The sequence below is a fragment of the Flavicella sp. IMCC45668 genome, from assembly GCF_057219105.1.
Genome location: NZ_CM170114.1, coordinates 57,672 through 115,342, shown reverse-complemented (window position 1 = coordinate 115,342; position 57,671 = coordinate 57,672). Strand labels below are relative to the sequence as shown.

General features: G+C 34.8%; 47 protein-coding genes, 7 tRNA genes and 3 rRNA genes (2 of these 57 cut by a window edge). 23 read left to right on the top strand and 34 right to left on the bottom strand.

Features of this window, described 5'->3' with window-relative positions:
• Together cdaA and nadE are read right to left on the bottom strand one after the other, a co-directional pair.
• Nucleotides 1-472, bottom strand: the 5' portion of a protein-coding gene (cdaA, locus tag AC2DZ0_RS00560) for a diadenylate cyclase CdaA (protein WP_484643009.1). Its footprint begins 299 nt before the window's first position; the window shows 472 of its 771 coding nt (coding positions 1-472); the start codon lies at nt 470-472; its stop codon lies off the left edge, out of view.
• Between the two features lie 64 nt (nt 473-536).
• Complete coding sequence (nadE, locus tag AC2DZ0_RS00555; RefSeq protein ID WP_484643008.1) at nt 537-1,328, bottom strand: NAD(+) synthase; 792 nt, start codon at nt 1,326-1,328, stop codon at nt 537-539.
• Nucleotides 1,329-1,439: 111 nt separating this feature from the next.
• On the opposite strand from nadE, the gene gldB reads away from it, so the two are divergent.
• Nucleotides 1,440-2,402 carry a gliding motility lipoprotein GldB gene (gldB, locus tag AC2DZ0_RS00550; protein ID WP_484643007.1) on the top strand — a complete coding sequence of 321 codons (963 nt, stop codon included), beginning with the start codon at nt 1,440-1,442 and terminating at the stop codon, nt 2,400-2,402.
• A gap of 209 nt (nt 2,403-2,611) precedes the next feature.
• Here gldB and AC2DZ0_RS00545 read toward each other — a convergent pair whose 3' ends face one another.
• The 10 genes from AC2DZ0_RS00545 to AC2DZ0_RS00500 all read right to left on the bottom strand — a co-directional run bounded on the left by AC2DZ0_RS00545 (nt 2,612) and on the right by AC2DZ0_RS00500 (nt 14,390).
• Entirely contained in the window at nt 2,612-4,864 is a 2,253-nt protein-coding gene (locus AC2DZ0_RS00545; protein ID WP_484643006.1) for an OmpA family protein, read from the bottom strand.
• Between the two features lie 470 nt (nt 4,865-5,334).
• Nucleotides 5,335-5,445, bottom strand: a 5S ribosomal RNA gene (gene rrf / locus AC2DZ0_RS00540).
• Between the two features lie 165 nt (nt 5,446-5,610).
• A 23S ribosomal RNA gene (locus AC2DZ0_RS00535) occupies nt 5,611-8,440 on the bottom strand.
• A gap of 287 nt (nt 8,441-8,727) precedes the next feature.
• Nucleotides 8,728-8,801 (bottom strand) — tRNA-Ala (locus AC2DZ0_RS00530).
• A gap of 106 nt (nt 8,802-8,907) precedes the next feature.
• Nucleotides 8,908-8,981, bottom strand: a tRNA-Ile gene (locus AC2DZ0_RS00525).
• Nucleotides 8,982-9,076: 95 nt separating this feature from the next.
• Nucleotides 9,077-10,600: ribosomal RNA gene (locus tag AC2DZ0_RS00520) — 16S ribosomal RNA — on the bottom strand.
• Together the 16S, 23S and 5S rRNA genes with 2 tRNA genes alongside form the textbook arrangement of a ribosomal RNA operon.
• Before the next feature lie 614 nt (nt 10,601-11,214).
• Nucleotides 11,215-11,769 carry a hypothetical protein gene (locus AC2DZ0_RS00515; protein WP_484491079.1) on the bottom strand — a complete coding sequence of 185 codons (555 nt, stop codon included), beginning with the start codon at nt 11,767-11,769 and terminating at the stop codon, nt 11,215-11,217.
• A gap of 117 nt (nt 11,770-11,886) precedes the next feature.
• A complete protein-coding gene (locus AC2DZ0_RS00510; protein ID WP_484643004.1) occupies nt 11,887-12,816 on the bottom strand; it encodes an alpha/beta hydrolase in 930 nt (309 codons plus the stop codon).
• Between the two features lie 80 nt (nt 12,817-12,896).
• A complete protein-coding gene (locus AC2DZ0_RS00505; protein ID WP_484643003.1) occupies nt 12,897-13,406 on the bottom strand; it encodes a GNAT family N-acetyltransferase in 510 nt (169 codons plus the stop codon).
• 9 nt (nt 13,407-13,415) lie between these two features.
• Entirely contained in the window at nt 13,416-14,390 is a 975-nt protein-coding gene (locus AC2DZ0_RS00500; protein WP_484643001.1) for a Gfo/Idh/MocA family protein, read from the bottom strand.
• A gap of 130 nt (nt 14,391-14,520) precedes the next feature.
• On the opposite strand from AC2DZ0_RS00500, the gene AC2DZ0_RS00495 reads away from it, so the two are divergent.
• From AC2DZ0_RS00495 to ribB, 13 genes are all read left to right on the top strand, one after another.
• Complete coding sequence (locus AC2DZ0_RS00495) at nt 14,521-15,252, top strand: class I SAM-dependent methyltransferase (RefSeq protein WP_484642999.1); 732 nt, start codon at nt 14,521-14,523, stop codon at nt 15,250-15,252.
• Nucleotides 15,249-15,953, top strand: a complete 705-nt coding sequence (locus tag AC2DZ0_RS00490) for a ZIP family metal transporter (protein WP_484642997.1) — start codon at nt 15,249-15,251, stop codon at nt 15,951-15,953. Before AC2DZ0_RS00495 ends, AC2DZ0_RS00490 begins: the two co-directional genes overlap by 4 nt.
• Before the next feature lie 105 nt (nt 15,954-16,058).
• A complete protein-coding gene (locus tag AC2DZ0_RS00485) occupies nt 16,059-16,472 on the top strand; it encodes a hypothetical protein (RefSeq protein ID WP_484491073.1) in 414 nt (137 codons plus the stop codon).
• Between the two features lie 135 nt (nt 16,473-16,607).
• A complete protein-coding gene (locus tag AC2DZ0_RS00480; protein WP_484491072.1) occupies nt 16,608-18,194 on the top strand; it encodes a peptide chain release factor 3 in 1,587 nt (528 codons plus the stop codon).
• 11 nt (nt 18,195-18,205) lie between these two features.
• Nucleotides 18,206-19,756 carry a hypothetical protein gene (locus tag AC2DZ0_RS00475; RefSeq protein WP_484642995.1) on the top strand — a complete coding sequence of 517 codons (1,551 nt, stop codon included), beginning with the start codon at nt 18,206-18,208 and terminating at the stop codon, nt 19,754-19,756.
• A 276-nt stretch (nt 19,757-20,032) separates the two neighbouring features.
• A complete protein-coding gene (locus AC2DZ0_RS00470) occupies nt 20,033-20,329 on the top strand; it encodes an isoamylase early set domain-containing protein (protein ID WP_484491070.1) in 297 nt (98 codons plus the stop codon).
• Nucleotides 20,330-20,518: 189 nt separating this feature from the next.
• Complete coding sequence (locus AC2DZ0_RS00465) at nt 20,519-21,151, top strand: peroxiredoxin (protein ID WP_484491069.1); 633 nt, start codon at nt 20,519-20,521, stop codon at nt 21,149-21,151.
• 129 nt (nt 21,152-21,280) lie between these two features.
• On the top strand, nt 21,281-21,778 hold the full coding sequence (tpx, locus tag AC2DZ0_RS00460; RefSeq protein WP_484491068.1) for a thiol peroxidase: 498 nt from the start codon (nt 21,281-21,283) through the stop codon (nt 21,776-21,778).
• Nucleotides 21,778-22,152: a diacylglycerol kinase family protein gene (locus tag AC2DZ0_RS00455; protein ID WP_484642993.1), complete on the top strand. Its 375-nt coding sequence runs from the start codon at nt 21,778-21,780 to the stop codon at nt 22,150-22,152. Before tpx ends, AC2DZ0_RS00455 begins: the two co-directional genes overlap by 1 nt.
• Nucleotides 22,153-22,193: 41 nt before the next feature.
• Complete coding sequence (locus AC2DZ0_RS00450) at nt 22,194-24,686, top strand: FtsK/SpoIIIE family DNA translocase (RefSeq protein ID WP_484642991.1); 2,493 nt, start codon at nt 22,194-22,196, stop codon at nt 24,684-24,686.
• A 21-nt stretch (nt 24,687-24,707) separates the two neighbouring features.
• Nucleotides 24,708-25,352, top strand: a complete 645-nt coding sequence (gene lolA1 / locus AC2DZ0_RS00445) for an outer membrane lipoprotein periplasmic chaperone LolA1 (RefSeq protein WP_484642989.1) — start codon at nt 24,708-24,710, stop codon at nt 25,350-25,352.
• Between the two features lie 14 nt (nt 25,353-25,366).
• Nucleotides 25,367-26,818 (top strand): LptF/LptG family permease, encoded by a 1,452-nt coding sequence (locus tag AC2DZ0_RS00440; protein ID WP_484642987.1) that lies wholly within the window; start codon nt 25,367-25,369, stop codon nt 26,816-26,818.
• Nucleotides 26,815-27,966, top strand: a complete 1,152-nt coding sequence (gene ribB, locus AC2DZ0_RS00435; RefSeq protein ID WP_484642986.1) for a 3,4-dihydroxy-2-butanone-4-phosphate synthase — start codon at nt 26,815-26,817, stop codon at nt 27,964-27,966. Before AC2DZ0_RS00440 ends, ribB begins: the two co-directional genes overlap by 4 nt.
• 52 nt (nt 27,967-28,018) lie before the next feature.
• Here the strand turns inward: ribB and AC2DZ0_RS00430 are convergent, their stop codons facing one another.
• On the bottom strand, nt 28,019-30,589 hold the full coding sequence (locus AC2DZ0_RS00430; RefSeq protein ID WP_484642984.1) for a WD40/YVTN/BNR-like repeat-containing protein: 2,571 nt from the start codon (nt 30,587-30,589) through the stop codon (nt 28,019-28,021).
• Nucleotides 30,590-30,737: 148 nt separating this feature from the next.
• Nucleotides 30,738-31,433: a dipeptidase PepE gene (gene pepE, locus AC2DZ0_RS00425; protein WP_484642982.1), complete on the bottom strand. Its 696-nt coding sequence runs from the start codon at nt 31,431-31,433 to the stop codon at nt 30,738-30,740.
• An 85-nt stretch (nt 31,434-31,518) separates the two neighbouring features.
• Here pepE and AC2DZ0_RS00420 point away from each other — a divergent pair, with 85 nt between their 5' ends.
• The 9 genes from AC2DZ0_RS00420 to AC2DZ0_RS00380 all read left to right on the top strand — a co-directional run bounded on the left by AC2DZ0_RS00420 (nt 31,519) and on the right by AC2DZ0_RS00380 (nt 40,374).
• The gene (locus AC2DZ0_RS00420; RefSeq protein WP_484642981.1) at nt 31,519-32,016 is read left to right on the top strand and encodes a DUF6702 family protein; all 498 of its coding nucleotides are present in this window, start codon (nt 31,519-31,521) and stop codon (nt 32,014-32,016) included.
• Between the two features lie 51 nt (nt 32,017-32,067).
• Nucleotides 32,068-34,311, top strand: a complete 2,244-nt coding sequence (locus tag AC2DZ0_RS00415) for a M1 family metallopeptidase (RefSeq protein ID WP_484642980.1) — start codon at nt 32,068-32,070, stop codon at nt 34,309-34,311.
• A 137-nt stretch (nt 34,312-34,448) separates the two neighbouring features.
• Complete coding sequence (locus tag AC2DZ0_RS00410) at nt 34,449-35,213, top strand: ParA family protein (RefSeq protein WP_484491058.1); 765 nt, start codon at nt 34,449-34,451, stop codon at nt 35,211-35,213.
• Entirely contained in the window at nt 35,213-36,088 is an 876-nt protein-coding gene (locus tag AC2DZ0_RS00405; RefSeq protein ID WP_484642978.1) for a ParB/RepB/Spo0J family partition protein, read from the top strand. The genes AC2DZ0_RS00410 and AC2DZ0_RS00405 overlap by 1 nt, the downstream gene beginning before the upstream one ends.
• Nucleotides 36,089-36,664 carry a DUF5683 domain-containing protein gene (locus tag AC2DZ0_RS00400; RefSeq protein WP_484642976.1) on the top strand — a complete coding sequence of 192 codons (576 nt, stop codon included), beginning with the start codon at nt 36,089-36,091 and terminating at the stop codon, nt 36,662-36,664.
• A gap of 1 nt (nt 36,665) precedes the next feature.
• Nucleotides 36,666-37,367 (top strand): 4-hydroxy-tetrahydrodipicolinate reductase, encoded by a 702-nt coding sequence (gene dapB, locus AC2DZ0_RS00395; protein WP_484642974.1) that lies wholly within the window; start codon nt 36,666-36,668, stop codon nt 37,365-37,367.
• A gap of 56 nt (nt 37,368-37,423) precedes the next feature.
• Complete coding sequence (lepB, locus tag AC2DZ0_RS00390; protein ID WP_484642972.1) at nt 37,424-39,061, top strand: signal peptidase I; 1,638 nt, start codon at nt 37,424-37,426, stop codon at nt 39,059-39,061.
• 16 nt (nt 39,062-39,077) lie between these two features.
• A complete protein-coding gene (locus AC2DZ0_RS00385; protein ID WP_484642970.1) occupies nt 39,078-39,692 on the top strand; it encodes a WbqC family protein in 615 nt (204 codons plus the stop codon).
• A 106-nt stretch (nt 39,693-39,798) separates the two neighbouring features.
• Nucleotides 39,799-40,374, top strand: a complete 576-nt coding sequence (locus AC2DZ0_RS00380; RefSeq protein WP_484491052.1) for a Crp/Fnr family transcriptional regulator — start codon at nt 39,799-39,801, stop codon at nt 40,372-40,374.
• Between the two features lie 40 nt (nt 40,375-40,414).
• Here the strand turns inward: AC2DZ0_RS00380 and ettA are convergent, their stop codons facing one another.
• From ettA to AC2DZ0_RS00280, 20 genes are all read right to left on the bottom strand, one after another.
• Nucleotides 40,415-42,106, bottom strand: coding sequence for an energy-dependent translational throttle protein EttA (ettA, locus tag AC2DZ0_RS00375; RefSeq protein WP_484642968.1), 1,692 nt, complete (start codon nt 42,104-42,106; stop codon nt 40,415-40,417).
• A gap of 211 nt (nt 42,107-42,317) precedes the next feature.
• A complete protein-coding gene (locus tag AC2DZ0_RS00370; RefSeq protein WP_484491050.1) occupies nt 42,318-42,629 on the bottom strand; it encodes a DUF3467 domain-containing protein in 312 nt (103 codons plus the stop codon).
• 95 nt (nt 42,630-42,724) lie between these two features.
• Complete coding sequence (rpoC, locus tag AC2DZ0_RS00365; RefSeq protein WP_484491049.1) at nt 42,725-47,002, bottom strand: DNA-directed RNA polymerase subunit beta'; 4,278 nt, start codon at nt 47,000-47,002, stop codon at nt 42,725-42,727.
• A gap of 95 nt (nt 47,003-47,097) precedes the next feature.
• Nucleotides 47,098-50,913 carry a DNA-directed RNA polymerase subunit beta gene (gene rpoB, locus AC2DZ0_RS00360; protein WP_484491048.1) on the bottom strand — a complete coding sequence of 1,272 codons (3,816 nt, stop codon included), beginning with the start codon at nt 50,911-50,913 and terminating at the stop codon, nt 47,098-47,100.
• A gap of 124 nt (nt 50,914-51,037) precedes the next feature.
• The gene (rplL, locus tag AC2DZ0_RS00355) at nt 51,038-51,412 is read right to left on the bottom strand and encodes a 50S ribosomal protein L7/L12 (RefSeq protein ID WP_484491047.1); all 375 of its coding nucleotides are present in this window, start codon (nt 51,410-51,412) and stop codon (nt 51,038-51,040) included.
• A gap of 48 nt (nt 51,413-51,460) precedes the next feature.
• A complete protein-coding gene (gene rplJ / locus AC2DZ0_RS00350; protein WP_484642966.1) occupies nt 51,461-51,976 on the bottom strand; it encodes a 50S ribosomal protein L10 in 516 nt (171 codons plus the stop codon).
• A gap of 21 nt (nt 51,977-51,997) precedes the next feature.
• Nucleotides 51,998-52,687, bottom strand: a complete 690-nt coding sequence (gene rplA / locus AC2DZ0_RS00345; RefSeq protein WP_484491045.1) for a 50S ribosomal protein L1 — start codon at nt 52,685-52,687, stop codon at nt 51,998-52,000.
• A 10-nt stretch (nt 52,688-52,697) separates the two neighbouring features.
• Nucleotides 52,698-53,135, bottom strand: coding sequence for a 50S ribosomal protein L11 (rplK, locus tag AC2DZ0_RS00340; RefSeq protein WP_484642964.1), 438 nt, complete (start codon nt 53,133-53,135; stop codon nt 52,698-52,700).
• A gap of 63 nt (nt 53,136-53,198) precedes the next feature.
• Nucleotides 53,199-53,750 carry a transcription termination/antitermination protein NusG gene (gene nusG, locus AC2DZ0_RS00335; protein WP_484491043.1) on the bottom strand — a complete coding sequence of 184 codons (552 nt, stop codon included), beginning with the start codon at nt 53,748-53,750 and terminating at the stop codon, nt 53,199-53,201.
• Nucleotides 53,751-53,755: 5 nt separating this feature from the next.
• Nucleotides 53,756-53,947: a preprotein translocase subunit SecE gene (secE, locus tag AC2DZ0_RS00330; protein ID WP_484491042.1), complete on the bottom strand. Its 192-nt coding sequence runs from the start codon at nt 53,945-53,947 to the stop codon at nt 53,756-53,758.
• Between the two features lie 19 nt (nt 53,948-53,966).
• Nucleotides 53,967-54,039, bottom strand: a tRNA-Trp gene (locus AC2DZ0_RS00325).
• Between the two features lie 57 nt (nt 54,040-54,096).
• Nucleotides 54,097-55,281, bottom strand: coding sequence for an elongation factor Tu (tuf, locus tag AC2DZ0_RS00320; RefSeq protein WP_484642963.1), 1,185 nt, complete (start codon nt 55,279-55,281; stop codon nt 54,097-54,099).
• A 63-nt stretch (nt 55,282-55,344) separates the two neighbouring features.
• Nucleotides 55,345-55,416 (bottom strand) — tRNA-Thr (locus AC2DZ0_RS00315).
• 15 nt (nt 55,417-55,431) lie between these two features.
• A tRNA-Gly gene (locus AC2DZ0_RS00310) sits at nt 55,432-55,504 on the bottom strand.
• A gap of 46 nt (nt 55,505-55,550) precedes the next feature.
• Nucleotides 55,551-55,631: transfer RNA gene (locus AC2DZ0_RS00305), tRNA-Tyr, on the bottom strand.
• 87 nt (nt 55,632-55,718) lie between these two features.
• A tRNA-Thr gene (locus AC2DZ0_RS00300) sits at nt 55,719-55,792 on the bottom strand.
• Between the two features lie 99 nt (nt 55,793-55,891).
• Nucleotides 55,892-56,197: a ribosome hibernation-promoting factor, HPF/YfiA family gene (gene hpf, locus AC2DZ0_RS00295; RefSeq protein WP_484491040.1), complete on the bottom strand. Its 306-nt coding sequence runs from the start codon at nt 56,195-56,197 to the stop codon at nt 55,892-55,894.
• Between the two features lie 6 nt (nt 56,198-56,203).
• Nucleotides 56,204-57,082 (bottom strand): tyrosine-type recombinase/integrase, encoded by an 879-nt coding sequence (locus tag AC2DZ0_RS00290; protein WP_484642961.1) that lies wholly within the window; start codon nt 57,080-57,082, stop codon nt 56,204-56,206.
• A gap of 101 nt (nt 57,083-57,183) precedes the next feature.
• Nucleotides 57,184-57,381 (bottom strand): 30S ribosomal protein S21, encoded by a 198-nt coding sequence (rpsU, locus tag AC2DZ0_RS00285; RefSeq protein ID WP_300321031.1) that lies wholly within the window; start codon nt 57,379-57,381, stop codon nt 57,184-57,186.
• A 123-nt stretch (nt 57,382-57,504) separates the two neighbouring features.
• Nucleotides 57,505-57,671: the 3' end of an acyl-CoA dehydrogenase family protein gene (locus AC2DZ0_RS00280; protein ID WP_484642959.1), read on the bottom strand. 976 nt of this gene lie beyond the right edge of the window; 167 of the gene's 1,143 nt are visible here — the last part of the coding sequence; its start codon lies beyond the right edge, outside the window — the gene reads right to left on this strand; its stop codon occupies nt 57,505-57,507.

The following is a 57,671-nucleotide window of genomic DNA, read 5'->3' as shown; positions in this document are numbered from 1 at the left end:
TAATTTCAGCGTTCATATAATCACCTCGTTCCTTAACAAAATCCAAACTGTTATTTCTCTCTATCACAATAAGTGCCCCCGTTTTTGATTTCGACATCTTACGACATGCTGCCACTATTGCTTCCACATCTACCTCTGAACTGATTTCAGTTTTTAAAAATTTTAATTGATTTATAAAACTTCTTTTTGACCCAATGTTCGCAGAGCCCAACATCAGTAAAAACTTTCTTAATTCTGGATGAAATATTATAAGCATTGCAATAGCACCACCACCAACTAAAACTTCCAAAATACTACTTAACATCTCCATTTTTAAGGCCTGTGTTACCTTATAAATCAGAAACACTATTGTAATTCCTATAAATATATTTATCGCTACAGTCCTTTTTAAAAGTTTGTATACGTAATACAATAGGACTCCTACCAATGTAATATCTAAAAAATCTAGAAAAGTAAAGTCTATAAAATCCAATCAGTTGCTTTTTTGTAAAAATAGTAATTAAAAACGACACCCTTTAAAAAGAGAATCAATGACATCACTTCTTTAACTCCTCTCCTATTTCACAAACAGGAATCGGATTCATTTTATGTTGATTATTCCTATTTAACTTAGAATAAATTGCAAATACCTCTTTTTCTCTTCCTTTTAACTCGTCTAAACTAATTCCATTTTCCTGTTGTTCCATTGCGAGTTCTAACTCGTCATAAGAAGCCCCTAATTGATCTTCATCTGTTCTACTATCACCAAACAAACCATCTGTTGGAGCTGCATTTTGAATAGCTCCAGGCACTTCTAAATATGCTCCTAAGGCAAATACTTCAGATTTCACTAAATCCGCAATAGGACTAACGTCAACTCCTCCGTCTCCATATTTTGTATAAAAACCAACTCCGAAATCTTCTACTTTATTACCTGTACCAGCAACTAACGCAGAATTAATTCCTGCTATATAATACAACGAAGTCATTCGTAAACGTGCTCGCGTATTCGCTAAAGTCAAATCTTTCAATGGACCATCATCTGATGCTGGCATCGCAGATTGAAATGTTTCAAATGATTCTGTCAAATCAGTTTTAACACTAGTCACATTTGTGAATTTTTGTTTTAAATTATTTATATGTTCTTCCGCTCTTGTTACCTGACTGATGTCTTGATGAATTGGCATTTCAACACATACTAATGGCAATCCGGTTTTCGCACATAAAGTAGAGGTTACCGCCGAATCAATTCCTCCTGAAACACCTACAACATAACCTTTAACTCCCGCTTTTACTGCGTAATCCTTTAACCAATTAATAATATGATTTGCAACTTTTTCAGAATTCATAGTATTTCTATTTTTAGTATTTTTGATAGCACAAAAGTAAACAATAATATAGAGAGAAAACCCTTATAAATGGCAGTTTTACTTCTCTTTTATCTCTTTATATAAAATTCGATGTTAAAAACTTATCTTTTCTCTGTTCTAATAATACTATCGTTATTTAGTTGTCATCATAAAAGCGAACAAGAAAGACGCATTTCAAACTCAAAAATAACATTTGACTTTGTTCCATTCCATCATAAATTTTTCAACTGTGAACCTAACAAACTAACGGATTTAAAAAACCAATTCCCCTATCTGTTCCCCAAATCGGTACCCGATAGTGTATGGATAAAAAAAATCAATAATTCTGAAGAAAAATTTTTATTCCAGCTCGTTGATAGTGTTTTCCCTAACCCAACAACACTCAACACTGAAATTTTGAACTTATACAAACATGTCGAATATTATGAGCCTAATTTTAAGGCCCCGAAAACAATCACATTAATAAATAATATTGATTATGAAAATGCCGTTATATACGCAGATACTTTAATGTTTATATCTTTAGATATGTATCTTGGTAATGATTCAGAGGTATACAATTCTTTTCCTAATTATATCTCCCAAAATTTTTCTAAAGAGAGAATCACTATAGATATTTCTGATAAAATAATTAATCAGCAATTCAACATTATTAGAAAAAGGAGCTTTTTAGAATCAATGGTATACTTTGGTAAAAGACTTTATCTTAAAAGTCTTTTTTTACCGAATAAAGAATTTTACTTAATTCAGGGGGTTACAAAAGAAAAATTTAAGTGGGCTGAAGAAAATGAAGCTGAAGTATGGAAATATTTCATTTCTCATGACATGCTATATAGCACCGATCGAAGTTTAAATAAAAGATTTATAGATAATGCCCCTTTTTCAAAATTTTATTTAGAATCCGACAAAGATTCTCCTGGGAAAATAGGAACCTATATTGGCTATAAAATTGTTTCCTCCTATATGCAAAATAATAACGCTTCCTTAAAAAACTTACTAAAATTAGATGCACAGCATATACTTTCTAAATCAAAATACAAACCTTCTAAATAATTTCATCCACTAGTTATTTTTATTTTAAAAACTATATAGCTATCATTTTTTTCTTTACAAACTGTGATTTGACTCAAAACTAGACACTTAAATCAAAAGTTTTAAAACTTTGGTAGTTCTATGATTATAAATCTAAGGTTAATTAATCATTCTGATAAAAAACAAAAAAGGCCAATCCTTAGATTGGCCTTTTTGTTTTTAAAGAAATATTATTCTACAAATATTTCAACTCTGTTATTCTTAAAGTTTTCTTCTTTTATATCTGTATCGTATTTCGGCTGTGTTCCACCTAATCCAACTACATCTAATCTAGAACTATCAATACCTCTTATTTTGGTTAAGTGTTTTTTTATAGCAAAACTTCTTCTTTTAGAAAGATCCAAATTATATTTTAAGTTTGGCTTATTGTTGGTATGTACCTCTATTCTAACAGATGCTTGGTTATATTTATTTAATATAATTGCCATTTTATCCAAGATACTTATATTATGCTGTTTTAACACATGTCCCTCTGATCTTGAAAAATGAATCTGACTCGCTAAAGATTTTAACTCACTTTCAACACTACCAACCATAGCCGGATCCCCTGGAACATCATCAGCAATTTTATCATCTTTCAACGCACGTCCTCTAGCAACTTCTGTACTCAAACCATTTGAAGAACTTGTTTCCTCATTTTGAATCGGACAACCTTTATTATCCTTAGTTCCTTTAGCAAAAGGACAATAGTCTTTATAATCTGGAATACCATCCATATCAGAATCAACAGAAACTCCATCTCCATAAACTCTCGATTCTTTAGGTGTATTAGGTTCTTTATCATAAATATCAGGAACACCATCTCCATCAGAGTCCACACCACTACCAAAACCACCTGAATAATTTGTAGAAGCTGTTTGTCCACTACTTTTTCTAATCATCGTTCCTTGAGGATATGCTAGTTTTCCTTCTTCAGATTCAGGATCTATGAAATTAATTTCTACACGTCTATTATTTTGTCTTCCTTGTTCAGATTCGTTCGTATCAATAGGTCTAGTCTCTCCATAACCCCTTGATGACAATCTACCTTTATTAACTCCCTGATTTGTCAAATACTTCAACACAGATTTTGATCTCTTTTTCGATAACTGAAGGTTGTAATTATCATTTCCACGGTTATCAGTATGACCTTCAATTTTAAATCGAGAATCTGGATAATCCGTCATAACCGATGCTATTTCATCCAAGGGCTCAAACGATTCTGGTTTTAATTGATCGCTTGCTGATTTAAAATAAATACTCTTCGACAAAAGATTTATTTTAGCCATAATATCATTTTTCTCATCATCATTAAACTCAACTACTGGTTCAACAACAACTTCCTCAACAATTGGCTCACTATATGCAATAGCCGCTTGTACAGGGCACCCATTGTTTTCCTTTGGTCCTTGTAACAATGGACAATTATCTTCATAATCTTTTAAACCATCTTTATCAGAATCAATAGCAACCCCGTTTCCATACACTTCAGCATTCTTCGGCGTTGATTTTTCCTTATCCAATTCATCAACAACGCCGTCATTATCGGAATCCTTCAAAACAAATGGGTCTACAACTTTATCTTGTACCCATATAGCATGCTTTTCCTTTTTACCAAACTTATATACAACACCAATATTTCCCGTAAAGAAAGATTCATACGTTTGTTTATGAGAAATAGCAGCATCTAAATGATCTTCATTATTTAAATTTAACACACCCCTTGCTTCAATATCGAATTTATTATTCAAGCGATATTTAACAGATAAAGCTGCGTTTAAATATAAAGAACCGGCATTCGTTTTAAAGTCTCTATTTTGATTGTTACCAAAATCTGTATCATTTATTGTCCCATCATCCCTAACATGATTTGGATGATATTTATCATCAGGATCATTAGGATCATAGGTCTCATCATCTCTATTAAAATCCTTTATCACCAAACGAGGATTATACTTCTGATAGCCAATACCAAGGTACCCTGCCCAATTCCATTTTTCACTATTTCGTTTCCATAAATTATCAAAATCTATAATCATACTAGTTTCAAACCCAAAACTATTCCCTTCAACCATTAATATTCTATCAGCATAATCTTCTGCATATAGTATTCTATAATATTCATAGGCCGAACCATCCCCAGAATTATTTAATGTCTGGACCTCGCCTCCTAATTGAGAAACATTTAACTTTGCTTCAACACCCAACACCGGATTAAACATTTTATCCACATACAGATAACCTCCAAGGTTAAAATAAGAATCACCACTTTTAGTATCAAAAGATCGTAAATCACCATGTAAGGTTAATATACTAAAACCTGCTCCTACAGACCATGTATTATAATCCTCTCTAAATTTATTGCTTTTTTCAGCTTGACTAAAAGTAACAGTTGTTGTAAATAACAAAAACAAAATTACAATTTTCTTCAACAAGTCAGACATTCTATTTATTAGGTTAGTTATTATTGACACAAATACAAGCATCTTGACAAAAATAAAATTATTCTTCAAAGAAACTTAAAAAATGATTTTTTTTTTCATGATAATCACAGTATTATCTAATACTATTAACATACATTTATAACAGTTATCATTACATTTTATTGTGTCATCACGTTAATAATACAATCCAATACGTCCTAAGACTAATTATCCGTCATCAAAAAACTAATATTTTGTTTAACTCTTAAATTTAATTACAGATACTATCCCAAGTAAACAATAAGCCAAAGTCATTATATAATTCTTTAAATCCCTCTTATTAGATAATAAGAGGGATCTTTTTATAAGATTGTATTGTTTCAATATCTGGTTCCTTGTAATACGTTGTTCAATAGTATCGATGCAGTAAAAAGTATTTTAAGTTTATCACAAAAAAAAACCTCAATCATTTTACTGATTGAGGTTTCAAAAAAAGGCGGTGACATACTCTCCCACCGGTTAGGCAGTACCATCTGCGCTGATAGGTTTAACTTCTCTGTTCGGAATGGGAAGAGGTGAGCCCTATCGCAATAACCACCTTAAGGTCTTTGCTAGTCTAATTTCTTAAACCAGTATTTAATAATTAACATATTGAAATGCATCAGAGATGCCATAAATATAATATTCAAATTAGAAGTGCTATAATAATTGAGTAATAGAATGTATAAAGAGTTTCCCTCCCGCTAGTTGCCTAGCGGAAGTTCTTTGTACAAAAGCCTATGGGTTATTAGTACTACTTGGCTATGACATTACTGCCTTTACACCTATAGCCTATCAACGTGGTAATCTTCCACGACCCTTTAAAGAAATCTCATCTTGTGGTGGGTTTCGCGCTTATATGCTTTCAGCGCTTATCCCTTCCCAACGTAGCTACTCTGCAATGCCCTTAGCAGAACAACAGATACACCAGAGGTTAGTCCAACTCGGTCCTCTCGTACTAGAGTCAGATCCACGCAAATTTCTAACGCCCGCTACAGATAGAGACCGAACTGTCTCACGACGTTCTGAACCCAGCTCGCGTGCCACTTTAATGGGCGAACAGCCCAACCCTTGGGACCTTCTCCAGCCCCAGGATGTGACGAGCCGACATCGAGGTGCCAAACCCCCCCGTCGATGTGAGCTCTTGGGGGAGATCAGCCTGTTATCCCCGGAGTACCTTTTATCCTTTGAGCGATGGCCCTTCCATGCGGAACCACCGGATCACTATGCTCTTGTTTCCAACCTGATCGACTTGTTAGTCTCGCAGTCAAGCACCCTTATGCCATTGCACTCTACGCACGGTTACCAAGCGTGCTGAGGGTACCTTTAGAAGCCTCCGTTACTCTTTTGGAGGCGACCACCCCAGTCAAACTACCCACCAAGCACTGTCCCCTTCGCAGGGTTAGGCTCTAGACAAGCAAAGGGTGGTATTTCAAGGACGACTAACATACGCCTGGCGACGCATGATCGATGTCTCCCACCTATCCTACACATTACTTATCCAAAGTCAATACTAAGCTATAGTAAAGGTTCACGGGGTCTTTTCGTCCCGTAGCGGGTAATCGGCATCTTCACCGATACTACAATTTCACCGAGCTCATGGCTGAGACAGTGTCCAGATCGTTGCACCATTCGTGCAGGTCGGAACTTACCCGACAAGGAATTTCGCTACCTTAGGACCGTTATAGTTACGGCCGCCGTTTACTGGGGCTTCATTTGAGAGCGTCGCCGAAGCTAACTCCTCCACTTAACCTTCCAGCACCGGGCAGGTGTCAGGCCCTATACATCAACTTTCGTTTTAGCAGAGCCCTGTGTTTTTGATAAACAGTCGCCTGGACCTATTCACTGCGGCCCATCATAGATGGGCGCCCCTTCTCCCGAAGTTACGGGGCGATTTTGCCTAGTTCCTTAGCCATGAATCACTCGAGCACCTTAGAATTCTCTTCCCAACCACCTGTGTCGGTTTAGGGTACGGGCTGCTTCACTCGCTTTTCTTGGAACTCGCTTCGCTGTATTATCACCTTGACCGAAGTCTCAGTGTACTATCGGGGTGTTACCACTCCCTTCAACGTACTATTCTGTCAGTACGCAACAACTATACGAATCCGTCACTTTTAACGTGAGCAGGTACTGGAATATTAACCAGTTGTCCATCGACTACCCCTTTCGGGTTCGCCTTAGGTCCCGACTAACCCTCAGCTGATTAGCATCGCTGAGGAAACCTTGGTCTTTCGGTGGGCGGGTTTCTCACCCGCCTTATCGTTACTTATGCCTACATTTTCTTTTCTAGACGCTCCAGCATTCCTTACAGAACACCTTCAACGCAACTAGAATGCTCCCCTACCACTTATGATAAATCATAAATCCATAGCTTCGGTAATATACTTATGCCCGATTATTATCCATGCTCGATCGCTCGACTAGTGAGCTGTTACGCACTCTTTAAATGAATGGCTGCTTCCAAGCCAACATCCTAGCTGTCTATGCAATCGAACCTCGTTAGTTCAACTTAGTATATATTTGGGGACCTTAGCTGATGGTCTGGGTTCTTTCCCTCTCGGACATGGACCTTAGCACCCATGCCCTCACTGCTGTGTATATTTATTAGCATTCGGAGTTTGTCAGGAATTGGTAGGCGGTGAAGCCCCCGCATCCAATCAGTAGCTCTACCTCTAATAAACTAAACCACAACGCTGCACCTAAATGCATTTCGGGGAGTACGAGCTATTTCCTGGTTTGATTGGCCTTTCACCCCTACCCACAGGTCATCCCAAGACTTTTCAACGTCAACGGGTTCGGTCCTCCACTGTATGTTACTACAGCTTCAACCTGCCCATGGGTAGATCACCAGGTTTCGCGTCTACTACTACTAACTATACGCCCTATTCAGACTCGCTTTCGCTACGGCTGCGTGACTGAATCACTTAACCTTGCTAGAAACAGTAACTCGTAGGCTCATTATGCAAAAGGCACGCCGTCACACAGTAAATGTGCTTCGACCGCTTGTAGGCGTACGGTTTCAGGATCTCTTTCACTCCCTTACTTAGGGTTCTTTTCACCTTTCCCTCACGGTACTAGTTCACTATCGGTCTCTCAGGAGTATTTAGCCTTACCGGATGGTCCCGGTGGATTCATACAGGATTACTCGTGTCCCGCACTACTCAGGATACCACTATCAATAATTAATCTTACCCGTACGGGGCTATCACCCTCTATGGCCAAACTTTCCAGTTTGTTCTGATTCAATTAACATCAAATATCGTGGTCCTACAACCCCAAACTTGCCGAAACAAGCTTGGTTTGGGCTAATCCGCGTTCGCTCGCCACTACTAACGGAATCACTATTGTTTTCTCTTCCTCCGGTTACTTAGATGTTTCAGTTCACCGGGTTCGCCCTCCTTGCGGAGTAACATGTCTTCAACATGCTGGGTTGTCCCATTCGGAAATCTTCGGATCAATTCTTATGTGCAAATCCCCGAAGCTTATCGCAGCTTATCGCGTCCTTCATCGCCTCTGAGAGCCTAGGCATCCGCCATACGCCCTTACTTAGCTTTTTGTACTTTTTGCTCTTTTATTCTATTATTTGTATAATGTAAATAGTATCAGAAACAAAGTATTACTACCTGTCCTAAACTAAATACCTTCTACGGTTTGCATGCTATGCATGCCTCTATTTGTATTATAGCTCGTTATTAATTTTAGTTTTTCTAAAATATAACTTCTAATATCATACGATATCAGTATTTCAATATGTCAATGAACTCTTTGCAATAAACAATTCTCAAATAACAAATAACAATTATAAAATTGCTAATTGTCAACTGGTAATTGTCAATTGACTTTTGTGGAGAATATCGGAGTCGAACCGATGACCTCCTGCGTGCAAGGCAGGCGCTCTAGCCAGCTGAGCTAATCCCCCAAAATTACTAGTAGCTAGTATTGGGTAGTTAGTCGTTAGACTTCTAACGAATACTCAACTTCTAAAATTTCCTATATGTTATATACCTAACTCTTTTTAAAAAAAGTAGTCTCGGGCAGACTCGAACTGCCGACCTCTACATTATCAGTGTAGCGCTCTAACCAGCTGAGCTACGAGACTCTGTTTCTTTTAGTCTTGTATATAATATAAAATTGAACAGCAATTAAAGAATTAAACAATTCTTAATTTTCATAACCTAACATCTCTTTCTCTAGAAAGGAGGTGTTCCAGCCGCACCTTCCGGTACGGCTACCTTGTTACGACTTAGCCCTAGTTACCAGTTTTACCCTAGGCGGCTCCTTGCGGTGACCGACTTCAGGCACTCCCAGCTTCCATGGCTTGACGGGCGGTGTGTACAAGGCCCGGGAACGTATTCACCGCATCATGGCTGATATGCGATTACTAGCGATTCCAGCTTCACGGAGTCGAGTTGCAGACTCCGATCCGAACTGTGATATGGTTTGTAGATTCGCTCCCTGTCGCCAGGTGGCTGCTCTCTGTCCATACCATTGTAGCACGTGTGTAGCCCAGGACGTAAGGGCCGTGATGATTTGACGTCATCCCCACCTTCCTCACGGTTTGCACCGGCAGTCTCTTTAGAGTCCTCAGCTTAACCTGTTAGCAACTAAAAATAGGGGTTGCGCTCGTTATAGGACTTAACCTGACACCTCACGGCACGAGCTGACGACAACCATGCAGCACCTTGTAAGAAGTCCGAAGAAATAGCTATCTCTAGCTAATGCATCCTACATTTAAGCCCTGGTAAGGTTCCTCGCGTATCATCGAATTAAACCACATGCTCCACCGCTTGTGCGGGCCCCCGTCAATTCCTTTGAGTTTCAATCTTGCGACCGTACTCCCCAGGTGGGACACTTATCACTTTCGCTTAGTCACTGAGATAAATCCCAACAACTAGTGTCCATCGTTTACGGCGTGGACTACCGGGGTATCTAATCCCGTTCGCTCCCCACGCTTTCGTCCATCAGTGTCAGTATACTCGTAGTAGACTGCCTTCGCAATCGGTATTCTGTGTAATATCTATGCATTTCACCGCTACACTACACATTCTATCTACTTCCAAGTAACTCAAGACTAACAGTATCAAAGGCAGTTCCATAGTTGAGCTATGGGATTTCACCTCTGACTTATTAGTCCACCTACGGACCCTTTAAACCCAATGATTCCGGATAACGCTCGGACCCTCCGTATTACCGCGGCTGCTGGCACGGAGTTAGCCGGTCCTTATTCATATAGTACCGTCAAGCTCTTACACGTAAGAGTGTTTCTTCCTATATAAAAGAAGTTTACAACCCATAGGGCAGTCTTCCTTCACGCGGCATGGCTGGATCAGAGTTGCCTCCATTGTCCAATATTCCTCACTGCTGCCTCCCGTAGGAGTCTGGTCCGTGTCTCAGTACCAGTGTGGGGGATCTCCCTCTCAGGACCCCTACCTATCGATGTCTTGGTAAGCCGTTACCTTACCAACTAACTAATAGGACGCATAGTCATCTTGTACCCATAAATGTTTAATAACTAAATGATGCCATTCAGTTATACTATGAGGTATTAATCCAAATTTCTCTGGGCTATCCCTCTGTACAAGGTAGATTCTATACGCGTTACGCACCCGTGCGCCGGTCGTCAGCAGAAAAGCAAGCTTCTCCCTGTTACCCCTCGACTTGCATGTGTTAAGCCTGCCGCTAGCGTTCATCCTGAGCCAGGATCAAACTCTTCATCGTTATTTTTTTTAGTCACCAAAGTGACTTATTTTTATACGATACTAGCTTACTCTAATCAGAATTCGTGTTACTAAAAACACGTAATTTAATCTTTAATTTTACGCTGTCAATTTCAATATTTTCAATGAACGTCAGATCACAGATCTGGTTTGTTTCTTTTTCTCTAACAACGCTTGGCGTGTTAGCGGCTGCAAATCTAAAACCTTTTTTCGTTATAAAAAAATAAAATTTAATTTATTTTTTAAAACTCTTAATCTTAAATTTCACCAGCATTTTAAAGAACTCTTCGCATCCCAAAACAACAATAGCTGTTTTCCTTAGCGGATGCAAAACTAGATCTTTTTATCCTTACAACAATGAAAAAAATCGCTTTTTTTGAAATTATTTTATCCCCTAAACTTACACCCCTTAAAACATGCAGTTTAAAACAAAATCTTTTTTACATAAATAGAAACAATACTTGAAACTATAGCCGATTCAACTAATAGTATCAGCATGTAGACACAGAAAAACACAAACATGAAACTTGAAGAAATATATTTACAGAAAACCTAAAAACAGAAAAGCCTCTATTATTATATAAAAGAGGCTTTTCTGAATAGTATTATCTATATCTAAACGACAAAGGTGGTAATTTTAAGATTTTTATATTTTTTAGACAGCGTAGCATAAGAGATTTCATTCAATTTATTTTCATCTTGAAATATACTATTTTGAAAAAAACGTGTTAATCTACTTACTACTCTTTCCAAATCCTGGGTTAGATCTGATTTTTTAACAACCAAAACCAAATGTTGGCTTTTTCTTAAAACTTCTTTTATTGAAACTAGATTATCCTGTATCCAAACACCTGCTTTACCAGTTTTTGAATTTTCACAATTCAAAACTAAAACATCAACATTATTCAATGCATTGATATCTTTATCTGACACTGTATTAAAATAAGGAGTCCCTCTTAAATTAGAATACCTTGTGATTGCCTTAGGAAACAACTCTTCTACTTGACTCATCACATCTTGATTGGAAGTTGCTGGAAACACTTTAGTTCCCATCTTTTTCATTTGCTTTTTAAACAACTTGAGTCGTCCTGATTTTTCTAAATCAATAAAATTAACTCCTTTCGATTTTGCCAAACTAATATTCGGCAATACATTTTCATTTGGTCTCATAGCGTACAATTTTTAATTTAACTTTTCCTAGATAAGTGATCACAACAAAAAAACACTTACAATCAGTAAGTTAAAAATAAAAATCAAAAAAAACAAGCAGTAGTTATAGAAATCATATCACTTATGTAGCTCAAACCATGTAAACATTTCGTTAAATGCCCTATCCCTTACCTCTATTGATGACAAAAACAAATCATGAAGACCATTCTCAATAGACGCGAACTTTATATTAGGGCCCAACAACGGACCAATCCTTTTCATATCTTCTACATTCAAGACTGTATCCTTAAAAGAAACCCCCTTAATATGTTTTTTAGGTTTTAATGACTTCTCCGAATGCATTAAAAGAATAGGAATTTCAATACTAGAATCCGCAAGACTTCTTTGGGCCTCAATAATAGCAACAAACCACTTAAAGTAAACAGGAAATCCTTTGATAGGCTTCCATTCCAAATTAAAACTCCATTCCCCTTTGAATTTTTCATGAAGACTTTCTGCATAGATTGGTGATAATCCTTTATTACTATACCCCTTTGGAGAAACATATGTTAGAAGTTTTACTACTCTATACATACAACTTGTTAGTAATCGCGATTGATTCATATCAAAAAATGGTGAATTTAAGACCAACCCTGCAATAAAACTCCTGTTTTCACCTTGACTCATATAGCAGGTTGCTATCAACCCTCCCGTTGAATGTCCTAATAAATAAACATTTTGACTGTTTTCTTTAATTTTTTCTATCGCAATATCAATCTCTTCATAATACTCGCTTATACTACTACAATAATTAGATCTATTACCTTTTCGTAAGGACCGACCATACCTCCTTAAGTCTAAGGCATAAAAATCAAAACCAAAATTATAAAACTTTTCCGCTACATGAGGATGAAAAAAATAATCTATATACCCATGTAAATATAAAACAGCCCTGTTTGAGTTTTTATTCTTTTTTGACTTAATAAATGTCGCGCAAAGTACTCCATCGTCTTGATTTTCTAGGTCAATATTTTCAAATTCAAAATCAATATTCAAATCTAATTCCATCTTTTTTTTATTAAAATTAAAAAAGCTCCATAAACATTTATAAAAAGAGAGTCTCGTCTCTTCAAAAGAATAAGCAATAATTACCCTAGATTTTTTTCAAATGCTTTTCTAGGACTATTTCTCATTTTCACCAACCCTCTATAGTTATAATTGAACTTTTCAAAAAGATACAACATCGTGTCATTATCATAATTCGTATCAGCACGTAGACATTTTATGTTTTTATTTGAAGCAAACAACTCAACCTCCTCTAAAATAAGACTAGAAAAACCTTTACCCAGATACTCCTTTGAAATTGCTAAACGGTGAAATACAATATAATCTCCATTAAACTTCCAGTTACCTTTCAATTTTTCATACGCAGGTTCATTATTTACCATCAAAGCAACATAACCTACAATTATATTATCAACTAGCAATACAAACCCTGTTCGGTTCAAAACATCATTTTCAATCACTTTTAAATTCGGGTAGCCATCCTGCCACTGAGAGCTTCCTTCATCTTTCCTTTTGGCTATTGCTGATTTTAAAATATTCCACACAGCACCAATTTCATCCAACCGAACCCTTCTAAACTCTGTCACCATCATTAAATATTCTTAAAACTCTCTATTCAAGATTTGCTCCATCACCCAAGTGGTTTTTTCTGCGGTACTACCAGAGGATGGATGATTAATTCCACACCTTAATTGTTTCTCAATATTCTCTACATGATGCAATTGTATAGGATCCGGATTTTCTATAAACAAAGATTCCTCTTTGTCTTTGGTTTGTAAAAAAATCTCTTCCTCATTAAAAACAGAAAAACGAATCACACCTCTACTCCCCAGAACTTCAACCTTATCAATCCGCTCACTTGCTCCAAAATTCCAAGAACCTGAACCTGTAATTCCATTACTATGCTTCCAACAACCTACTACCGAATCCATTGCTGAATAGATCCCTTGTTGATTCGTTGACAAACCATTGACAGAAACAATATCTCCTAATAAATACATAAACAAATCAATAGCATGACTTGCCAAGTCGTCAAAATACCCACCATAGGCAATTGCTTTGTCGGTTCTCCAATTGTAAACATCAGACCTATCAAGCTCACTAGCTGTTCGAGTATATCTATAGTTTATATGACGAATCTCCCCTATCTCCCCAGCATCTAACCATTCCTTAATTTTCAAGAACCTAGGTAAAGATCTTCTGTAATAAGCGACAAACAATGGTAAAGAGCGTCTTTTAAAAGTATTGGTTATTTCAACACATTCACTATGAGAAGGTGCCATTGGCTTTTCAATACAACATGGTTTACCTGCTGCTGCAACTTTTAAGGCATAAAACTTATGCGTATCTGGTGGAGTAGCAATATATACGGCATCAATATCTGGGTTCTGTATCAACGCATCGGCATCCGAATAAAACAAAGGAACGTTATGTCTTTTTGCATAATCCTCTGCCTTCTCAAAATCTCTTCTCATTACAGCTAGCACTTTAAAGCTCTCTACTTGTTGATACGCAGGACCACTTTTTTTTTCAGTTACATCGCCGCAACCTATTATTCCCCAATTGTACTTTTTCATTTCTCTAAAAATCAATTTTTCTTTATAAACAGCATTACAATATACAATGATATCTTAAGGAATAAACGTTGTGAAAACATTTTTAAGTTATATATACTATTAATTACTATTTTTGTGACAAATTTCAAAAATGTCCTCAAAAAAAGATTGGTTTACCGATTGGTTCAATACCAAGTACTACCATATATTATATCAGCATCGAGATGATTATGAAGCACAAGTTTTTATGACAAATCTTGTAAATTATCTTGAAATTCCTAAAGGAAGTTCTATTTTAGACCTAGCTTGCGGGAAGGGAAGACATTCTATCTTTTTAAACTCTCTAGATTATAAAGTTACGGGAGCCGATCTATCAATAAACAGTATTAAACACGCGAGTGAATCCAAAAATAAAACTTTAGATTTTATTGTTCAGGACATGCGACTACCCTTTCCTTTAAAGGTAGATGCTGTGTTTAATTTATTCACAAGTTTTGGTTATTTTGCTGATGACACAGAGGATATTCGTGTTATTGAAAACATAAAAAACTCCTTAAACAAGAATGGAGTTGCCGTTATTGACTACCTGAACGTTGTTAAAACAATTGAGAATTTGACCGCTAATGAAACTATTTTTCTTGACGATATCGAATTTCAAATCAGCAAGGAAGTAAAAAATGATTTTATCATCAAAAAAATCGAATTTACTGTGGATGGGAAATATCATAGTTACTTTGAACGTGTTAAATGTCTTACTTTGGAGCGTTTTGAAAAAATTATCACCTCAGCAGGATTGAAAATAAAAAACACATTTGGTGATTACAATTTGCATGACTTTGATCGAGAAAACTCCAACAGATTAATTCTAATTATAGAAGAATGATTTATATATTATTAATAACATCTGTATTAATAGGAGCGCTTTTAGTTAGCATTTTCAAACCTAAACAAAATGCCGTTCGATTACTACTTTCTTTTAGTGGTGCGTATTTATTAGCCATTACAATTCTACATTTATTACCTGAAGTATTTGGACCTGCGCATGTAGGACATATGCACGATGCTGTAAGTGCAAAAACAGTAGGCTCATTTATTTTGATAGGAATTTTAATTCAATCGATTTTAGAATCATTTTCCAAAGGAGCGGAACACGGACATATACATCATCACTCCCATTCAACTGAGTTTCCATGGCTGCTTTTTGTAAGCCTAAGTTTGCATTCTTTTTCAGAGGGAATTCCAATTGGATACCAAGAAGACTCGGAATTACTTTGGGCTATCATCGTTCATAAAATTCCAATTAGTATTGTTTTAGCAACTTTTCTATTAAATTCTAGCATTTCAAAAACCTATAGTTATCTTTTTATTCTTCTATTTGCATTGATGAGTCCGCTTGGATTACTCGCTTCTGAAAGATTTGATTTTTTTATTCATTACCATAAAGAAATTACGAGTATTACCATTGGTATATTTTTACACATATCAACCATTATTCTTTTTGAAAGTTCAAAAGATCATAAATTCAATTACTCGAAATTTATTGCAATCCTTTTAGGAATGGGGATTGCATTTATTGGATCTTAATTTTTTGCAATCCATGTACAATTAACTTGATTTCCTAAACTTCTTTTCTTATATTTGAACTTTATCAAATAATCTATAAACTAATATTACCCCCTTGTTAGTACTATGGCACAATACAACACCAATACCTCGAAGGCTTCGTTAAAGCCGTTAAAAGTTAACAATCTTTTCAACCAATATTTAGCAATCAAAAAATCTAAAAGAACACTCATGGATGTTTTTCTGTGGTGGGAAAGAAAGAGAATACCATTTAATATTATTGTTTTAGCACTGTGTTATACTTGTTTTGAAATACAAAAAATAGCAACGCATGCTACTGCCGATCTTTTCACAAAAAGAGAATTGATTTTATTTATTATTGGATACAACATTATCTACTCTAGCTTTTGTGTGTTAGAATTTTTCATCAAAAAAAGCAAAAGTTTTGCACCTAACATGTTCAAAAATGCTTTGTTTATTTGCACAGTAGTTGTGACAATCCCTACTCTTTTTCATATCCTGGAGTCAATTGCGTTTTAGGCAAAAATAAATGAAAATGAAAGCTGTCATTTCAAGGTTTTATTTTGCTCCGAATTATTTTAGGAACAAATTCTAAAATGTATCTTTGCGTTTCGAAAACAAACAAGTAGTTTTCCTTAAAACACAAGATCAACCATGTCCTTTTTAGAAGAAATACAACGTAGACGTACTTTTGGAATTATTTCACATCCAGATGCTGGAAAAACAACACTTACAGAAAAGCTATTGTTATTTGGTGGAGCAATCCAAGAAGCTGGTGCTGTAAAAAATAATAAAATAAAAAAAGGAGCAACTTCTGATTTTATGGAAATTGAACGTCAGCGTGGAATTTCTGTTGCTACGTCGGTACTTGCCTTTATCTACCGCGACAAAAAGATAAACATTCTTGACACGCCTGGACACAAGGATTTTGCAGAAGACACCTTTAGAACTCTTACAGCCGTTGACAGTGTTATTGTTGTGATTGACGTTGCAAAGGGAGTTGAAGCTCAAACTGAGAAATTAGTTGAAGTTTGTAGAATGCGTAAAATTCCAATTATTGTATTTATCAATAAACTTGATAGGGAAGGTAAAGATGCGTTTGATCTACTTGACGAAGTGGAACAAAAGCTAGGATTGACAGTTACCCCTATGAGTTTTCCTATCGGAATGGGTTACGATTTTAAGGGAATTTACAATTTATATGAGAAAAAAATCAATCTCTTCTCAAACGACCAGAAAACAACCGTTGCTGAAGGTATTGAATTTACAGATATTGAAAGCCCAGAACTAGATGAAATTGTTGGAGAAAATTCTGCCAATACTTTACGTGAAGAACTTGAAATGGTTGAGGGAGTGTATCCTCCTTTTAACCAAGAGGAATATTTAAGCGGTGATTTGCAACCTGTATTTTTTGGTTCTGCATTAAACAATTTTGGAGTAAAAGAGCTTTTAGATTGTTTTGTTGACATCGCTCCTACGCCACAACCAAAAATGTGTGATACTCGCTTGATTGACTCAAAAGAAGATAAACTTACTGGTTTTGTATTTAAAATACATGCCAATATGGATCCTAAACATAGAGACAGGCTGGCTTTTATCAAAATCGTGTCTGGTACTTTCAAAAGAAACCAACCTTATTTACATGTAAGAAATAATAAAAAGGTAAAATTCTCTAGCCCAAACACCTTCTTTGCCGAAAAGAAAGAAATTGTTGACATCTCTTACCCTGGTGACATTGTTGGACTTCATGATACGGGTAATTTTAAAATTGGAGACACTTTAACTGAAGGAGAAAAAATAAACTTCAAAGGAATTCCTAGTTTTTCACCTGAGCATTTCCGTTACGTGAACAATGCCGATCCTTTAAAGGCAAAGCAACTTTACAAAGGTTTAGATCAATTGATGGACGAAGGAGTGGCTCAATTATTTACATTAGAATTAAATGGTAGAAAAGTAATTGGTACCGTAGGTGCACTACAATATGAAGTTATCCAATACAGATTGGAGCATGAGTATGGAGCAAAATGTACTTACGAAAACCTACCGATGCACAAAGTATGTTGGGTAGATCCTACCGAAAACAATGAAGAGTTTAAAGAGTTCAAAAGAGTTAAACAAAGATATTTAGCAAAAGACAAAAGAGGCCAATTGGTGTTTTTAGCTGATTCGGCTTTTACAATTCAAATGACTCAAGACAAATACCCATCTGTAAAACTTCATTTCACAAGTGAATTTGAATAGATCATAACAATTTGAAAAAGCTATTTTCCTTTTTATTTCTCCTATCTGTCCACATTCTAACTGGGCAGCAAAAAGAATATGATCTTTCTGAGCTCAAAGGATACAAGACTACAAATAGCATTAAATTAAATTATATTCCTGTTGATGTTCAAGCCGGAGAATTAGGTCGTGATGAAATCCCCATGGGAGTATTAGGGTTGCATTACGATTTTACGTTAAATAAAAATTTCTACGCTGGTATTGGTATGTTTGCGGCAGTAGAAGGAGATCAAGGAGGACTATTCACTTTAGGAGCTGAAGTCGGTTTTCAGGAGCAAATTATTGGCAACTTTTTCTTAGACACTGATTTACATTTCGGTGGCGGTGGCGGATATCGATATCTTGTAAAAGATGGTGCCTATATTAACTACAACGTTGGGTTCAAATACCAAACCGATAAAGCTGCGCTCGGCTTACAATACAGTTATTTTAATTTTTATAATGGGTATATTGAAAGTTCAAATTTTTCAGTTTTTGCCAGCATCCCTACTTCTTTATTTTTTACTGACTACGAAAACGCGAATAACACATACAAAGCCCATTCGTTTCAAGAAAAATATTTTTGGAATAGGCCAGCGAATAAAAATGGGTTAACCTTAAGATTTGATCATTTTCTACCTACAGGTGACACCAAAGATCAATATGGAGACCCACTCACGAATACGCTTTATTTAATGGGCTTTGAATACGATCATTATCTAAACTATAAAACCTATGCATATCTTCAACTTGATGCCATCTACAAAGGTTTAGAATCTGGATTTATGGATTTATTTTTAGGTATTGGTTATGAAGCAATTCAAACGAAGTCGTTTAAAATATCAACCAAATTTGGTGCTGGAGCATCAGGTGGTAGAGTTGAACGCGAAGGCGGATTCACCATTTACCCTAGCTTATCATTAGAACATAAGCTATATAAAAATCTTTCTTTAGAATTTCATGGTGGCTATGTCTTGGCTCCTTTCGGAAATTTTGAAGCATACACCTTTGGTTACGGAATAAAATACAACACTTTTTCAAGTGGAATTCAGCATAAGGAGTTAAACGAAAATGTCATTGCAAAAACAAATGGGATTCGTTTAATACTTCAAAACCAAACGTACTTCCGAGCTGCAAGTACAGAAGTAAAACCTTATGATTTACAACTAATTGTTGTTCAAATCAACAGAGACCTTTCACAACACTTCTACATAACAGGTCAAGCAGCATTTACTTATGAAGGTGAAGCTGGCGGTTATGCTGACGGTATGGTAGGTTTTGGGTACTACACTCCAAAAGTACTATACAAAAAAATTGAATTCAATATAGAAGCGCTAGTGGGGGTAGCTGGCGGTGCTAGAATTGATACAGGCGCTGGAATTGCTGTAAAACCAAAAATAGGAATGAACTATGTTCTAAACCCCAAATTTCATATTACCTCTAGTATAGGTAAAATGATTGCTCCTTATGGCAATTTAAACTCTACGCTTTTAGGAATAGGATTCTCTTATAACTTTGCTAAACTAAACGTCAAGAATCAGTAAAAACTAGAATTCTTAAAAGCAAAAACTACTAAATATCATACAATTTTCTAACATAAACCATTTAATAGATTCTATATAGATAATTTCCAATTATCACATTGATAACAAGCCTCTTGACAGATTAATAAATCAACGAAAAATTATTTAAATTTAATAAGATATTTATTTATGTATCTAAATAATTATCATAATGTTATTTCTTTTGCATCGTCCTATTATAATTTTTTTTAAATTAGGTTTATCTTTAAATTTGTATAAAAAATAAAACATTTAATCATGGCTATCAAAAAACAATATTTAAAAAGTAAACCAGTTTGTAAAGTAACATTTGAAGTACCGGCAAAAGAATCTAAATCTGTTTCTGTTGTAGGTGATTTTAATGCATGGGACTCTGAAGCTTCTCCTTTAAAAAAATTAAAAAACGGTAATTTCAAAGCTGTTTTTCCATTCAAATCTGGTAATTCATATGAATTCAAATACATCATTGATGGAGAATATATCAATGAAGAAAAAGCAGATTCTTTCGCATGGAATGATTTTGCAAATTCTGAAAATAGTGTTTTAGAATTGTAAAACTTATTTCTACAAAATAAAAAAATGCCTGATGCTATTTATGTAGCCTCAGGCATTTTCTTTTATAAAAACTCGTCATAAAAAAAATCTATATAAAAATCAATTATAAAAATTAAACAAAACAGCAGAGAAACCTAATAAAAGGTATATTTGTAATCGAAAAATTAAATCATTTAAAACATATATATTATGGCAGTATTAGTAGGAAAAAAAGCTCCTCAATTTAATGTACAAGCAGTAGTTAATGGTGGTGAGTTTGCAGAAAACTTTACACTAGAACAATTTCAAGGAGAGAAATATGTATTATTATTTTTCTACCCAAAAGATTTTACTTTTGTATGTCCAACAGAATTGCATGCATTCCAAGAGAAATTAGCTGAATTCGAAAAAAGAAATGTACAAGTAATTGCTGCATCTACAGATACAGAACAATCTCACTGGGGATGGTTACAAGTACCTAAAGACCAAGGAGGAATTCAAGGTGTAACATATCCAATTATTGCTGATACAAATAAAACTATCTCTAAAAACTATGATGTTTTAGCTGGAGATTATTTCTATGACGATAACGAGCAATTACAAGCACAGGGAGAATTGATCGCATACAGAGGATTATTCTTAATTGATAAAGAAGGTGTAGTACGTCACCAAATAGTAAACGATTTACCACTAGGTAGAAACGTTGATGAAGCTATTAGAATGGTTGATGCATTACAATTCAACGAAGAACATGGTGAGGCATGTCCAGCAAACTGGAACTCTGACAAAAAAGGATTGACTACTACTCATGAAGGTGTAGCTAGCTATTTAGCAGAAAACTAAAATTTAATGATAATTTCATACGCATATCGCGTACTGAAACTTTATCTTAAATAATTAATAAAACTCTCGAATAACTTCGAGAGTTTTTCTTTTTAATGTATTTTTGAATTCAAATTATAAAAATAAACTATGGCAACTATTACACTTAAGGGAAATCCTTTTCAAACTATTGGTGAATTACCTAAGACAGGAACCGAAGCACCAAATTTTTCATTGAGAACAGTAGAATTAAACAATATTTCATTAGCAGACTTTGCTGGAAGTAAAGTTATCTTAAACATTTTTCCAAGTGTTGACACAGGTACGTGTGCTACCTCTGTAAGAACCTTTAATAAAACTGCAAGTGACTTAGAAAACACCAAAGTAATCTGTATTTCTAGAGATTTACCATTTGCTTTTGCTCGTTTTTGTGGTGCAGAAGGAATTGAAAATGTAGTAAGTGCTTCTGATATTTCTGGAGATTTTGCTGCTGATTACGGTTTAAAAATTACAGAAGGACCACTTGAAGGCTTATGTTCTCGCTCTATTGTTGTACTTGATGAAAATGCTAATGTAATCTATACAGAGCAAGTTCCTGAAACTGTAGATGAACCAAACTACGAAGCTGCAATCAACGCTTTGAAATAATGACAAAAAAAGACAATTTTATTGTAAATAGGATTAAAAGTTTTTCTTTTGTCTTCAAAGGAATCTCAATTCTAATAAAATCCGAAAACAGTATCAAAGCACAATTATTTATTAGCCTAATAATGATCGTTTGTGGTTTTGTCTTTAAAATTTCTATTACAGAATGGGCGATTCAAATTCTATGTACGGGTGCTGTCCTTACAGCAGAATCGTTAAACACTGCAGTAGAAAAAATAGCAAATTTTATTCACCCCGATTATCATAAAAAAATCGGGGTAATAAAAGATGTTGCAGCAGGAGCTGTTGGCTTTACTGCTCTTACGGCTATAATTATTGGTGGACTTATTTACATCCCAAAAATTATTACTCTATAAATATTATTCAGATCAATCTTCTAACCTCAGCTATTTTTTGAATGAAAAAACCTAAGAAAGAAAAAGAAATCAAAGAAAAAAAAGAACGTTTTGTAAAAACTAAAGAATTTTTCAAAAACAGACAGGTACAAACTGTTGCTGGTGTTTTTACCGTTCTCTTCGGTTTATTTTTATTTATCTCTTTCTTATCATTTCTCTTTACTTGGCAAGAAGATCAAAGTTTATTATCTGAATTTGCAGATAAATCCATAGAATCAAAAAATTTACTTGGAAAAATTGGAGCAAGTATCAGCCACTTTTTTATTTATGATGGTTTCGGTATTGCCTCCTTTATGATTCCTATCCTTACCATGTTGGCTGGAGCATATATGCTTCTAATGATCAATCTTAGAAAAATATTCAAATCGCTTAATTGGGCTATTTTAGGAATGATTTGGGTTTCCACCTCTTTCGCTTTTTTAAGTAAAAAATATAGCATTGTAGCAGGAACCATTGGAATTGAATTAAATGAATACTTAACTACTTATCTAGGAAACACAGGTCTAGCTATCATTTTAATTTTTGGGTACAGTTGTTATGCCGTGATTCGTTTTAAAATTACGCCTGAAAAAATTAAATCTTGGTTTCCAGAGAAAACAACAAAAACTTCTTCTAAAGCATCAACTGAAGAATCAGAAGACGTGGTTCTTGAAAATGTACTTCCCGAAGAGGCAGCAGCAGAAGAAGAAATTAAGGAAGTTGCTAAAAAAGAAGACCTAGAAATTAACGATCCAATAGAAGAAACGGAATCCGTTAGTGTAGAACAAAAAAAATCAGAATTTGAATTATCGGTTGAAAACTTACAGCCAACCATAAAAAATCATTCTTCAATAGACAAAGAAGAAATAAAAGAAGAACCCGCTTCTACTTTAGAAATCATTATTCCTGAGGAAGAAACCGCCAAAGAAGATGTGTCAATTGCCATTGAAGAAACGGCAAAGGAGGAAAAAGTTGAAGAAAACCTAGCCAATAATTTGGTAGAAAAATTTGGTGAATTTGATCCTACATTAGAATTAGGAAGCTTCACCTTCCCTACTTTAAATCTACTAAAAGAATACAATGAAAGCATTGCCGTAGATGCGGAAGAGCTTGAATTGAACAAAAATAAAATTGTTGAGACTTTAAAAAATTATAAAATTGGTATCGCCCAAATAAAAGCGACCGTTGGGCCAACTGTAACACTTTATGAAATTGTACCAGAAGCTGGTATCAGGATTTCTAAAATTAAAAATTTAGAGGATGATATTGCCCTGTCCTTAGCGGCACTTGGAATTCGTATTATTGCACCGATTCCTGGTAAAGGAACAATTGGTATAGAGGTACCGAACAACAAGCCTAGTATTGTTTCTATGCGCTCTGTGATTGCTTCTACTAAATTTCAAGAGTCTAAAATGGAATTACCTATCGCATTAGGTAAAAATATCTCTAATGAAACTGTTGTTATAGATTTAGCCAAAACCCCTCACCTTTTGATGGCGGGTGCAACTGGACAAGGAAAATCAGTTGGATTGAATTGTATTCTAACTTCTTTACTTTATAAAAAGCATCCTGCAGAAGTTAAATTTGTTTTAGTAGATCCTAAAAAAGTAGAACTTACTTTATTTAACAAAATAGAGCGTCATTATTTAGCCAAATTACCTGATGAGGCCGAAGCCATTATAACCGACACAACCAAGGTTGTTAATACCGTGAATTCTCTTTGTATTGAAATGGACGAGCGTTATGACTTGTTGAAAACCGCCATGGTAAGAAACATAAAAGAATACAACGAAAAATTTAAGTCCAGAAAATTAAACCCTGAAAACGGTCATAAATATTTACCGTATATCGTTTTGGTTATCGATGAATTTGCAGATTTAATTATGACTGCAGGTAAAGAGGTAGAGACTCCTATTGCTCGTTTGGCACAGTTAGCTAGAGCCATCGGAATTCACTTAATTGTAGCTACCCAACGTCCTTCTGTTAACGTAATTACAGGTATGATTAAAGCCAATTTCCCTGCTAGAATTGCCTTTAGGGTAATGTCTGCGATAGATTCTAAAACTATTTTGGACGCATCTGGGGCCAATCAGTTGATTGGACGTGGAGACATGCTATATACAGGAGGTAATGAAAGCATAAGGATTCAATGTGCTTTTGTTGACACCCCTGAAGTTGAAAAAATCACAGATTTTATTGGATCACAGCGTGCATATCCAGAAGCTCATATCCTTCCAGAATATGTTGGAGAAGATGGTGGCACGAATCTTGAAATAGATATTGACGATCGAGATAAATTATTTGAAGAAGCGGCTAAACTTATTGTAATTGCACAACAAGGTTCAGCTTCTTTATTACAAAGAAAATTAAAATTAGGTTACAATAGAGCTGGTAGATTAATTGATCAATTAGAAGCAGCTGGAATTGTGGGACCTTTTGAAGGAAGTAAAGCCAGACAAGTAACAGTCCCTGACTTACCTTCTTTAGACGAATTATTAGCGAACGAAAAAAAATAGTTCCGTAAAACTCAGAAATACATGAAAAACCTAACAATATCCATATGCACCCTATGTCTTTTATTATTTACTAACCATGTAAATTCGCAAAGCAAATCAGAGCAATTACTGAACGAAGTATCTTCAAAAATGTCGAGCTTTAAAAACATGTACATAAAATTCAGCTACGTTCTAGAAAACAAAGAAGTTGATATGATTCAAGAAGCTTCTGGGACCGTATACACAGAAGGAGAAAAATACCACCTTGAATTTATGGACAATATTTTTCTATACGACAACAACAATACTTATGTTATTTTAACGGAAGATGAAGAAATCAATGTCATTGACGGTAACTCTGATGAGGACATGCTAAACCCTTCAAAATTATTATTCTTTTACAAAGAAGGATTCACCTATGAATGGCAAGATTTAAAAACTATCGATGGGGCCAAAATTCAACATATAAAATTAACTCCTATTGATAGCGAATCCGAAGCTTCATACTTTATCTTAGGAATTAATAACACAACAAAAATTATTCATAGCATAAAAGAATTTGGTAACAACGGCACCGTTACCGTATTTCGTATAGAAGAATTCAAGGCAAATCAAGATATCTCGAAAAATCTGTTTATTTTTGACGAATCAAAATACGCTGAACAGAACTTTACAATCAACAAATAAAACAAGCTATTTCCTTGAGAATTCTTGACCAGTACATCATAAAGAGTTTTTTAAAACCTTTTTTTGCGACATTCTTTATTGTAATGTTTGTATTGGTGATGCAATTTTTATGGTATGCTTTTGATGAAATTGCGGGTAAAGGTATTGATATAGCTTATATTTTAAAATTTTTATGGTATACCTGCCTTAATGTAACCCCAACAGCATTACCTATTGGAGTATTATTATCTTCCATCATGGCCTTGGGGAATCTCTCCGAAAATTATGAAATGGCTGCCATCAAATCAGCTGGGATCCCTTTACTAAGAATCATGCGTCCTTTGATTATTCTAACGCTGTTTATTAGTTCTATCAACTTCCTGTTTTTAAACAATATATATCCGTATGCCTCTTTAAAACAAAGAAACTTACTTTTTAACATGCGAAAACAGAAACCTGCGCTTGCTTTGTTAGAAGGAAGTTTTAATACGGAGATTCCTGGATATAGTATTTATTTTGAAAAAAAATACGGTCCAGAAGAAAACCTATTGAAAAATGTTAGGATTTACGACTTAAAAGGAGGTAAAAAAAATGATGTCTGTATCACAGCTAAAAAAGGAGAAATAACCACCGAATCAGGAAGTAAGTACATGACCTTACACTTAACGGATGGTTATTATTTTGAAGATCATTCACAGTCAAAAAAGAAGAAAACTGACAGAGATAAAATGCCTGCCTCTTCTGCAAAATTTGAAACTTACAAAGTAAACATAGACATCTCATCTTTGAGTAGTAATGATTTAGATTTAGAAAAATACAAGAAACATTACATGATGTTAAATGTAAAACAATTGTATTCTCAATCTGATAGTTTAAAAATGTCTTATGACACCTACATCAATGCCAAAGCTTCTTCATTTTATATAAGAAACTATGGTGATAAATTATACAAAAGACCAGACAGCCTGATCCGATCTGATTTAAGTCAAAACTTACTTGAAAATTTTAAAAACACAGGTAAAGTTTCAATTACTCAAAACGCTCTCAACAGCCTAAAAAAGCCTTTGAGAACCATTCAAGTTTTCAAAGAAAGTTACAAAGGAAAACGAAAAATATTAAACCTATTTGATTACGAATACCATTTTAGGTTTGCCTTCTCATTATCATGTATCCTATTATTCTTTATTGGAGCACCTTTAGGATTTTTAATAAGAAAAGGTGGTTTTGGTTTGCCTATGGTTATGGCTATCCTTATTTTTGTAATCTATTTCTTTATCAATTCAATGGCTAAAAACATAGCCGAAGAAAGCTCTATTTCATCTACTATTGGCGGATGGCTTTCAAGTATGATAATATTCCCTATTGGAATATACCTTACAAGAAGAGCTAGTAAAGGAACTGCATCGTTTAACTTCGATGCACTATCACTTGCTATAAAGGCAATTATCAAACGTTTTAAAAAACAAAAAGAACCGGAAAGGTTATGACACAAGAGGACAAACAAACAGATGACATGAAATTGAATACAATTCAAGAAGCTATTGCAGATATACGTGCTGGAAAAGTAGTAATTGTAGTAGATGATGAAGACAGAGAGAATGAGGGAGATTTCATTGCAGCTGCAGAAAAAGTAACTCCAGAAATGATCAACTTTATGGCCAAATATGGTAGAGGGTTGATTTGTGCACCTCTAATTGAAGAGCGCTGTGAAGAATTAGGTCTTAACATGATGGTGAACGACAATACCGTTTTACACAATACTCAATTTACAGTTTCAGTAGATTTAATTGGGAGTGGATGTACAACTGGAATTTCTACGCATGATAGATCTAAAACAATTTATGCTTTAACGGACAAAAACACACGTCCTATAGATCTTGGTAGACCTGGACATATTTTCCCATTAAAAGCTAAAAAAGGTGGAGTACTTAGACGTACAGGACATACTGAGGCTGCGGTAGATTTAGCGCGTTTAGCAGGCTTAGATCCTTCTGGTATTTTAGTTGAAATACTAAATGAAGATGGTTCCATGGCCCGTTTACCTGAATTAAAAAAGGTAGCAAAAGAATTTGACCTTAAACTGATCTCTATTGAAGATTTAGTTTCTTATAGAATGCAACATGATTCTTTAATTAAAAAAGTAGAAGACTTTGATGTATCTACACGTTTTGGAGATTTTAGACTAAGAGCTTACAGCCAAACTACAAATGATCAAATCCATATTGCCATTACAAAAGGAAGTTGGAAAAAAACGGATGAAGTGTTGGTTAAAGTAACTCCAAATTCTTTTGGAAATGACATCTTAGGAACACTTCAGAATAACATTGATGACAAGCTTCAAAGTATTTTTGGACTGATAGAAAAAGAAGGAAAGGGTGCTGTTGTTTTTATCAACCAAGAAGTACAATCTTTTAACCTTTTACAAAGGCTACAGAATCTAAAAAACAAGAATACACAATCTACTTCTAAACCAAGTTCTAAAGGTATGGACGATAAAGATTTTGGTATTGGAGCTCAAATTCTACATGATTTAGACATCTATAACATTAAATTAATATCTAACTCTGACACGATTAAAAAGAGAGTTGGAATGACTGGTTACGGATTAAAAATAACGGATAGAATACCTTATTAAGCCTATTTTTAAAAATAAAAAAAAGCGATTGAATAAAATTCAATCGCTTTTTTTATTTCGTATAAATACCTTTTGCAAATCCACTTCCATGACATGATGTCCAAAAAACATCTTTATCAAAAGGATCAAATTCAAACCCCGTTATTTTATCTACTTGTCCCAAACCATAATTATGTTTATACCAACTTTTACCACCATCTCTTGTTAGATAAATTCCACTATTTAAAAATTTAACACTTTTACCAGGGGCAACAATTACTGCAATCATTTTCGAATTCAAAGGAGATACTTTAACCATCTTTACATGAGGCATCTCAAATATTTTCTCCCAAGATTTACCTTTGTTTTTACTTTTAAAAACACCTCCTTCTCCTAGCTTGGCTTCACCCTCACCACAAGCTATATAAATTACACCTTTCTTATCGACCTCTACAAAACCAACTGTTTTAATTTTATTCGGAATTTTCATTTGTATCCATGATTCACCATCATTAACGCTTTTAAACAACCCACCCGGCTTTTTACCAAAACCTGTTCCCAGTCCTGCATAAATGTTTTTATATTTCTCATCATAGGTCATTTGCATTACATTCGGCTGCTCAGGTAAGCCTTCATTATTTAAACTCCAAGATTTCCCTCCATCCCTACTTAAATACGCTCCAAAATCTTTAAAATCCGTCATCCTTAAATATCCATTGACCATCCATTTGGCCGTATGCCAGCCTCGCTGGGTATGAGATGGTATTGTAAACAACATTCTTTTGGAATCTTTTTTATCAATAATATGACTAAACATAAACAACACACCAGCTTTATTGAACTTTACAATAGGTTCCTCGGGAACATTAAACCATGTTTTACCTGCATCTGTAGTCTTTCTAAGAGTTCCTGCATGATTTTGTCTATTTGGTAATATATAAAATACAGCAGGGTCATTTGGGTCTATCGATATTTCTGGTGCACTCGTTGCTCTTTTCTCTTCTTTAGAAACTTCCTGAGTTTGTCCTTCTATTTGTTTCATAGCAACAGCACCTTTATAAACCTTATCACCATCCGTTGTAGATTGCCATATTCCATGCTCTTCCGATGCAAACAAATACTCCCCTTTTCTTTGAGTATCCACATTCAATCCAAATCCTGGCAAATTACTATTTCCACGACCTACCCAATGCCCATTTCCTTTTTCAGTTTCTATATCATCTCTTTGTTCCCAAGTTTTACCATTATTTTTAGAGATAAAAAGTTGCTGATCATAAACTGTAAACACTTCTCCTTTCGAATTAATCTGCAAATCCCTAAAAGCTTTAGAACTTCCTTCTGAATTTGCTGTAGCATCTAAATGAGAGAAATTCATATTCCCACCTAAAGGATTATTTCTACTTGCCCAGTACTCTTTATCAACTTTATGTTTCCAATAGTTACCCGCTCTAGCACAAACAAACCAAGTTTTACCTCCGTCTTCTGTTTTCATTAATTCTGATGGAGAAAAACTAAAATCATGCTTTATATTGTTTGAAATATAAATTTCATTGGGATTTAAGGGGTTTACCACTAATCTATTGTACACTGGCATAGTTGATTTTGGCAACTTTGGGTATTTCTGCTTCAATTCTTTGATCGAAATCCCTAACCAAAATGCTACCGTTCTGTAATAATAATTCTTTGATGGATAATCTGAAATCTGACTCATATCAATCGCAAGATTTCCGGTAATAGAATTCCAAGTAACACCATTGTCTGTACTTTTATAAATCCCACCGGTTGTTTTTATTGAACCTTCGATACCTTCATAATGAGTTTGTAGCAACAAATACAAATAAAACTGATTCGTTTTCTTATTGAAATACATCTGTATATCGCGCGCATCATTAAAAGGTAACCCCGTTTTTCGTTCCTTCCAACTCTTTCCCGCATTATTAGAAGTATAAAACCCATAATTCGTAAGTACGTATAAATTATTTGAATTTCTAGGATCAACTATAATTCTCGTTACATCTAATGCCTCAGAAATGCCCTCCATTATTTTTGTCCAAGTTTTACCTGCATCAGTAGTTTTGTAAATAAAACCATATTCTGTATTTCTATAGGAATTGCCATGAGGATTTTTTAAACTTCTGTGTACCCCTTTCACTCTCCAACTTTGTCCTGCACCAACATACCACACCTGATCATCAAATGGATCTATGGCAATAGCATTAAATTTCTTTTTGCTAGGAAACCCTTTTATTTCTGTCCATGATCTACCTCGATTATTCGTTGTAAAAATAGTTCCTGAAGCACCTTTCATAATCCCAAAATCATGGTTCAAAGAAGAGAATGCTGTTTTATAAGGTTTAATCTTACTCCCTAGCCCATCAAAATCATTTAAGGTCTGCCAAGAATCCCCTTTATTCCAAGTACCATATCCATTCCCCATATCATAGTTTAAAAACATGGTATTGCTATCGAAGGGGTGAATATTTAATTCCTCACTGTAGCCTGAAGTTCCAGGACCAATCACTGTCCATTTCACACTAGGGTCACTTTCTACTCTTTGGGTTTGAAGTTTTTTAAAATAATTTCTCTCTTGTGAAAATGACAAAATTTGTGTCAAGAAAAATAATATAAATAGTGATTTTCTCATAATGATAAATATAACATAGGGTATTACCTAACCAAAGATAAAAACCTTACGCATAGAAAATCAATCAACTAGCAAGATTAGAACATATCTTCTATAGTTTAGACGATATGTCATTTTTTACCAATTACTACTATAATAAAAATTTGGGTTAAAAAGACATTTGTGGCTGTATCAAGATAGTTTCCCTTTCTTTTTGAAATAAAAAAGCTTTCAACAGGCCACGTAACACTATTTTAGAATCACTTACCTCTAACCAACTCCCCTCTTGCAATCCTATCACTGGAGTATCATTATATATATGATATTCTTTTATTCGTGTTTCTCTAGTCTCGCCTTTATGAGTTGAATTCTCATCCGCTTCTATAAAATGTGCATTTATATTAAAGGGTATCACTTTTAAAGTATCGAAACTTTGTGGCATCGTAATAGGCATGTCATTAGTTGTTTGCATAGTGATTCCACAAATATTTGAACCAGCACTCGTTCCTAAATAAGGCACTCCCCTATCAATAGATTTTTTTAGTGGATTCATTAAATCCAATTCTTGCAATTTTGCAACCAAAACAAATGTATTTCCTCCTCCTACAAAAATCCCTTGAGCGTTCTCTATAGCATTTGCAGGATTTGCAAACTCATGTATCCCTTTTACCTTTATTCCCAACTTAGAAAAACCATTTGCTGCAATAGTAGTATATTCTTTATAAGACAAACCAGAAGGTCTTGCATAGGGAATAAACACAATTTCTGACACCCCTTGAAATAAGTTCTTTAATTCTGGCTCTAAATATTCTAAGTACCCGCTTCCGTGTATACTAGAAGAACCGGCCAAAATTAAATTTTTCATTATTTTTTATTTTTTAAGAATTTTTCAAATTTAGTCATTAAATATTTCAAAGAAAAATGCATCTTTACTGCTAAATTGAACTTTTATGAGGGTATTTCGATACTTGTTTTTCAGTCTCACATTTGTACTGTGCGCTTTTACAATGCACAAATATTACATGAGTATTTCTCATGTAAAATATGTTCCAAATCAAGAATCTATTCAATTAACCCTAAGAGTATTCATTGATGATTTACAACAAGAAATAAACGAAACCAACAAGTCTGATATAGAACTTGGGACAAAAAGAGAACCAAAAAATATAGATAGCATCTACACCTCATATTTGAATACCAATTTTTTAGTTGAAATTAATGAAACTCAATGCTATCTCAATTATATTGGGAAAGAATATACAGATGATATGGCCGTTTTTTATCTTGAAATTTTGAATATAAAAAACATTCACAAATTAAAAATAGAAAACACTATCTTATTTAAAACACTCCCGCAGCAAGAAAACATCGTTAAATTGAATATTTACGATAAAAACAAAAGTTTTATTCTAACAAAAAAACAAACTGTGGCTTTAATAAATTATTAACGAAGCCTATCTTAATTATTAATACATTTGTTGTTACACAAAAATAATCCAATGAAAAAAATCTATTCTATCGTAACCTTATTCCTGCTAGGAATGAGTATTTCGGGAATTGCCCAAGAAACGGAAACAAAAACTGGCCACACAAATACAAACAAATTCAAACAATTAAAAGATGAATTTGCAACTCCTAATAGCCAACATACGGCTTCCGGAGCACCAGGTGTTAATTACACCCAACAGAAAGTTGATTATAAAATGGATATTGTTTTAGATGATGCGAACCAAAAATTAAGTGGTCATGAGTCTATCGTCTACCATAACAACTCGACAGATGAATTACAATACTTATGGGTACAACTAGATCAAAACAAAAGAGCCCTTGATTCAAAATCTCCCGATATAAAAGGAGGTGGTCCGGAAATCCTATACAGTCCTGAAAAATTTGCTGCGGACTTTATAGACAAGCCATTTGATGGAGGTTTCAATATCATCCATGTACAAGATGCAAAGGGCAATGCTCTTTCCTACAAGATCAACCAAACAATGATGCGAATCGAATTGCCGAAACCTTTGGCTTCAGGTAAAAAATTTCAATTTCAAATAAAATGGTGGTATAATATCAACAACCATGTTCCACAAAGAGATAGATCAGGTTATGAACATTTTGAGAAAGATGGAAACAATTTATACGTAATTGCACAATTCTACCCTAGACTAGCCGTTTACAATAACGTTGAGGGATGGCAAAACATGCAATTTTGGGGAAGAAGTGAATTTGCTTTAGAATTTGGAGACTTCCTTGTGAACATTACTACTCCAAAAGATCATATTTTAAATGCAACTGGTGTTTTAACAAATCCTAAAAAAGTTTTAACAAAAACCCAATTAGAAAGGTTAGAGCAAGCAAAAAACTCATTTGACAAACCAGTGATTATTGTTTCTCAAGAAGAAGCTATAGAAGCAGAAAAGAAAAATAGTATTGAGACTAAAACATGGAGTTTTGATGCAAAAAACGTAAGAGATTTTGCTTTTGCATCTTCGAGAAAATTTATTTGGGATGGAATGGCTGTTGACATTAACGGAAAAACAGTTATGGCTTATTCGCTTTACCCAAAAGAAGGAAATCCCCTTTGGGAAGAATATTCAACTAAGGTTGTAGCGCATACCTTAAAAGAATACTCTTCATATACTTTTGATTATCCATATCACAAGGCGATTTCGGTACATTCTAAAAACCAAGGAATGGAATACCCTCAAATTTGTTGGAATTATGGTAGACCAAGACCGGATGGAACTTATGACGACAGAACGAGAGATGCCATGATTGGTGTCATTACACATGAGGTAGGTCATAACTTTTTTCCTATGATTGTAAATTCTGATGAACGCCAATGGACATGGATGGATGAAGGATTGAATTCGTTCGTTGAAACACTAACTGAGCTATCCTTCGATGAAAATTTCAATACGGGTAATTTACCAAAAGATATTATTCCTTACATGGATGGAGATCAAAGCAACATATCCCCAATCATGACACAAGGAGATAATGTGCACCAATTTGGACCAAATGCTTACACAAAACCGGCAGCAGGACTTTATTTATTGCGAGAAACAATTATGGGACATGAGTTATTTGATTATGCCTTTAAAACATACGCTCAAAGATGGATGTTTAAACACCCAACTCCTGAGGATTTTTTCAGAACCATGGAAGATGCTTCTGCCGTTGATTTAGATTGGTTTTGGAGAGGTTGGTTCTACACTACAGATTTCACAGACATTGGTGTAAAATCTGTAAGTCAATACAGAGTTACAAGTAAACCAACACAAGATATTATCAAGTTGGCTAAAAAATATGGTATCCCTGTAGAACAAATTAGACCTGGAATCTATTTATCTACAGATCCAGAAACAGAAGGAGAACCTAAAAGTCCTTTGGATATCAAAATACTGAAAGATTATATAGATACAAACTATGAAAATGTAGCAGATGCTGAAATCCCAGGTTATTTTTATGAAATTACTTTTGAAAAACCAGGAGGCTTAGTAATGCCAATCATTGTAGAATACACATACGAAGATGGTACTAAAGAATCTAAAACATATCCTGCTCAAATTTGGAGTAAAAATGACAAGGAAGTCAATAAAGTAGTGGCCTCTAAAAAAGCAATTACTAGCATACAAATTGATCCAAATTTAGAAACTGCAGACGTGAATGTTGAAAACAACCTTTGGCCTAGAGCTGAGAAATCTGAATTTGACAAGAAAAAAGAAGAATTTGCAAAGAAATAACAGACTATAACTTTACAAAAACCGACCTTATAGGTCGGTTTTTTTTTCTTTAAAAATACTTTACAAGTTTGTTAACATCTTACCTTTTATTAACTCATAATTAATCGTATTTTTGATTTTTATAATATCATATTTGAATGGGAAAAATCATTGCTATTGCTAACCAAAAGGGAGGTGTTGGAAAAACAACTACAACAGTTAATCTAGCGGCGTCACTTGGTGTTTTAGAAAAGAAAATTTTACTTATTGATGCTGATCCTCAAGCGAATGCTTCTTCTGGATTGGGTATTGATATTGAAACGATCACGGCAGGAACTTACCAAATTTTGGAACATACGGTATCAGCCAAAGATGCAATACAGGCTACCAGTTCTCCTAATGTAGATATTATTCCTGCACATATCGATCTTGTTGCAATTGAAATTGAACTTGTTGATAAGCAAAATAGAGAATACATGCTGAGGCAGTCTTTGGAAGAAATAAAAGACGACTATGACTATATTTTAATTGACTGTGCTCCATCTCTAGGATTGATTACTTTAAATGCTTTAACCGCTTCTGACTCGGTAATTATTCCTATTCAATGTGAATATTTTGCTCTAGAAGGATTAGGTAAATTGTTAAACACAATTAAAAGTGTTCAAAAAATTCACAATTCTGATTTAGATATTGAAGGTCTATTACTTACTATGTTTGATTCTAGGTTACGTTTATCGAACCAAGTAGTAGAAGAGGTTAAGAAGCATTTTAATGAAATGGTCTTTAATACAATTATTCAAAGAAATACTCGTTTAGGAGAAGCGCCTAGTTACGGTGAAAGTATCATTGCATATGATGCCACTAGTAAAGGTGCCGAGAACTATATCAGTTTGGCTAATGAAGTATTAAAAAAGAACTCGTAATGGCAAAAGCAACCAAAAAACAGGCATTAGGTCGAGGACTATCTGCACTGTTAAATGAAAACTCTACTACAACTGAATCCACAGAAAAATCTGTTGGAAATATCATTGAGCTAGAGCTAAGTAATATTGAAGTCAATCCTTTTCAACCTAGAAGCTATTTTAATGAAGAGGCATTAACAGAACTATCAAATTCCATCAAAGAACTTGGAGTTATACAACCCATCACCGTTAGAAAACTAGAGAATAATAGTTTTCAATTAGTCTCTGGTGAGCGACGTTTTAGAGCTTCTAAACTGATTGGTAACAAAACAATACCAGCCTATATCAGAACTGCCAACGATCAAGAAATGTTGGAAATGGCTTTGGTTGAAAATATCCAAAGAAAAAACCTGGATCCTATCGAGGTTGCTTTGTCCTATCAAAGACTGGTTGAAGAAATAAAACTTACACAGGAGGAATTGAGTACACGCGTTGGTAAAAAAAGATCTACTGTTACTAATTACCTAAGATTATTAAAACTAGATCCTATCATTCAAACGGGAATGAGAGATGGTTTTTTATCTATGGGCCATGGTAGAGCGCTTATCAATGTTGAATCTATTGATGAACAACTTGTTATTTATGAGAAAATTTTAAAAGACAAGCTTTCTGTTCGTCAAACCGAAGAATTGGTTAAAGAACTTAAAAATGTTTCGCAAACTAAAAAGACAAGCAAAACAGTAGTTCCGTCTTTTGTAAAATCAGGTGTACCAACCATCAGTGAATTTTTCGGACATAAAATTTCAGTTTCTGTAAATGCCAAAGGAAAAGGTAAAATTTCAATTCCTTTCCATTCTGAAGAAGATTTCAATAGAATAAAAAAACTACTGGAATAAGTGTTTACAAAATACACATACATTGTTGTTTTATTAGTTGTCACTAGTTTTGGAACTCTTAAAGCTCAGGATACTACTCCGCAAATTACAAGTGAAGATATCATTAAATCGGAAGGTTATAACCCATTAACACCCGCTAGAGCTTCATTTTATTCGGCAATATTACCTGGTCTTGGGCAAGTATACAATAAACAAGCTTGGAAAGTTCCTTTTGTTTATGGTGCCATGGCGACAAGTATGTATTATTTTACAATCAATAATGAATCTTATAAAAGATATCGAACGGCTTTTAAAATTAGAGAAGCTGGATATCAAGATGAGTTTACAAATGATGACGGTTCAACAAGAATTTCGAGAGAAGGTCTTATTAGCGCTCAAAAAACGTTAAAACAAAATAGAGAAACATCATTACTATTATTTATTGGTTTTTATGTTTTACAAATAGTAGATGCGAGTGTTAGCGCGCATCTTTTACAATTTAATGTCAATGATAAAATATCATTTGACCCACAAATATATAGTGATCCCAACGATAACAAGCCATTTGTTGGACTTACTTTTAATTATAATTTTTAAGATGAAAATAGCATTATTAGGATACGGAAAAATGGGACAAACAATTGAGAAAATTGCTTTGGACCGAGGACATGAAATAGTATTAACAATTGACAAAGACAGTCCAGAATATGATATTTCTGTTGCTGATGTTGCAATCGATTTTAGCATTCCTAACTCTGCAGTATCAAATATTAGTAATTGCTTGAACAATCAGGTTCCGATTATCTCAGGAACGACTGGATGGTTAGATAGTTTTGAAGAAATGAAAACCTTATGCTCAGAAAAAGAAGGTGCTTTTATCTATGCTTCAAACTATAGCCTTGGAGTTAATATCTTTTTCGAACTGAACGAGCAATTAGCAAAAATGATGTCTAACTTAGATCAGTACAACGTTTCTATGGAAGAGATACATCACAAACAAAAATTAGACGAACCAAGTGGTACTGCTATTACCCTTGCGGAAGGAGTGATAGAACACACTAAAAACACGCAATGGGAATTAGATAAAGCAACTCAAGAAAACAGTATCCCAATTTCAGCGATTAGAAGTCCTGAGGTTCCGGGAACACATTTAATTACTTATGATTCTATAGTAGATAAAATAGACATCAAACATACTGCTCATAACAGACAAGGTTTTGCTTTAGGAGCCGTTGTTGCAGCAGAATGGATTATTGGTAAAAAAGGAGTTTTTTCTATGAAAGATGTTTTAGGAATTTAACAAACCCATAACAATCTAACTCCGAATATTTAAGCACCTTTGAAAAAAACCAACTTATGACTTTTACGGCATGGCTAGTGGTAATCCTTGTAATCCAAGGAATTCACTTTTTAGGAACATGGAAATTATACCAAAAAGCGGGACGCAAACCTTGGGAAGCTATAGTTCCCATATATAACGGCGTGGTATTGATGCAAATAATTAACCGACCTAAATGGTGGGTGGTTTTATTATTCATTCCTGTGATTAACTTGATTATGTTTCCTGTAGTTTGGGTTGAAACCTCAAGAAGTTTTGGTAAAAACACTACTATTGACACGATTCTGAGTATTTTCAGTCTTGGGTTTTATGCGTACTATTTAAACTATGCAGCCGATGTAAGTTATATCGAAGACAGAAGTCTTACTCCTAAAACCGAAGTTGGAGAATGGACAAGCTCTATCCTTTTCGCCATAGTAGCCGCTACATTGGTACACACCTATGTAATGCAACCCTACACCATTCCTACTTCTTCCTTAGAGAAGTCTTTATTAGTGGGAGACTTTTTATTTGTAAGTAAGTTTCATTATGGAGCAAAAACACCAACATCATTGATTGCAGCTCCTATGGTACATGATACATTACCATTCATAAAATCAAAATCTTATGTTTATAATGATGATCCTAATCAGAAAAACTCATTTTTAAACAAATTTCAGTTACCCTACTTTAGATTACCAGGCTTTCAGAATATAAAACGAAATGAAATCGTTGTATTTAACTGGCCAGCAGATACTGTTAGACAATTTTTTACGCAAGATCGAAAATTTGCAAAACCAATTGACAAAAAATCTAATTATGTAAAACGTTGCGTAGGAATCGCAGGTGACTCTTTAGAAATAAGAGATGGGCATATCTTCATCAACGGTGAACGTTCAATTTTACCAGAACGTGCAAAACCTCAATTCTATTATACAGTTGATACTGATGGTAAGAACATGAGTGATAACATGATTTACAACACTTATCACGTTCGCCCGGGCGAAGCTAGAACCTCTTATAAGGAATACGTTCTTCCTATAGCTTATGAAAAACAACTTTACAATAAATTCGGAAAGGATTACCTTCAAAACAGAAAGTATTTGTTGAATTTAGACGAAAAAAATGCGGCTAAATTGAAAAAAAATAAACAAATCAAGAGCGTTACAAGAAATATTCAACCTAAGGGTGAAGCAGAAGCTGTATTCCCATCACTTGACATGAAATGGAATAAAGACAATATGGGACCTATCTATATCCCTGAAGAAGGTAAGACAGTCTCTTTAGATTTAAAATCTTTAGAATTCTATAAAAAAATAATTACGGAATACGAACATAATACACTTACAGTTGAAGGAAACTCAATTTTCATCAACGGGCAAGAAGTTACTTCTTACACTTTCAAACAGAATTATTACTGGATGATGGGGGACAATCGTCACAACTCCGAAGATTCTAGATATTGGGGGTATGTACCATTTGACCATGTAGTGGGGAAACCTGTATTTGTATGGTTCAGTTGGGACACCTATGGTCAGGGTCTAAACAAAGTTAGATGGGATAGACTGTTTACAACTGTCCACGGTGAAGGTCCTTTAAAATCTTACTTCTACTATTTCCTTGGTTTAGTAATCCTTTATATTGGCTATGGTCAATACAAAAAAAGAAAATCATAAAAATTAGAGTCCCTTCATGAAACTCTTTCAACCAACATACTTCTCTCCAATTGCACAATATGCAGCAATCTATGGAGAGAAGCATATTGCTTTTGAATTCGAAGATAATTATCAGAAGCAAACTTATAGAAATCGCTGTTATATTGCTGGACCGAATGGAAAACAGCTTCTAAACATACCGGTCAAACACGGTACTTCTTCAAGAAAAACAAAGGAGATTCAAATCGATTATGACAGTTCCAAATGGTATGACAATCATATCAAATCCCTTCAAGCCGCTTATAGATCCTCTCCTTTTTACGAATTCTATGAGTCAGATATCATTGCTATCTTTCAAAAAGAAAACAAATACCTCATTGACTTAAATATTAGCTTTCATAATTTCATTTTAGAATCTCTTCAAGAAGAAACCTCCTATGAACGGACCCATGAATTTTCTTTAGAGAACAACAACGACTATAGGTTTTTAGCTCATGCCAAACAAAAAGTAAATTGGGACTTCCCTAACTATATCCAAATGTTTGATGCCAAACATGGATTTCAACAAAACTTGAGTATTCTAGATTTATTATTTATGGAAGGACCAGCTTCCTACAAATACCTACAATCTATAAACCAAATGAATCCGTAGGTTAAGCTTTTGTAAAACTACGCTCTGTTTATTAATAAATATTATAAATTTTCTATATATTTATAAATTAACAAATGTTATCAAAAACAACCCTAAAGATCTACGAATGAACGAATTACATCAATTCATGAATAATATATCTCCATTATCTGAAGATTCTTTTCGGATATATATGGATATGTGTGAGGAGAAAACATATAAAGCAGGTACCGTATTAACAGAAATTGGAACTATTCCAGATCATTTATATTTTATACAAACAGGTGTAGCTAGGTCCTATAGCGAAACTGAGAAAGGTGTTGAATACATAAGATCTCTTATCAGTACTTATAATATTTTGGCAGCTACGGAAGCTCTAATAACGAGACAACCTAGTAAAATTGCGTGTCAATGTTTAACAGATTGTACCGTTCTAAGAATTAATTATAATATGCTTGTTCAAAAGTGCAAGGAAAACCAAGAAATTGCTGCCTGGTACACTAGAACAGTTGAATTACACTATGCTCATTTACAAAAAACAAACGATGAATTATTGACATTAAATGCAACACAACGTTATTTGATTCTTCAAAAAAGAATCCCAAATATCGATAATTTAATCAATCAATATCACATTGCTTCAAGATTAGGTATCACTCCAATCCAATTGAGTAGAATTAGAAAAAAACTTTATAGCAAATAATAAAAAAGCCGTTACATCATGTAACGGCTTTTTTTTGATATTATCTAATCAACTTTTTATACTTGATACGTTTTGGCATCAAATCTCCACCCAAACGTTTCTTTTTATTCTCTTCATATTCCGAGAAACTTCCTTCAAAAAAGTAAACCTGAGAATCCCCTTCAAAAGCTAAAATATGTGTACATATTCTATCCAAGAACCATCTATCATGCGAGATTACTACAGCACATCCAGCAAAGTTCTCTAATCCCTCTTCTAAAGCTCTCAATGTATTTACATCCAAGTCATTTGTTGGCTCATCCAAAAGCAAAACATTTCCTTCTTCCTTTAGCGTCATTGCTAAATGCAATCTATTTCGCTCCCCTCCGGATAAAGTATTTACTTTTTTATTCTGCTCTGATCCACTAAAATTAAATCTGCTTAGGTATGCACGTGAATTCACCATTTTACCACCCATCATTACCAAATCTTGCTCATCTGCAAAGTTTGCCCAAATGGAACGCTCAGGATCAATATCCGAATGTGATTGGTCTACATAGGCAATCTTAGCTGTTTCTCCAACTGTAAATTCACCACCATCTGCTTTTTCTTCACCCATGATCATTCTAAAAATAGTAGTCTTACCAGCACCATTAGGACCAATAATACCAACAATTCCATTCGGTGGTAAGATGAATTCTAAATTGTCATAAAGCAATTTATCACCAAATGCTTTAGAAACCCCTTTCGCATCAATAACATTTGATCCTAGACGAGGTCCATTAGGAATGTAGATCTCTAATTTTTCCTCTTTTACTTTTTGGTCTTCATTCATCAATTTATCATAACTCGCCAAACGAGCCTTAGATTTTGATTGACGTCCTTTAGCACCTTGTCTTACCCATTCCAACTCACGCTCTAATGTCTTCTGACGTTTAGAAGCCGTTTTGTCTTCCTGTGCCATACGCTGTGATTTTTGATCTAACCAAGAAGAATAGTTTCCTTTCCAAGGTATTCCTTCTCCTCTATCCAATTCTAAAATCCAACCAGCGATATTGTCTAAGAAATATCTATCATGCGTTACAGCTATCACAGTTCCTTTATATTGAGCTAAATGATGCTCTAACCAATGTACAGACTCAGCATCCAAGTGATTGGTAGGCTCATCCAACAACAGCACATCTGGTTGCTGCAACAACAAACGACACAAAGCAACTCGACGTCTCTCCCCTCCAGATAAAACTGAAATTAATTTATCAGGTTCTGGAGTACGCAATGCATCCATTGCTATTTCTAATTTCGTATCTAATTCCCAAGCATCAGAAGCATCTATTTGATCTTGTAATTCTGCCTGACGGTTCATCAATTGCTCCATCTTGTCCGCATCAGAATATACTTCTTCTAAACCAAACTGATCATTGATTTTATTATACTCATCTAGCACAGCTACTGTTTCCGCAACTCCTTCTTTAACAATATCCAATACAGTCTTAGATTCATCTAATATCGGTTCTTGCTCTAAAAACCCAACAGAATATCCAGGCAGAAAATTAATATCTCCTTGATAATTCTTATCTACTCCTGCAATAATTTTTAATAAGGAAGACTTACCCGATCCATTCAAACCTAAAATACCAATTTTGGCACCATAGAAAAAACTTAAATGAATATTTTTTAAAACTTGTTTTCCTGTACTTTGATAGGTTTTACTCAAACCCGACATGGAAAAAATGACTTTCTTATCGTCTGACATATAGTGTGTTTTTTTACTAATTATTTATTTATTTTTCTATTAAATCAACCCATGCTGTTTCAAACCGAGTAAAGAATTAAGGTTTACAAATATCGGAAAATGCAATGATAATTGCTACAAACACAAAATTAATAATTCCATTTCAATTTAAAAAAGACATAAAAAAAACCTAACGCAAAATACATTAGGTTCAATTCATAAAATATATTTTTTATGCCTGCCCTGTTGGACCAAAATTCATTGGAATAGGAGTTTCTTCAGGTTCATTAATTTTTCCATTCGCAGCTTCAAATCTTTTGATATTCTCAGCTAAGGCCTTGGTCAACCTTTTTGCATGCTCAGGTGTTAAAATAATTCTAGATTTTACTTTTGCCTTAGGTGTCCCTGGCATTACATTGATAAAATCAACTATAAATTCTGATACCGAATGATTTATGATAGCAAGATTCGAGTACGTTCCTTCTGCAATTTTCTCATCCAATTCAATATTTAATTGTCCGTCTTTTTTCTGTTCTTCATTCATAGGTTAAAGATATGTATAAACTGTTTTAAAAAAAAGATTGGTCCACAATTTCTCGTGAACCAATCCTTATGTATTATAAATTAACCAGGTTAATCTTAATTAAAACTTTCTTCGATTTCCTCTTTAGGACCTACGATCAAGTTATTATAAGAACGCATACCTGTACCAGCAGGAATTCGTTTACCAACAATAACATTCTCTTTCAATCCTTCTAAGTTATCTACTTTACCGCTTACAGCAGCCTCATTCAATACTTTTGTAGTTTCCTGGAAAGAAGCTGCAGAGATGAATGATTTAGTCTGTAATGACGCTCTTGTAATACCTTGTAAGATTTGCTCTGCTGTTGCAGGTCTAGCCTCTCTAGCTACTACTAAATCTTTATCTTCACGACGTAATAAAGAGTTTTCATCTCTCAATTTACGAGCAGAAATAATTTGTCCAGCTTTCAATTCTTCAGAACCTCCAACTTCTTCAACTACTTGCATTCCGTAGATAGCATCATTTTGTTCGATAAAGTCATTTTTATGAACCAAAGCATTCTCTAAGAACAATGTATCACCAGAATCAATAATTCTAACTTTACGCATCATTTGACGTACAACTACTTCAAAATGCTTGTCATTAATTTTTACCCCTTGCAAACGGTAAACTTCTTGTATTTCATTTACCAAGTACTCCTGTACTTTTGCTGGTCCCTGAATTTTAAGAATATCATTTGGAGTTGTAGCCCCATCAGATAACGGCATACCTGCTTTGATAAAGTCGTTCTCTTGAACTAGGATTTGATTAGAAAGTTTCACTAGATACTTTTTAATATCTCCTAATTTAGATTCAACGATAATCTCACGGTTACCACGTTTAATTTTACCGAATGAAACAACACCATCAGTCTCAGCAACTACAGCTGGGTTAGAAGGGTTACGTGCTTCAAATAATTCAGTTACACGAGGTAAACCTCCTGTAATATCCCCTGCTTTACCAGATTTACGAGGAATTTTCACTAAGACTTTACCAGCCTCAACAACATCTCCATCATCCACCATTAAGTGTGATCCTAAAGGTAAACTATAAGAACGTAATGCCTCACCGTTTTCTCCTTCAATAATCAATGCAGGAATAATTTTCTTATTCTTAGATTCAGTAATTACCTTTTCTTGGAATCCTGTTTGTTCATCAACTTCTACGGTGTAGTTAATTCCTCTTTCAACATTATCAAAGACGATCTTTCCACCGAATTCAGAAACAATTGTTCCGTTAAATGCATCCCATTGACACACAACTTCTCCTTTTTTGATTTTCTTCTTTCCTTTTACGAAAACATGAGAACCATAAGGTATATTGTTTGAACTCAATACCAATCCTGTTACTTCATCAACAATCTTAATTTCAGAAGTTCTAGAAATCACGATATCAACCATGTTTCCTTGACCATCTTCACCTTTGATTGTATTAAGATCTTCTATTTCAACTTTACCGTCAAACTTAGCAATCAACTTATTGTCCTCAGAAATATTTCCGGCAACCCCACCAACGTGGAATGTTCTTAATGTTAACTGAGTACCAGGTTCACCAATAGACTGTGCTGCAATTACACCAACAGACTCTCCTCTTTGAACCATTGTACGAGTTGATAAACTCTGACCATAACAACTAGCACAAATACCAGTAGTTGCCTCACAAGTTAATGGAGATCTCACTTCTACCGTATCAACACCTGCTAATTCAATTTCTTTAGCTACTTCATCAGAAATTAATGTTGAAGCTCCTAAAATTACATCTTTAGTTACTGGGTGAACTACATCATGCAATGTAAATCGTCCAACAATTCTTTCGCTTAATGATTCAACGATTTCATCGTTTTTCTTTAATGGAGCAACTTCTAATCCTCTTAATGTACCACAATCATCTTCATTGATAATTACATCTTGAGAAACATCAACTAGACGACGTGTTAAGTAACCAGCATCCGCCGTTTTTAAGGCAGTATCGGCAAGACCTTTACGCGCACCGTGTGTTGATATAAAGTATTCCAAAATTGATAAACCTTCCTTAAAGTTAGAAAGAATTGGATTTTCAATAATTTCTCCACCAGAAGCTGTAGACTTTTTAGGCTTTGCCATCAATCCACGCATTCCTGTTAATTGACGAATTTGCTCTTTCGATCCACGGGCTCCAGAATCAAGCATCATGTATACCGAGTTAAATCCTTGTTGATCCTCTCTCAAACGCTTCATTGACAATTCTGTCAAACGGTTGTTAGTAGATCCCCAAATATCAATAACTTGGTTGTAACGCTCTTTATTCGTTAACATACCCATGTTATAGTTCGCCATGATCACCTCTACCTCTTCATTGGCAGCGTCAATCATACTTTGTTTTTCAGCAGGTATAATAATATCTCCTAAACTAAATGATAAACCACCTTGGAATGCGAATGTGAATCCCATTGTTTTAATATCATCTAAGAATTTCCCCGTTGTAGGAATATCAGTCGCTTTTAAAATACCACCAATAATATCTCTTAAATTCTTTTTAGTCAATACTTCATTGATATAACCAGCCTTTGCAGGAACAACTTCATTAATCAATACTCTACCAACAGTAGTTTTGATAATTTTTGTTACCTGATCTCCGTTTTCATCAATATCCTGAGTTCTTACACTAATTCCAGCATTCAAGTTAACTTGCCCTTCATTGTAAGCAATATTAACTTCTTCTGGAGAATAGAATGTCAAACCTTCCCCTTTAATTGGTACTTCAGGAGTTGAAATTCTTTCCTTAGTCATATAGTACAAACCAAGTACCATATCCTGAGAAGGAACTGTTACTGGAGCACCATTGGCTGGATTCAAAATATTATGAGATGCCAATAATAACATCTGAGCCTCTAAAATAGCTTCAGGTCCTAATGGCAAGTGTACCGCCATTTGATCCCCATCAAAATCCGCATTGAAGGCGGCACAGGCTAATGGGTGCAATTGAATCGCTTTACCTTCAATCAATTTAGGTTGGAATGCTTGGATTCCCAAACGGTGCAACGTAGGTGCACGGTTTAGCAATACTGGATGTCCTTTTAAAACATTCTCCAAAATATCCCAAACTACAGGTTCTTTTTTATCTATAATTTTCTTTGCAGATTTTACAGTCTTAACAATACCTCTTTCAATCAACTTACGGATTACGAAAGGCTTGTATAGTTCTGCTGCCATATCTTTTGGCAATCCACATTCAGACAATTTCATTTCTGGTCCAACAACAATTACAGAACGTGCAGAATAATCAACACGCTTTCCTAATAAGTTTTGACGGAAACGACCTTGTTTACCTTTTAATGAATCTGATAAAGATTTCAAAGGTCTATTAGACTCTGTTTTTACTGCAGAAGCTTTACGTGTGTTATCAAATAATGAATCAACTGATTCTTGCAACATACGTTTTTCATTACGTAAGATAACCTCTGGTGCTTGAATTTCCATCAAACGCTTCAAACGGTTGTTACGTATTATTACTCTACGGTATAAATCATTTAAATCAGAAGTCGCAAAACGACCACCATCTAAAGGAACCAACGGACGTAATTCTGGCGGTATTACTGGAATCGCCTTCATAATCATCCAAGCTGGATTATTTTCTCTATTTTTTGCAGAATCTCTAAACGCTTCAACAACATTCAAACGTTTTAATGCCTCTGTCTTACGTTGTTTAGATGTTTCTGTATTTGCTTTGTGACGTAACTCATAAGACAAACTATCTAAATCGATACGATCTAATAAATCAATCAAACATTCAGCTCCCATCTTAGCGATGAACTTTTCTGGATCTGAATCGTCAAGATATCTGTTTTCCATTGGAATTGTTTCCAAGATATCCAAATACTCTTCTTCTGTTAAGAAATCCATTTTATTCAATGGTGTTCCATCCAAATTAGAAGCAGCACCTGCTTGAATTACTACATAACGCTCGTAGTAAATGATCATATCTAACTTCTTAGATGGCAATCCTAAAAGGTATCCCATTTTGTTAGGTAACGATCTAAAGTACCAAATATGAGCAATTGGCACCACTAAATTGATATGTCCTACTCTATCTCTACGTACTTTTTTCTCCGTAACTTCTACTCCACAACGGTCACAAACGATTCCTTTGTAACGAATTCTTTTGTATTTTCCACAAGCACATTCAAAATCCTTGATAGGACCAAAAATACGCTCACAAAATAAACCATCTCTTTCAGGCTTATGTGTACGGTAATTTATTGTTTCTGGCTTTAACACCTCTCCCTTAGAGACATCTAAGATAGATTCTGGTGATGATAAACCAATTGATATTTTACTGAATTTTTTTACAGTGTATTTATCTTCTTTTCTTGCCATGGTAAATGGATTCGAATTTAAAATGTAAATATTATTTTCCCGATCTGACTCTATATAATGGGTAGCAAAGATTACTCTTTACTACCCTATAATATTTAGTCCTCTAATCTAACGTCTAATCCTAAACCTTTCAGTTCATGCATTAATACGTTAAATGATTCAGGTAAACCTGGCTCTGGCATTTGCTCTCCTTTCACGATTGCTTCGTAAGTTTTAGCTCTTCCCATTACATCATCAGATTTAACTGTTAAGATTTCTCTCAAGATACTAGAAGCACCATATGCCTCTAATGCCCATACTTCCATCTCTCCAAAACGTTGACCTCCAAATTGAGCTTTACCTCCAAGTGGTTGTTGCGTAATCAATGAGTAAGGTCCGATTGAACGAGCGTGCATTTTGTCTTCAATCATATGCCCTAGTTTGATCATATAAATAACCCCAACTGTTGCTGGTTGATCGAAACGCATTCCAGTTCCACCATCATAAAGATACGTATGTCCAAATCTTGGCACTCCTGCCTCATCTGTCAATCCGTTGATTTCATCTAATGATGCACCATCGAAAATCGGAGTCGCATAAGTCTGACCTAACTTTTGTCCAGCCCATCCTAATACTGTTTCATAAATCTGACCAATATTCATACGAGATGGTACCCCTAATGGGTTCAATACGATATCAACTGGTGTTCCGTCTTCTAAGAATGGCATATCTTCTGCTCTTACAATACGAGCTACAATACCTTTATTTCCGTGACGTCCCGCCATCTTATCACCAACTTTCAACTTACGTTTCTTAGCAACATAAATTTTAGCCAATTTTAAGATTCCTGCTGGTAACTCATCCCCTACACTAATAGTAAATTTACTACGACGTAAGGTACCTTGTAAATCACTTACTTTAATTTTATAATTGTGAATTAACTCACCAATCATATCATTTAAAGCCTCATCCGTTGTCCAAGAACCTTTTGTTAAGTGCGTATAATCATTTACAGAGTTCAACATCTTCAATGTATACTTTTTACCTTTAGGGAAAACATCTTCACCTAAATCATTTTGTACACCTTGAGAAGTTTTTCCAGTAACAAGGTTGAAAAGTTTTTCAATCAATGAATCTTTTAAAGATTCAAATTGAACTGCAAATTCATTCTCTAATTTTGCAATTTCTTCCTTATCTCTAGTTCTCTTAGACTTATCTTTAACAGCTCTCTGGAATAACTTTTTATCAATTACAACACCTCTTAATGATGGAGAAGCTTTTAATGATGCATCTTTTACATCACCTGCTTTATCACCAAAGATAGCACGTAATAATTTTTCCTCTGGTGTTGGATCAGATTCACCTTTAGGAGTAATTTTTCCAATTAAAATATCTCCTGGCTTCACCTCCGCACCGATACGGATCATTCCATTTTCATCCAAATCTTTTGTAGCCTCTTCAGACACATTCGGGATATCATTAGTTAACTCTTCGTTTCCTAATTTCGTATCTCTAACATCTAATGAATATTCATCAATATGAATAGAAGTAAATATATCTTCTCTAACTACTCTTTCAGAAATTACAATCGCATCCTCAAAGTTATACCCTTTCCAAGGCATAAAGGCTACTTTCATATTTCTACCAAGTGCTAATTCACCTTTTTGTGTAGCATATCCTTCACAAAGAACTTGACCTTCTTCTACTCTATCACCTTTTCTTACAATAGGCTTCAAGTTAATGTTAGTTCCTTGGTTGGTTTTTCTAAACTTAATCAAGTCATAAGATTTCTCATCAGTATCGAAACTTACAAGTCTCTCCTCTTCAGTTCTATCATACTTGATTGTAATTTTATTAGAATCTACATATTCAATTACACCAGCTCCTTCTGAGTTGATCAAAATTCTAGAATCCTTAGCTACTCTTCTTTCCAATCCAGTTCCTACAATAGGAGCTTCCGGACGTAATAATGGTACCGCTTGACGCATCATATTCGATCCCATCAATGCACGGTTGGCATCATCATGTTCCAAGAAAGGAATTAAAGATGCAGAAATAGACGCAATCTGATTTGGAGATACATCCATATAGCTTACTTCTGTAGGAGAAACAACTGGATAATCAGCCTCTTCTCTAGAAATAATTTTCTCTGCAACAAAGTTTCCTTCTCCATCTAACGGAAGGTTAGATTGAGCAAATTTATGACCTTCTTCCTCCTCAGCACTTAAATAGATAGGCTCATCTTTGATGTTTACCACACCATCATTTACTTCTCTATATGCAGTTTCAATAAAACCAAGGTGATTCACTTTCGCATACACTGCTAAAGATGAAATCAAACCAATATTTGGTCCCTCTGGTGTTTCAATAGGACATAAACGACCATAATGTGTGTAGTGTACATCACGAACCTCAAACCCTGCTCTTTCTCTTGAAAGACCACCTGGTCCTAAGGCAGATAATCTACGCTTATGTGTAATCTCTGCTAATGGATTCGTTTGATCCATAAACTGAGATAACTGATTTGTTCCAAAGAAAGAATTTATCACTGAAGATAAAGTTTTCGCGTTGATCAAATCAATAGGAGTAAATACTTCATTGTCACGAACATTCATTCTCTCACGAATTGTACGAGCCATTCTTGATAAACCTACTCCAAACTGGCTTGCTAATTGCTCACCAACAGTTCTTACACGACGGTTAGATAAGTGATCAATATCATCAACTTCCGCTTTAGAGTTGATCAATTCAATCAAATATTTTACTATCGTAATAATATCATTTTTAGTTAAAACCTTTGCGTCTAACGACTCATCAAGTTGTAACTTTTTGTTCATTCTATAACGACCAACTTCCCCTAAATTATAACGTTGTTCTGAGAAGAACAATTTGTCAATAATTCCACGTGCAGTTTCCTCATCAGGCGGTTCAGCATTACGCAATTGACGGTAAATATGCTCAACAGCTTCCTTCTCAGAGTTCGTTGGATCCTTTTGAAGAGTATTGTGAATAATAGCATAATCTGCCATCTCATTATCTTCTTTATGCAACAACACTGTTTTTGCTCCAGAATCAATAATCTCTTCAATATGTTCTTTTTCAAGAATAATATCTCTATCTAAAACAATTTCGTTTCTTTCAATAGATACCACTTCTCCAGTATCTTCATCAACGAAATCTTCATGCCAAGATTTCAATACACGAGCCGCTAATTTACGACCCAAAATTTTCTTTAAACCACTTTTAGATACTTTCACCTCTTCTGCAAGGTCAAAAATCTCTAAAATATCTTTATCTCTTTCAAATCCGATAGCACGGAATAAAGTAGTAACTGGTAATTTTTTCTTTCTATCAATATAAGCATACATTACTTGATTGATATCAGTTGCAAATTCTATCCAAGATCCTTTAAAAGGAATAACTCTTGCTGAGTATAACTTGGTTCCATTTGCATGGAATGATTGCCCAAAGAATACACCAGGAGAACGGTGTAATTGAGATACTACTACACGCTCTGCACCATTGATCACAAAGGTACCTGAATCTGTCATATAAGGAATTGTTCCTAAATATACATCCTGTACAATTGTTTCAAAATCCTCATGCTCAGGATCAGTACAATATAATTTTAAACGTGCTTTTAAAGGTACACTGTGTGTTAAACCTCTTTCGATACATTCTTGGATAGAATATCTAGGTGGATCTACAAAGTAGTCTAAAAATTCTAATACAAAGTTGTTTCTTGTATCTGTAATTGGGAAATTGTCCATGAAAGTTTTGTACAAACCTTCATCACTTCGCGAATCTGCTTTCGTTTTTAACTGGAAAAAATCTTGGAAAGATTTAATCTGGATATCCAAGAAATCTGGATAGTCCGTAGCTAATTTTGCCGATGCAAAGTTTATTCTTTCAGTACTATTTTTCGTTGCCAAAGGAGAAAAAATTTTAGTTAAAATTCTGTGTTAAATAAAGAATAAATATAAATGCAAAAAATGGTTTAGATCAAAAGGAGACTCCTTCTGACCTAAACCGTAATTTAATTGTTGGGTGAAAAGCTTATTTAAGCTCTACTTCAGCTCCAGCTTCTTCTAAAGATTTTACAAGACCTTCTGCCTCATCTTTAGCGATTCCTTCTTTGATTGGTGCTGGTGCACTATCAACGATTCCTTTAGCTTCTTTCAATCCTAAACCAGTTAATTCTTTAACTAATTTTACAACTGCTAATTTAGAAGCTCCTGCTGATTTCAAGATTACGTCAAACTCAGATTTTTCTTCTGCTGCGTCTGCTCCTCCTGCTGCTGGTCCCGCTACTGCTACTGCTGCTGCAGCTGGCTCGATACCATACTCATCTTTTAATATTGTAGCTAATTCGTTTACTTCTTTTACTGTTAAGTTAACTAACTGCTCTGCGAAATCTTTTAATTCTGCCATTTTGTGTAATTTTAATGTGTGTTATAATAATTTATTTGTGCGCGTATTCTATCTTTCTGATAAAGTTTTAACAATACCTGAAAGTGTTTGTCCTCCTGATTGTAATGCTGAAACAACATTTTGTGCAGGTGACTGTAACAATCCAATGATATCTCCAAGTAACTCTTCTTTAGACTTGATGTTCACTAGGTTCTCTAATTGATCGTCTCCTAAGTAAACAGCTTCCTCTATGTAAGCTCCTTTTAATACTGGTTTGTCAGATTTTTTTCTAAACTCTTTTATAATCTTAGCAGGAGCATTTCCTGTTTCTGATAATAAAATAGATGAATTTCCTTTCAATGCTGATGGTAATTCTCCAAACTCTTTTGAAGAATTTTCCATTGCTTTAGCAAGCAATGTATTTTTAACTACAGCTAATTTTACGTCTGCTTTAAAACAAGCTCTTCTTAAGTTAGAAGTAGCTTCTGCATTTAAACCTGAGATATCAGCTACATAAATGATACTGTTATCAGTTAATTGGGCAGTTAAAGCATCGATTACTTGCGATTTTTCTTCTCTTGTCATAATTTACGATTTAACTTCCTATTAATTTGATTTAATATCTAATGCTAATCCAGTACTCATTGTACTAGACATGTAAGAACTTTTAATGTAAGTTCCTTTTGCAGCAACAGGTTTCATCTTAATAAGCGTCTGAATTAATTCATTTGCGTTATCAGCAATTTTCTCAGCATCGAAAGATACTTTTCCAATTGCAGCGTGTACGATTCCAGTTTTATCAACTTTAAAGTCAATTTTACCAGCTTTTACTTCAGTAACAGCTTTTGCTACATCCATAGTTACCGTACCTGTTTTAGGGTTTGGCATTAATCCTCTAGGTCCTAATACACGTCCTAATGGTCCTAATTTACCCATAACGCTTGGCATCGTGATAATTACATCAACATCTGTCCAACCACCTTTTATTTTTTGTAAGTACTCATCTAATCCAACATAATCAGCTCCAGCTTCTTTTGCTTCTGCCTCTTTATCTGGAGTAACCAATGCAAGTACTTTAACATCTTTACCTGTACCATGTGGTAAAGTAACAACTCCACGAACCATTTGATTAGCTTTTCTAGGATCAACTCCTAAACGTACTGCTAAATCTACTGATGCGTCAAAGTTTACTGTTGTAATCTCCTTTACTAATGCAGCTGCTTCTGATACAGAATATACTTTAGAACTGTCTACCTTAGCTTGAGCTTCTTTTTGCTTTTTTGTTAATTTTGCCATTTCTTAAAGTTTATTGTGGAGCATCTCCTTTCATAGTAATTCCCATAGAACGAGCAGTACCAGCAATCATCTTCATTCCAGACTCAATCGTAAATGCATTTAAATCTGCCATTTTGTCTTCTGCAATTGCTTTTGCTTGATCCCAAGTGATGCTTGCAACCTTACTACGGTTCGGCTCACCTGATCCTTTCTTAACTTTCGCTGCTTCTAAAATTTGAACAGCTGCTGGAGGAGTTTTGATAACAAAATCAAAAGATTTATCCTGGTATACAGTAATTGCAACAGGTAAAACTTTTCCTTGTTTATCTTGAGTTCTAGCATTAAATTGCTTACAGAACTCCATGATATTTACTCCGGCAGCACCTAAAGCAGGACCCACTGGTGGAGACGGGTTAGCCGCTCCCCCACGTACTTGTAATTTTACTACTTTACTTACTTCTTTTGCCATTTTCTAATTATTTATTTACATATAGTGGAAGCCATGTGTAACAGATAATATTTTTTATTACAATTAAGAGATTTTATCTACTTGCATGTAACTTAACTCTAACGGTGTTTTTCTTCCAAAAATCTTCACCATTACTTCTAGTTTTCTTTTCTCTTCATTAACGTTTTCAATGATACCATCAAAACCGTTGAAAGGTCCATCAACCACTTTTACAGTTTCACCAACTGTATAAGGAATTGCCACGTTTTCGTTCTGAACAGCAAGTTCATCAACTCTACCTAACATCCTATTGATTTCACTTTTTCTTAATGGAACTGGTTCACCACCTTTAGTTTCTCCTAAGAAACCTATAACACCCGTTACAGATTTTATAACGTGAGGAACTTCACCACTTAAATTAGCCTCCACCATAATATATCCCGGAAAATAAATTCTTTCTTTATTTATCTTCTTTCCATTACGGATTTGGATTACTTTTTCAGTTGGAACTAATACTTGTTCTACAAAATCAGAAAGTCCTAATCTAGAAATCTCTGTTTCTATATAAGACTTTACTTTATTCTCTTGTCCTCCAATAGCTCTAACTACGTACCACTTTTTAACAGAATCAGCCATTAGTCTTAATTAAACATGTTAAAAAATTTATCCAAACCATTTTGAAATACTGAATCCACTGCAAACACTGCCAATGCAAATATTATAGTAAATACCGCCACTACAACAGTAGATTTTTGAGCTTCAGCTTTTGGCAACCAAGTCATATTGGTATTCAATTCTTCAAATGATTCTTTGATATAATTTATAACACTCATTCTATTATTTTTTTTATTGCACGGGCGGAGAGACTCGAACTCACGACACCTGGTTTTGGAGACCAGTGCTCTACCAACTGAGCTACGCCCGTAAAAACGGAGTGTCCTACACAAAGTAAAACACTCCGAATATTCTTATTTTGTAATTCTTACAAGATTTCAGTTACCTGACCTGCACCTACTGTTCTACCTCCTTCACGGATTGCAAAACGTAAACCAACATTCATTGCAATTGGCTGGTGTAAATCAACAGTAATTGTCAAGTTATCTCCTGGCATTACCATTTCAACTCCATCAGGCAAGTTAATTGTTCCTGTTACATCAGTTGTACGTACGTAGAACTGTGGACGGTAGTTGTTATGGAATGGAGTATGACGTCCACCTTCTTCTTTTTTCAATACATACACCTCAGCTTTAAACTTAGCGTGTGGAGTTACAGAACCTGGCTTACAGATTACCATTCCTCTTTTGATATCTTCTTTAGCAATACCTCTCAATAAGATACCTGCATTATCTCCAGCCTCACCTCTATCTAAGATTTGACGGAACATTTCAATACCAGTAATTGTAGAAGTTAACTTCTCAGCACCCATACCAATGATATCAACAGCATCTCCAGTATTAGCGATTCCAGTTTCGATACGTCCAGTTGCTACTGTACCACGACCTGTAATAGAGAATACATCCTCGATAGGCATTAAGAAATCTTTATCAACTTCTCTTAATGGCTCTTGAATCCACTCGTCACAAGCTGCCATTAATTCTAAAATCTTCTCAGACCATTTAGCATCACCATTCAATCCACCTAATGCAGATCCAGCGATTACCGGTCCATTATCACCATCATAGTCATAGAAAGAAAGTAATTCTCTTACCTCCATTTCAACTAACTCTAATAACTCTTCATCATCAACTAAATCCACTTTGTTCATGAAAACAACAATTCTAGGAATCCCTACTTGTTTTCCTAACAAGATGTGCTCTCTAGTTTGTGGCATTGGTCCATCAGTTGCAGCTACAACTAAAATCGCACCATCCATTTGAGCAGCACCAGTAACCATGTTCTTTACGTAATCCGCGTGACCAGGACAGTCAACGTGAGCGTAGTGACGATTAGCAGTTTGATACTCAACGTGAGATGTGTTAATTGTAATACCTCTTTCTTTTTCTTCCGGAGCATTATCAATTTGATCGAAATCTTTCACTTCTGAAAGTCCAGCAGCAGCTAATACAGTTGTAATAGCAGCAGTTAATGTAGTTTTACCGTGATCTACGTGCCCAATAGTACCAATGTTCAAATGTGGTTTCGAGCGGTCAAAAGTTTCCTTAGCCATGATTATTAATTTTAATTCTTAGTTTATATACTTATTTTATTATACTCTTATTTTTTTTCTTTGAGCCAATGACGGGAATTGAACCCGTGACCTCTTCCTTACCAAGGAAACGCTCTACCTCTGAGCTACACCGGCCAAGATTTGACTTAGAGCGAAAGACCGGGTTCGAACCGGCGACATTCAGCTTGGAAGGCTGACGCTCTACCAACTGAGCTACTTTCGCATTCTAATCATCAAATTCCCTTTTAACATTTCTGCTAAAATCATTGTGGTGAGAGTAGGATTCGAACCTACGAAGCTTGCGCAGCAGATTTACAGTCTGCCCTCGTTGGCCACTTGAGTATCTCACCATTATTCAAAGAACAAAGTTTTCAAATTCTCATTTCAAAACTCCAATTTGTTTTTTTGCATTTCACTGTAAGTTAAACTTACTTTAGAGCCGATGGAGGGACTCGAACCCACGACCTGCTGATTACAAATCAGCTGCTCTAGCCAGCTGAGCTACATCGGCATTCCTGCACAAAAAAACAGTCCATTATTTCTAACGGACTGCAAATGTATAAAGTTTTTTTCATCACAACAAACTTTTTGCTGTAATTTTTATTTTTTTTTAATGTTGTAATTCCCTTTCCTTTTCTTTCGATTTCTTCAACTGGCGCTTCATTGTATCCGCAGCAGCAGAAGCTCCCTCTTCAAAAGTTTTCGTCTCTTTTTTCACAATCAACTCACTTCCAGGGATGTTAATTTTTACTTCGGTGATTTTATTCTCTTTTTCGCTCGTTTTTTGAACTTTTAGAAACACTTCAACATCAATTATTTTATCGTGATACTTCTCAAGTCCCATTACCTTCTTTTCTACGAAATCAACTAACTTTTTATCTGCGTTGAAGTTTACAGACTGTACAAATACTTTCATGTAATATTATTTTTTACTCCTAGGGTGAGCTTGGTTATACACTTCCTTTAAATAATCTAAGCTGGTGTGAGTATAGATTTGAGTTGAGGCTAAACTGGAATGCCCTAGTAACTCCTTAACCGAATTCAAATCTGCCCCCTCGTTTAACATATGCGTCGCAAAAGAGTGACGAATCACATGAGGACTTTTCTTTACCTTCGTAGATTCCCTACTAAAGTATAATTTTATTATCCTATAAACAAGCGTTCCATATAATTTATTTCCCTTATTTGAGACTAAAAGATACTCGGTCGGGCCGAATTCCTCTTCCTTTATTTTAAGGTATAACTTAAGAGTCTCCTTAACCGATTGAAGCAAGGGAACATAACGTTCTTTATTCCGCTTTCCGAGCACTTTTAAGGTGTCATTATGAAAATCCACCGAATCCCCCTTTAAACCAATCAACTCCTCTCTTCTCATTCCTGTCGAATACAACAACTCTACCAAGAGCTTATCTCTTAGTCCTGGAAAACTTTCAAAATCCATTCCATCAATCACAGCGGCAACTTCATTTTGAGAAAACGGAACCTGTAATCGTTGAGCTACTTTTAGAGCTTTATGACTCGCTAAGGGATTGATTTGGATTTCTTCAATCCTTTGTAAGTATTTATAAAAGCTATTCAAAGAACTTACCTTTCGGTTTACTGTCCTATTTGACAAGCCTGAATTGACTAAGGCAACAATCCATGAACGGATCTCACCATAGCTAACGTTAGAAATATCACCATCATCAATGTTGGCCTTATTATAAGTTTGAAAAGACTCTAAATCCTTTCTATAAGCATTCACCGTGTGCTGAGAATATTTTTTCTCCAAACTTATATATTCAATAAACCTTTCTATCATGCCTAACATTTAACGCTATCAAACAAAACTACGAAATATAAGACCATAAAAAAACCTGCTTCATAAAATGAAACAGGTTTTATATTTTTTATACTCTTAGATTAACTTAACTCTTCGTTTGTTCTTAATCTTTGGATGTATTTCGCTTTGATGTTTTGTTTACGGTTTGCCACAGATGGCTTCGTGAACTGCTGACGCTCTCTCAATTGTCTCATCGTTTTCGTGCGATCGAATTTTCTCTTAAAACGTTTTAGCGCTCTATCGATATTTTCTCCTTCTTTTATAGGTATAATTAACATAGGGTATCACCTCCTCTCATCGTACTCTCTTTAATATGTTTAAATTGAAACAAACTTATTTCAATTGTAGTTTACTTTTTCGGATTGCAAAAATACAATTTATTTCCGATTGACAACCTTTTTTTACTCTTTTAATATATTTCTTGAGATAACCACCTTTTGAATTTCGGTTGTTCCCTCACCTATCGTACACAATTTAGAGTCTCTGTAAAATTTCTCCACCGGAAAATCTTTCGTATAGCCATAACCTCCATGCACTTGAACAGCTTCATTCGCAACCTTCACACAAG

Excerpts from the sequence above, each read along its gene's own strand:
- AC2DZ0_RS00510 (WP_484643004.1), bottom strand. The coding sequence starts at position 12,816 with ATGGAATTAGATTTGAATATTGATTTTGAATTTGAAAATATTGACCTA.
- AC2DZ0_RS00465 (WP_484491069.1), top strand. The coding sequence starts at position 20,519 with ATGGCAGTATTAGTAGGAAAAAAAGCTCCTCAATTTAATGTACAAGCA.
- AC2DZ0_RS00500 (WP_484643001.1), bottom strand. The coding sequence starts at position 14,390 with ATGAAAAAGTACAATTGGGGAATAATAGGTTGCGGCGATGTAACTGAA.
- AC2DZ0_RS00470 (WP_484491070.1), top strand. The coding sequence starts at position 20,033 with ATGGCTATCAAAAAACAATATTTAAAAAGTAAACCAGTTTGTAAAGTA.
- hpf (WP_484491040.1), bottom strand. The coding sequence starts at position 56,197 with ATGAAAGTATTTGTACAGTCTGTAAACTTCAACGCAGATAAAAAGTTA.
- AC2DZ0_RS00480 (WP_484491072.1), top strand. The coding sequence starts at position 16,608 with ATGTCCTTTTTAGAAGAAATACAACGTAGACGTACTTTTGGAATTATT.
- AC2DZ0_RS00505 (WP_484643003.1), bottom strand. The coding sequence starts at position 13,406 with ATGATGGTGACAGAGTTTAGAAGGGTTCGGTTGGATGAAATTGGTGCT.
- AC2DZ0_RS00420 (WP_484642981.1), top strand. The coding sequence starts at position 31,519 with ATGAGGGTATTTCGATACTTGTTTTTCAGTCTCACATTTGTACTGTGC.
- lolA1 (WP_484642989.1), top strand. The coding sequence starts at position 24,708 with ATGAAAAACCTAACAATATCCATATGCACCCTATGTCTTTTATTATTT.
- AC2DZ0_RS00495 (WP_484642999.1), top strand. The coding sequence starts at position 14,521 with ATGTCCTCAAAAAAAGATTGGTTTACCGATTGGTTCAATACCAAGTAC.
- AC2DZ0_RS00485 (WP_484491073.1), top strand. The coding sequence starts at position 16,059 with ATGGCACAATACAACACCAATACCTCGAAGGCTTCGTTAAAGCCGTTA.
- AC2DZ0_RS00410 (WP_484491058.1), top strand. The coding sequence starts at position 34,449 with ATGGGAAAAATCATTGCTATTGCTAACCAAAAGGGAGGTGTTGGAAAA.
- AC2DZ0_RS00490 (WP_484642997.1), top strand. The coding sequence starts at position 15,249 with ATGATTTATATATTATTAATAACATCTGTATTAATAGGAGCGCTTTTA.
- rplJ (WP_484642966.1), bottom strand. The coding sequence starts at position 51,976 with ATGACAAGAGAAGAAAAATCGCAAGTAATCGATGCTTTAACTGCCCAA.
- secE (WP_484491042.1), bottom strand. The coding sequence starts at position 53,947 with ATGAGTGTTATAAATTATATCAAAGAATCATTTGAAGAATTGAATACC.
- dapB (WP_484642974.1), top strand. The coding sequence starts at position 36,666 with ATGAAAATAGCATTATTAGGATACGGAAAAATGGGACAAACAATTGAG.
- AC2DZ0_RS00415 (WP_484642980.1), top strand. The coding sequence starts at position 32,068 with ATGAAAAAAATCTATTCTATCGTAACCTTATTCCTGCTAGGAATGAGT.
- AC2DZ0_RS00455 (WP_484642993.1), top strand. The coding sequence starts at position 21,778 with ATGACAAAAAAAGACAATTTTATTGTAAATAGGATTAAAAGTTTTTCT.
- lepB (WP_484642972.1), top strand. The coding sequence starts at position 37,424 with ATGACTTTTACGGCATGGCTAGTGGTAATCCTTGTAATCCAAGGAATT.
- AC2DZ0_RS00430 (WP_484642984.1), bottom strand. The coding sequence starts at position 30,589 with ATGAGAAAATCACTATTTATATTATTTTTCTTGACACAAATTTTGTCA.
- AC2DZ0_RS00545 (WP_484643006.1), bottom strand. The coding sequence starts at position 4,864 with ATGTCTGACTTGTTGAAGAAAATTGTAATTTTGTTTTTGTTATTTACA.
- rpsU (WP_300321031.1), bottom strand. The coding sequence starts at position 57,381 with ATGTTAATTATACCTATAAAAGAAGGAGAAAATATCGATAGAGCGCTA.
- pepE (WP_484642982.1), bottom strand. The coding sequence starts at position 31,433 with ATGAAAAATTTAATTTTGGCCGGTTCTTCTAGTATACACGGAAGCGGG.
- rpoC (WP_484491049.1), bottom strand. The coding sequence starts at position 47,002 with ATGGCAAGAAAAGAAGATAAATACACTGTAAAAAAATTCAGTAAAATA.
- ribB (WP_484642986.1), top strand. The coding sequence starts at position 26,815 with ATGACACAAGAGGACAAACAAACAGATGACATGAAATTGAATACAATT.
- rplK (WP_484642964.1), bottom strand. The coding sequence starts at position 53,135 with ATGGCAAAAGAAGTAAGTAAAGTAGTAAAATTACAAGTACGTGGGGGA.
- rplL (WP_484491047.1), bottom strand. The coding sequence starts at position 51,412 with ATGGCAGAATTAAAAGATTTCGCAGAGCAGTTAGTTAACTTAACAGTA.
- gldB (WP_484643007.1), top strand. The coding sequence starts at position 1,440 with ATGTTAAAAACTTATCTTTTCTCTGTTCTAATAATACTATCGTTATTT.
- tpx (WP_484491068.1), top strand. The coding sequence starts at position 21,281 with ATGGCAACTATTACACTTAAGGGAAATCCTTTTCAAACTATTGGTGAA.
- AC2DZ0_RS00385 (WP_484642970.1), top strand. The coding sequence starts at position 39,078 with ATGAAACTCTTTCAACCAACATACTTCTCTCCAATTGCACAATATGCA.
- AC2DZ0_RS00380 (WP_484491052.1), top strand. The coding sequence starts at position 39,799 with ATGAACGAATTACATCAATTCATGAATAATATATCTCCATTATCTGAA.
- AC2DZ0_RS00450 (WP_484642991.1), top strand. The coding sequence starts at position 22,194 with ATGAAAAAACCTAAGAAAGAAAAAGAAATCAAAGAAAAAAAAGAACGT.
- AC2DZ0_RS00370 (WP_484491050.1), bottom strand. The coding sequence starts at position 42,629 with ATGAATGAAGAACAGAAAAAAGACGGACAATTAAATATTGAATTGGAT.
- AC2DZ0_RS00405 (WP_484642978.1), top strand. The coding sequence starts at position 35,213 with ATGGCAAAAGCAACCAAAAAACAGGCATTAGGTCGAGGACTATCTGCA.
- ettA (WP_484642968.1), bottom strand. The coding sequence starts at position 42,106 with ATGTCAGACGATAAGAAAGTCATTTTTTCCATGTCGGGTTTGAGTAAA.
- AC2DZ0_RS00290 (WP_484642961.1), bottom strand. The coding sequence starts at position 57,082 with ATGATAGAAAGGTTTATTGAATATATAAGTTTGGAGAAAAAATATTCT.
- nadE (WP_484643008.1), bottom strand. The coding sequence starts at position 1,328 with ATGAATTCTGAAAAAGTTGCAAATCATATTATTAATTGGTTAAAGGAT.
- rplA (WP_484491045.1), bottom strand. The coding sequence starts at position 52,687 with ATGGCAAAATTAACAAAAAAGCAAAAAGAAGCTCAAGCTAAGGTAGAC.
- tuf (WP_484642963.1), bottom strand. The coding sequence starts at position 55,281 with ATGGCTAAGGAAACTTTTGACCGCTCGAAACCACATTTGAACATTGGT.
- AC2DZ0_RS00515 (WP_484491079.1), bottom strand. The coding sequence starts at position 11,769 with ATGAGACCAAATGAAAATGTATTGCCGAATATTAGTTTGGCAAAATCG.
- nusG (WP_484491043.1), bottom strand. The coding sequence starts at position 53,750 with ATGGCTGATTCTGTTAAAAAGTGGTACGTAGTTAGAGCTATTGGAGGA.